The sequence below is a fragment of the Sinorhizobium medicae genome (assembly GCF_007827695.1).
GTDB classification, from domain to species: domain Bacteria; phylum Pseudomonadota; class Alphaproteobacteria; order Rhizobiales; family Rhizobiaceae; genus Sinorhizobium; species Sinorhizobium medicae.
On the sequence record NZ_VITA01000004.1, the window covers coordinates 225,274 to 282,944 of the forward strand.

The 57,671-nt window shown below is 62.3% G+C and carries 44 protein-coding genes and 1 pseudogene (2 of these 45 only partly in view); 25 read left to right on the forward strand and 20 right to left on the reverse strand.

Annotated elements, in window-relative coordinates:
* The 3 genes from FB009_RS08815 to FB009_RS08825 form a co-directional block, all read right to left on the reverse strand.
* Nucleotides 1–2,625: the 5' portion of a DEAD/DEAH box helicase gene (locus tag FB009_RS08815; RefSeq protein WP_028054314.1), read on the reverse strand. It extends 441 nt beyond the left edge of the window; 2,625 of the gene's 3,066 nt are visible here — the first part of the coding sequence; it begins with the start codon at nt 2,623–2,625; its stop codon lies off the left edge, out of view.
* A 770-nt stretch (nt 2,626–3,395) separates the two neighbouring features.
* A complete protein-coding gene (gene phbB, locus FB009_RS08820) occupies nt 3,396–4,121 on the reverse strand; it encodes an acetoacetyl-CoA reductase (RefSeq protein ID WP_145161553.1) in 726 nt (241 codons plus the stop codon).
* Nucleotides 4,122–4,235: 114 nt separating this feature from the next.
* On the reverse strand, nt 4,236–5,417 hold the full coding sequence (locus FB009_RS08825) for an acetyl-CoA C-acetyltransferase (RefSeq protein ID WP_012067324.1): 1,182 nt from the start codon (nt 5,415–5,417) through the stop codon (nt 4,236–4,238).
* A 222-nt stretch (nt 5,418–5,639) separates the two neighbouring features.
* On the opposite strand from FB009_RS08825, the gene phaR reads away from it, so the two are divergent.
* The gene (gene phaR / locus FB009_RS08830) at nt 5,640–6,218 is read left to right on the forward strand and encodes a polyhydroxyalkanoate synthesis repressor PhaR (protein WP_012067325.1); all 579 of its coding nucleotides are present in this window, start codon (nt 5,640–5,642) and stop codon (nt 6,216–6,218) included.
* A gap of 81 nt (nt 6,219–6,299) precedes the next feature.
* Here phaR and rpmF read toward each other — a convergent pair whose 3' ends face one another.
* The 3 genes from rpmF to mtgA form a co-directional block, all read right to left on the reverse strand.
* Nucleotides 6,300–6,485, reverse strand: a complete 186-nt coding sequence (rpmF, locus tag FB009_RS08835) for a 50S ribosomal protein L32 (protein ID WP_012067326.1) — start codon at nt 6,483–6,485, stop codon at nt 6,300–6,302.
* 137 nt (nt 6,486–6,622) lie between these two features.
* Nucleotides 6,623–7,270, reverse strand: a complete 648-nt coding sequence (locus FB009_RS08840; RefSeq protein ID WP_012067327.1) for a glutathione S-transferase family protein — start codon at nt 7,268–7,270, stop codon at nt 6,623–6,625.
* 78 nt (nt 7,271–7,348) lie between these two features.
* Complete coding sequence (gene mtgA, locus FB009_RS08845) at nt 7,349–8,137, reverse strand: monofunctional biosynthetic peptidoglycan transglycosylase (protein ID WP_012067328.1); 789 nt, start codon at nt 8,135–8,137, stop codon at nt 7,349–7,351.
* A 151-nt stretch (nt 8,138–8,288) separates the two neighbouring features.
* Here mtgA and FB009_RS08850 point away from each other — a divergent pair, with 151 nt between their 5' ends.
* Nucleotides 8,289–9,203 (forward strand): polyprenyl synthetase family protein, encoded by a 915-nt coding sequence (locus tag FB009_RS08850; protein ID WP_012067329.1) that lies wholly within the window; start codon nt 8,289–8,291, stop codon nt 9,201–9,203.
* Between the two features lie 3 nt (nt 9,204–9,206).
* A complete protein-coding gene (hisC, locus tag FB009_RS08855; RefSeq protein ID WP_018209246.1) occupies nt 9,207–10,262 on the forward strand; it encodes a histidinol-phosphate transaminase in 1,056 nt (351 codons plus the stop codon).
* A gap of 62 nt (nt 10,263–10,324) precedes the next feature.
* Here hisC and FB009_RS08860 read toward each other — a convergent pair whose 3' ends face one another.
* The 4 genes and pseudogenes from FB009_RS08860 to FB009_RS08875 form a co-directional block, all read right to left on the reverse strand.
* Nucleotides 10,325–11,113: an SDR family oxidoreductase gene (locus tag FB009_RS08860; protein WP_102045029.1), complete on the reverse strand. Its 789-nt coding sequence runs from the start codon at nt 11,111–11,113 to the stop codon at nt 10,325–10,327.
* A 16-nt stretch (nt 11,114–11,129) separates the two neighbouring features.
* The gene (locus FB009_RS08865; RefSeq protein ID WP_012067332.1) at nt 11,130–12,617 is read right to left on the reverse strand and encodes a sugar ABC transporter ATP-binding protein; all 1,488 of its coding nucleotides are present in this window, start codon (nt 12,615–12,617) and stop codon (nt 11,130–11,132) included.
* 26 nt (nt 12,618–12,643) lie between these two features.
* A pseudogene (locus FB009_RS08870) lies at nt 12,644–13,575 on the reverse strand (substrate-binding domain-containing protein).
* A gap of 125 nt (nt 13,576–13,700) precedes the next feature.
* A complete protein-coding gene (locus FB009_RS08875; protein WP_012067334.1) occupies nt 13,701–14,675 on the reverse strand; it encodes an ABC transporter permease in 975 nt (324 codons plus the stop codon).
* A gap of 202 nt (nt 14,676–14,877) precedes the next feature.
* Here FB009_RS08875 and FB009_RS08880 point away from each other — a divergent pair, with 202 nt between their 5' ends.
* The 5 genes from FB009_RS08880 (at nt 14,878) to FB009_RS08900 (ending at nt 20,004) form a co-directional block, all read left to right on the forward strand.
* Nucleotides 14,878–15,687, forward strand: a complete 810-nt coding sequence (locus FB009_RS08880) for a transketolase (protein ID WP_024310901.1) — start codon at nt 14,878–14,880, stop codon at nt 15,685–15,687.
* Nucleotides 15,687–16,655 (forward strand): transketolase family protein, encoded by a 969-nt coding sequence (locus tag FB009_RS08885; protein WP_145161556.1) that lies wholly within the window; start codon nt 15,687–15,689, stop codon nt 16,653–16,655. Before FB009_RS08880 ends, FB009_RS08885 begins: the two co-directional genes overlap by 1 nt.
* Before the next feature lie 74 nt (nt 16,656–16,729).
* Entirely contained in the window at nt 16,730–18,199 is a 1,470-nt protein-coding gene (locus FB009_RS08890; protein WP_012067337.1) for an FGGY family carbohydrate kinase, read from the forward strand.
* 23 nt (nt 18,200–18,222) lie between these two features.
* A complete protein-coding gene (locus FB009_RS08895) occupies nt 18,223–19,173 on the forward strand; it encodes a sugar-binding transcriptional regulator (RefSeq protein ID WP_012067338.1) in 951 nt (316 codons plus the stop codon).
* Nucleotides 19,174–19,218: 45 nt separating this feature from the next.
* Nucleotides 19,219–20,004, forward strand: a complete 786-nt coding sequence (locus FB009_RS08900) for an SDR family oxidoreductase (RefSeq protein ID WP_012067339.1) — start codon at nt 19,219–19,221, stop codon at nt 20,002–20,004.
* 83 nt (nt 20,005–20,087) lie between these two features.
* Here FB009_RS08900 and ispG read toward each other — a convergent pair whose 3' ends face one another.
* From ispG to FB009_RS08915, 3 genes are all read right to left on the reverse strand, one after another.
* Nucleotides 20,088–21,341 (reverse strand): flavodoxin-dependent (E)-4-hydroxy-3-methylbut-2-enyl-diphosphate synthase, encoded by a 1,254-nt coding sequence (ispG, locus tag FB009_RS08905; protein WP_012067340.1) that lies wholly within the window; start codon nt 21,339–21,341, stop codon nt 20,088–20,090.
* Between the two features lie 177 nt (nt 21,342–21,518).
* The gene (locus FB009_RS08910) at nt 21,519–22,709 is read right to left on the reverse strand and encodes an MFS transporter (protein WP_012067341.1); all 1,191 of its coding nucleotides are present in this window, start codon (nt 22,707–22,709) and stop codon (nt 21,519–21,521) included.
* 107 nt (nt 22,710–22,816) lie between these two features.
* Complete coding sequence (locus FB009_RS08915) at nt 22,817–23,599, reverse strand: DeoR/GlpR family DNA-binding transcription regulator (protein WP_029721668.1); 783 nt, start codon at nt 23,597–23,599, stop codon at nt 22,817–22,819.
* 266 nt (nt 23,600–23,865) lie between these two features.
* Here FB009_RS08915 and FB009_RS08920 point away from each other — a divergent pair, with 266 nt between their 5' ends.
* The 3 genes from FB009_RS08920 (at nt 23,866) to FB009_RS08930 (ending at nt 26,220) form a co-directional block, all read left to right on the forward strand.
* Nucleotides 23,866–24,639 (forward strand): amino acid ABC transporter substrate-binding protein, encoded by a 774-nt coding sequence (locus FB009_RS08920; RefSeq protein WP_012067343.1) that lies wholly within the window; start codon nt 23,866–23,868, stop codon nt 24,637–24,639.
* A gap of 142 nt (nt 24,640–24,781) precedes the next feature.
* Nucleotides 24,782–25,462, forward strand: a complete 681-nt coding sequence (locus FB009_RS08925; protein WP_012067344.1) for an amino acid ABC transporter permease — start codon at nt 24,782–24,784, stop codon at nt 25,460–25,462.
* Entirely contained in the window at nt 25,459–26,220 is a 762-nt protein-coding gene (locus FB009_RS08930; RefSeq protein WP_012067345.1) for an amino acid ABC transporter ATP-binding protein, read from the forward strand. Before FB009_RS08925 ends, FB009_RS08930 begins: the two co-directional genes overlap by 4 nt.
* Before the next feature lie 76 nt (nt 26,221–26,296).
* Here the strand turns inward: FB009_RS08930 and pyc are convergent, their stop codons facing one another.
* From pyc to FB009_RS08945, 3 genes are all read right to left on the reverse strand, one after another.
* On the reverse strand, nt 26,297–29,755 hold the full coding sequence (gene pyc, locus FB009_RS08935; protein ID WP_102045028.1) for a pyruvate carboxylase: 3,459 nt from the start codon (nt 29,753–29,755) through the stop codon (nt 26,297–26,299).
* 149 nt (nt 29,756–29,904) lie between these two features.
* Complete coding sequence (locus FB009_RS08940) at nt 29,905–30,645, reverse strand: autoinducer binding domain-containing protein (protein ID WP_012067347.1); 741 nt, start codon at nt 30,643–30,645, stop codon at nt 29,905–29,907.
* Nucleotides 30,646–30,812: 167 nt separating this feature from the next.
* The gene (locus FB009_RS08945; RefSeq protein WP_012067348.1) at nt 30,813–30,974 is read right to left on the reverse strand and encodes a hypothetical protein; all 162 of its coding nucleotides are present in this window, start codon (nt 30,972–30,974) and stop codon (nt 30,813–30,815) included.
* Nucleotides 30,975–31,027: 53 nt separating this feature from the next.
* Between FB009_RS08945 and FB009_RS08950 the strand changes: the two genes are divergently transcribed.
* Entirely contained in the window at nt 31,028–32,785 is a 1,758-nt protein-coding gene (locus tag FB009_RS08950; RefSeq protein WP_012067349.1) for a glucan ABC transporter ATP-binding protein/ permease, read from the forward strand.
* A gap of 431 nt (nt 32,786–33,216) precedes the next feature.
* On the opposite strand, the gene FB009_RS08955 is transcribed toward FB009_RS08950, so the two are convergent.
* Nucleotides 33,217–33,396, reverse strand: a complete 180-nt coding sequence (locus FB009_RS08955; protein ID WP_127580580.1) for a hypothetical protein — start codon at nt 33,394–33,396, stop codon at nt 33,217–33,219.
* Nucleotides 33,397–33,676: 280 nt separating this feature from the next.
* Between FB009_RS08955 and FB009_RS08960 the strand changes: the two genes are divergently transcribed.
* From FB009_RS08960 to FB009_RS09000, 9 genes are read left to right on the forward strand one after another with little or no spacing between them, the layout of a single operon-like run.
* Nucleotides 33,677–34,339, forward strand: coding sequence for a GntR family transcriptional regulator (locus tag FB009_RS08960; RefSeq protein WP_012067350.1), 663 nt, complete (start codon nt 33,677–33,679; stop codon nt 34,337–34,339).
* Complete coding sequence (locus FB009_RS08965) at nt 34,336–35,805, forward strand: sulfatase-like hydrolase/transferase (protein ID WP_012067351.1); 1,470 nt, start codon at nt 34,336–34,338, stop codon at nt 35,803–35,805. The genes FB009_RS08960 and FB009_RS08965 overlap by 4 nt, the downstream gene beginning before the upstream one ends.
* Nucleotides 35,806–35,841: 36 nt before the next feature.
* A complete protein-coding gene (locus FB009_RS08970; protein ID WP_145161559.1) occupies nt 35,842–36,876 on the forward strand; it encodes an ABC transporter substrate-binding protein in 1,035 nt (344 codons plus the stop codon).
* A 10-nt stretch (nt 36,877–36,886) separates the two neighbouring features.
* Complete coding sequence (locus FB009_RS08975; protein WP_018209232.1) at nt 36,887–37,687, forward strand: ABC transporter ATP-binding protein; 801 nt, start codon at nt 36,887–36,889, stop codon at nt 37,685–37,687.
* On the forward strand, nt 37,684–38,010 hold the full coding sequence (locus FB009_RS08980) for a hypothetical protein (RefSeq protein WP_012067354.1): 327 nt from the start codon (nt 37,684–37,686) through the stop codon (nt 38,008–38,010). Before FB009_RS08975 ends, FB009_RS08980 begins: the two co-directional genes overlap by 4 nt.
* Nucleotides 38,007–38,828 carry an ABC transporter permease gene (locus FB009_RS08985; protein ID WP_012067355.1) on the forward strand — a complete coding sequence of 274 codons (822 nt, stop codon included), beginning with the start codon at nt 38,007–38,009 and terminating at the stop codon, nt 38,826–38,828. The genes FB009_RS08980 and FB009_RS08985 overlap by 4 nt, the downstream gene beginning before the upstream one ends.
* Nucleotides 38,829–38,872: 44 nt before the next feature.
* Nucleotides 38,873–39,616, forward strand: a complete 744-nt coding sequence (locus FB009_RS08990; protein WP_234705061.1) for an ABC transporter permease — start codon at nt 38,873–38,875, stop codon at nt 39,614–39,616.
* Nucleotides 39,613–40,512 (forward strand): aldo/keto reductase, encoded by a 900-nt coding sequence (locus FB009_RS08995; RefSeq protein ID WP_018209231.1) that lies wholly within the window; start codon nt 39,613–39,615, stop codon nt 40,510–40,512. Before FB009_RS08990 ends, FB009_RS08995 begins: the two co-directional genes overlap by 4 nt.
* On the forward strand, nt 40,509–41,354 hold the full coding sequence (locus tag FB009_RS09000) for an amidohydrolase family protein (protein ID WP_012067358.1): 846 nt from the start codon (nt 40,509–40,511) through the stop codon (nt 41,352–41,354). Before FB009_RS08995 ends, FB009_RS09000 begins: the two co-directional genes overlap by 4 nt.
* A 490-nt stretch (nt 41,355–41,844) precedes the next feature.
* Here the strand turns inward: FB009_RS09000 and FB009_RS09010 are convergent, their stop codons facing one another.
* The 3 genes from FB009_RS09010 to FB009_RS09025 all read right to left on the reverse strand — a co-directional run bounded on the left by FB009_RS09010 (nt 41,845) and on the right by FB009_RS09025 (nt 53,030).
* Complete coding sequence (locus tag FB009_RS09010; RefSeq protein ID WP_012067359.1) at nt 41,845–43,002, reverse strand: OpgC family protein; 1,158 nt, start codon at nt 43,000–43,002, stop codon at nt 41,845–41,847.
* 178 nt (nt 43,003–43,180) lie between these two features.
* On the reverse strand, nt 43,181–51,679 hold the full coding sequence (ndvB, locus tag FB009_RS09015; protein WP_375714197.1) for a cyclic beta-(1,2)-glucan synthase: 8,499 nt from the start codon (nt 51,677–51,679) through the stop codon (nt 43,181–43,183).
* 457 nt (nt 51,680–52,136) lie between these two features.
* Nucleotides 52,137–53,030: a LysR family transcriptional regulator gene (locus tag FB009_RS09025; RefSeq protein WP_012067361.1), complete on the reverse strand. Its 894-nt coding sequence runs from the start codon at nt 53,028–53,030 to the stop codon at nt 52,137–52,139.
* A 113-nt stretch (nt 53,031–53,143) separates the two neighbouring features.
* On the opposite strand from FB009_RS09025, the gene hglS reads away from it, so the two are divergent.
* The 4 genes in view from hglS to FB009_RS09045 are tightly spaced (at most 29 nt apart) and all read left to right on the forward strand, a layout consistent with a single transcriptional unit that may run on beyond the window.
* Entirely contained in the window at nt 53,144–54,562 is a 1,419-nt protein-coding gene (gene hglS, locus FB009_RS09030; RefSeq protein ID WP_012067362.1) for a 2-oxoadipate dioxygenase/decarboxylase HglS, read from the forward strand.
* A gap of 10 nt (nt 54,563–54,572) precedes the next feature.
* Nucleotides 54,573–55,994: an FAD-binding oxidoreductase gene (locus FB009_RS09035; protein ID WP_012067363.1), complete on the forward strand. Its 1,422-nt coding sequence runs from the start codon at nt 54,573–54,575 to the stop codon at nt 55,992–55,994.
* Between the two features lie 29 nt (nt 55,995–56,023).
* On the forward strand, nt 56,024–57,556 hold the full coding sequence (gene amaB, locus FB009_RS09040) for an L-piperidine-6-carboxylate dehydrogenase (protein WP_012067364.1): 1,533 nt from the start codon (nt 56,024–56,026) through the stop codon (nt 57,554–57,556).
* 16 nt (nt 57,557–57,572) lie between these two features.
* Nucleotides 57,573–57,671, forward strand: partial view of a pyridoxal phosphate-dependent aminotransferase gene (locus FB009_RS09045; protein ID WP_012067365.1) — the 5' portion only. The gene runs 1,134 nt beyond the window's last position; the window shows 99 of its 1,233 coding nt (coding positions 1–99); the start codon lies at nt 57,573–57,575; the stop codon falls past the right edge of the window.

Here is a 57,671-nt window from a genome sequence, read left to right on the forward strand (position 1 = left end):
GGCCGCTTCCGCTTCCGCGGCCGGTGCATCGCGCGTCTCAGCCTCTGCTGGCGGTATGCGGGCCGCTTCGGCCTCTGCAGCCGGTTCACCGGTCTGTTGAGCCCCGGCATCCGTTTCGCTCACGGCGGCTTCTCCGGCAGGTGTGTCCGCCGGGGTAGCGCCGTTCTGACTTGCCAGGAATGCGGCCGCCTCTTCGGCGGTCACGGCATCGGCACGATAGCCGAGCCCCTTGAGGATCTCCTCCATGTCGTCAGGCGTTGCCCCGAGTATGGACAGCATCGATGTCGTCGCCACGAAACGGCGGCCGTCATAGGCGCCCTCGGGACGCGGCGACGTCCCCGGCTTCCACTGGAGAAGCGGACGGATGAGATCGGCAAGCCGCTCGAGTATATCGATGCGCACCGCGCGCTTGCCGAGGAATCGGAAGCCCGCGAGCCTGTAGAAGGTCCGCTCGAAGGAAGGGTCGGTGACGACGGAGGTCCGCCCAGCAGCGAGCATCGGGATGAGGTCGCCGTAGCCCGGCTTGTCGAGCCCATCGTTTTTCAGCGCCCAGAGCAGCGTGATCAGCTCCGCCGGAGCGGGTTTCAAAAGCGCGGGGAGGAAGATGTGATAGGCTCCGAAGCGAACACCGTATCTGCGGATAGATGCACGGCTCTCCTGATCGAGCGACTTCACCTCTTCTGCAACGTCGCGACGGAAGAGCACGCCGAGGTTTTCGACGAGCTGGAAGGCAAGCCCTTTGGCAAGCCCCTCCAGGTCCTCGGCGCGCGAGATATCGTCCAGCGGCTTCAGCACCGTGCTGATGTGATGATTTACGAAGCGCTCGATCCGAGCGAGTACATGCTCGCGCGCATTGGCCTGGAGCTGCTCGTCGGCAAGCAGGATCACCCGGGGACGCATGACATGGTCGCTCGCCGTGAGCCGCGCGACCGGATCCCCGAGCCAACGGACGAGACCGTCCGACGACAGGGCCAGATCGCCATTACCGGCCGCGTGGAGACGGGCGGCGCGCGCTTCGAATTCCAGCGCGAGCGCCTTCTGGGCGGCGCCCTGCACGGCCTTCGCGTCCGTTCCCTCGCTGCCCGCAACGAGCGTGAACCGGAAACCGGCTAGCTGACCCACATGGTGTCCCTCGACGAAGACATCACCATTCACACTGATTTCTGCTTCCAGCATCGCATTCTCTCTCAGGCGCTTCATGAGCACAGATGTCCTGCGATCAACAAAGCGTTTCGTCAACCGTTCATGTAGCGCGTCGGACAATCGATCTTCGATTTCCCGCGTCTTTTCTTGCCAGTGTGTCGGATCGGCAAGCCACCCGGGCCGATTGGACACATAGGTCCAGGTCCTGATCTGCGCAATTCGCGCCGAAAGTGTGTCGATTTCCCCGTCCGTGTGATCGGCACGCCGGACCTGTTCGGCCATGAAATCCTCATTGACCGTCCCATGGCGAACGAGGTCGGCATAGATACTCGAGATCAGATCCGCATGCTGGGCGGGCGTAATGCGGCGGTAGTCCGGGAGTGCGCAGGCTTCCCACAGCTTCTCCACGCGCTCGGACGTCGTCGCTACGTCGACGATCTCCGGGTAGCGCGTCAGATGCTCGAGAGCCTGCTGATCGACGGCCGGGAGCGCCCGCGCCAACCCGGAGACCGCCGGTGCCGCCTCCAGGCTTTTCTTCAGCGCCTTCACTGAAGAATAATCCAGCGCCTTGGAGCGCCATTGCAGCACCCGGACGGGGTCGAACTCATGCGATTCGATCCGGTGAACAAGCTCCTCCTCGAAAGGGTCGACGCGGCCCGTGACGCCAAACGTCCCGTCCCGAACGTGCCTGCCCGCGCGCCCCGCCACCTGCGCGAGCTCCGCCGGATTGAGGTTGCGATATTGATAACCGTCGAACTTCCGGTCCTGGGCGAAGGCCACGTGGTCGACGTCGAGGTTCAGCCCCATGCCGATCGCATCGGTTGCCACGAGATAATCGACGTCTCCCTCCTGGTAGAGGGCCACCTGGGCATTGCGGGTCCGCGGCGAAAGAGCGCCCAGAACGACGGCCGCCCCGCCGCGCTGCCGCCGGATGAGCTCTGCTATCGCATAGACCTCGTCGGCCGAAAAGGCGACGATTGCGGAGCGGTTCGGCAGGCGCGTGATCTTTTTGGATCCGGCATAGAGGAGCTGCGACATACGCGGCCGTTCGACCACGGTGATGCCGGGCAGAAGATATTCGAGAATGGGCCGCATCGTCGCAGCCCCGAGGAACAGCGTCTCGCCGCGACCGCGAAGGTGCAGGACCCTGTCCGTGAAGATGTGACCGCGTTCGAGATCGCCTGCGAGCTGGACCTCGTCGATCGCCACGAAAGAGGCCGTCGTCTCGCGCGGCATCGCCTCCACCGTGCAGACCGAGTACCGGGCCCGGTGGGGCGCGATCTTTTCCTCGCCCGTTATCAGCGCGACATTATGATGGCCGACCTTCTCCACCAGGCGCGTATAGACCTCACGCGCGAGCAATCTCAGCGGCAGCCCGATGACGCCGCTGTCATGCGCGACCATGCGCTCGATAGCATAATGGGTCTTGCCGGTATTGGTAGGTCCGAGCACCGCGGTTACACCGCGGCCGCTCAGGATCATGGATTGAAAGGACAAGATCTCGATCCCAGGCAGTCTTTGCAGCGCCGCACGTTTTTCAGACGCACGAAGATCGCTGCAGTGCTTGAATTGCCGCATGCCTCTATTCTCAAACCGGTCCCGCTCCAGGAATAGATGCATTGGAGCCGGCGGGGCTTTCACCTTCCGGCGGGAAACAGATGCCCATGCGACGCGCCGAACGCAAGGGTTCATGGACAATAAAAACTCAAAAGCGCCCAACCATATCTTGCGCCTCACGTAGAACTTGCGGCTCAAGATTCCGGAACAGCGCCGGAACGAATCAGCGACGAATCGCTGACTCTCTCTGATTCACTCTATGTTCACGGCTATATATGGGCTTCAACATCTAGTTACGCACCATATGCTGAATCCGGGCAAGAAACATACGTCGAAAGGTCCCAAGCGGCCTCTTCATTTCGCAGCATTGCTCTGAACCGCGCAAAGGATTCCGAATCCAAGAGTTTGGAATGATTGAAAAAAATTAACGGGATTCACGAGGCCGGCGCGCGAATCCGGGAATAGGAATCGCTTCGCGGGTATTCGGCTTTTGCCGGGCAGTTCGCTCGCGACTCGTCGGCACGGCCATTTTCCCCTTTCGTTCACCACAACATGTAGAGCCGGATGAGGAACACTGCGTGCGGTCTCCTGAGGCCGATCCAACCCAAAAAACCGTGGTCCAGCCGCCGAATGCCCGTCGAAAAAAATCCGGCGCCGCAAAGGGCGGCGGGAACACAGTCGGTCAGAAAAAAGTCTCAGGCGAAGTACTGGCCACCATTGGCCGAGATCGTGGAACCGGTAATGAAGCCGGCATCATCCGACACGAGGAACACGACGCATCGCGCGACTTCTTCCGGTTCGCCCAGGCGGCCGACGGGTATCTGCGGGATGATCCGCTCGTTAAGCACCTTCTCCGGTACGGCGAGCACCATTTCCGTGCCGATATAACCCGGGCAAATGGCATTTACCGTGATTCCCTTCGCTGCCCCTTCCTGAGCAAGCGCCTTGGTGAAGCCGAGATCGCCGGCCTTGGCGGCAGAATAGTTCGCCTGTCCCATCTGCCCCTTCTGACCGTTGATCGACGAGATGTTGACGATGCGGCCGAACCCGCGGTCGCGCATCCCCGACCAGATCGGATGCGTCATGTTGAAAACGCCGGTGAGATTCGTGCCTATGACTTCGACCCATTGTTGCGGCGTCATCTTGTGGAACATCGCGTCACGTGTGATGCCGGCATTGTTGACGAGGATATCTACCGGCCCCAGGTCCGCCTCGACCCTGGCAATGCCGTCGACGCAGGCCTCGTAACTCGAGACATCCCACTTATAAACGGGGATGCCGGTCTCCTGTTTGAAAGCCTGGGCTTTTTCGTCATTGCCCGCGTAATTCGCAGCCACCTTGTAGCCCGCTGCCTTCAGCGCGATGGCGATTGCCGCGCCGATGCCGCGCGATCCGCCCGTGACCAATGCTACCCTGCTCATTAGTGCCTCCCGCTCTGTTAAGCCAAATTGGCGAAAATCGTCCTTCCGCGGCCCGGAGCCCGGGCCGCCTGTGCATATCCGGATCTGGAAGTCGCCCGGCTCACCGGGCGTCGGCTAAAGGCGTTCCACGCACATGGCGACCCCCATGCCGCCGCCGATGCAGAGTGTCGCAAGGCCCTTCGAGACGTTGCGCCGCTTCATTTCAAAAAGAAGCGTGTTCAGCACGCGGGCTCCGGACGCGCCGATCGGATGTCCGATGGCGATCGCGCCGCCATTGACGTTGACGATCGACGGGTCCCAACCGAGATCCTTGTTGACGGCGCATGCCTGGGCCGCGAAGGCCTCGTTGGCCTCTACGAGTTCAATTTCGGCGACCGACCAGCCGGCTTTTTCAAGTGCCTTGCGCGATGCGGGGATCGGGCCCGTGCCCATGATCTGCGGGTCGACGCCCGCCGTGGCCCAGGAGACGATGCGGGCAAGCGGCTGGATGCCGCGCCGGCCGGCCTCGGCCTCGGTCATCAGCAGAGCGGCGGCGGCGCCGTCATTGAGGCCCGACGCGTTGGCGGCAGTGACGGTGCCTTCCTTGTCGAAAGCCGGGCGAAGCTTCGCAATCGATTCCAGCGTGGCGCCGTGACGTATGTATTCGTCCTGGTCGACAGTGACGTCGCCTTTCCGCGTCTTGACGACGAAAGGAACGATCTCGTCGGCGAAGCGGCCGGCTTTCTGGGCGGCTTCGGCCTTGTTCTGGGAGGCCAGCGCGAATTCGTCCTGCTCCTCGCGCGTAAGCTGCCATTTCCGCGCGACGTTCTCCGCGGTAGTGCCCATGTGATATCCATAGAAGGCGTCCGTCAGGCCGTCCTTGATCATCGTGTCGATCATCTTGTAATCGCCCATTTTCACGCCGCCCCGCAAGTGCGCGCAATGCGGCGCCATGGACATCGACTCCATGCCGCCGGCGACGATGACCTTCGCATCACCGGTTGCGATCTGCTGCATGCCGAGCGCCACGGCGCGCAGGCCGGAGCCGCAGAGCTGATTCATGCCCCAGGCGGTCTTTTCCTGCGGGACTCCGGCTTTCATCGCCGCCTGGCGCGCCGGATTCTGCCCCTCGCCCGCCGGCAGCACCTGCCCGAGGATCACCTCGTCCACTTCGCCGGCTTCGACACCGGCCCGCTCCAGAACCGCCTTGACCGCGGCCGCGCCCAATTCGTGCGCAGGCGTATTGCCGAAGGCGCCATTGAAGGAGCCGACGGCCGTGCGGGCGGCGCTGGCGATGACGATCGAGGGATTGCTCATGGGACGTTCCTCATATTTGCTTTGCCTGATGGAGGCAGACTGGCAAAGGGAGGGGCGCAAGTCAAACGGCGAGTTGCACTGCCGCAAAAGCTTCAGGAGGGCTTGCCGACGCTTGTTCGCACCTGCGTCGCCGCATTGCACAAAGAGATTGTCAGTGGCGCTCTTTTGCGGATACTCTGAAAAGTACAATAAAGACGGGACGATGGGTAAGAGGAGACCCTGATGGGGAAAAACGAAGGCCAGATCGTTATCAAGAAATATGCGAACCGGCGGCTCTACAACACCGGTACGAGCACGTACGTAACCCTCGATGACCTGGCTGTCATGGTGAAGAGGGGCGAGGACTTCATCGTACAGGACGCAAAGTCCGGCGAAGATATAACCCATTCCGTGCTGACGCAGATTATCTTCGAGCAGGAGTCGAAAACCGGTAACACGCTCCTGCCGATTTCCTTTCTCCGCCAGTTGATCTCCTTTTATGGCGACCAGATGCAGATGGTCGTGCCGAGCTATCTCGAACACTCGATGCAGGCTTTCACCGAACAGCAGGCTCAGATGCGCGAGCAGATCACCAAGGCCTTCGGTGAGACGCCGATCGGCAAGAACCTCAAAGTGCCGCTGCAACTGGTCGAGGAACAGGTCCGGCGCAACACCGAAATGTTCCATCAGGCCATGCAGATGTTCTCGCCCTTCATGGCGGCCCCAGCCGCAAAAGAAAGCAAGAAGGCCGAAGCGAAAGACATCGACGAATTGAAAGAACAGCTTCGAGCCCTCCAGACGAAGCTGGATAATCTCGGCTGACTTTCAGGCATTCGGAGCCGTACCAAAGAAAAAGGGCCGGCAATGCCGACCCTTCGAATTTCATCCGCGAGTGATATGCGCTTATGCGCTTTCCTTCGGCGTCAGAACCTGGCGGCCGCGATACATGCCGGTCTTCAGGTCGATGTGATGCGGGCGGCGCAGTTCGCCGGAATTCTTGTCTTCGATGTAGGTCGGAGCCTTGAGGGCGTCAGCGGAACGGCGCATGCCACGCTTGGACGGGCTCGTTTTTCTTTTCGGTACAGCCATTTCATTCTCCACTTATCGGGCAAAACACTGTTCAGCAGCCGAAAATGGCCGGGTCAAACAGATGTCGATCTCGGAATTTCGCGCGCTTATACATGCCGGACCGCAGTTTGACCAGTCCCCGCGCACAAATTTTCGATTCAGGCTTCATCCTCCGGAACGATCCAGGGCTCGGCTTTCGCGGCCTCTTCCCACTTGCGGAAGGCCGGATGCCCTCGGACGGCCGCCATATAGGCAAGCGTCGCCGGATCTTTCACGAGGTCATAGACTTCGAAGCGGATGACGACAGGTGCGAACATGGCATCCGCGGCGGTGAACCGGCCAAAGAGGAACGGACCGCCAGACCGCGCGGTTTGCTCGTGCCAGATCGTCTCGATCCGCGCCACATCCTCGGTAACGCCGTCGGGCAGATCGATCGCCTTCTTCGACCGGCGGATGTTCATGGGGCAGGCGCCGCGCAGTGCCTGGAAGCCGGAGAGCATCTCCATCGAATAGCTCCGCGCGCGTGCGCGATCCTCGCGGCTATCGGGCCAGAGGCCAGCCTCCGGAAAGAGCTCCGCCGCATATTCGATAATGGCGAGCGATTCCCACACGCGGGTTTCGCCATGATGGAGTACCGGAACACGTCCTGTCGGCGACATCTCGCGAATGCGGGGGTTGCCGGCGGGAAAGTCGAAGGGAATGACGACCTCTTCGAACGGAATGCCGCTGGCCGTGAGTGCCAGCCATGGCCGGAGCGACCAGGACGAATAGTTCTTGTTGCCGACATAGAGGACGAGCTTGGCCATGATTTTTGTCTCCGCCTGAAGTTCCGGACGGCAGCCTTGCCACATCAAAGGCCGACAGACCAATGAATTGGATTCATCTCAATCATAAAGACACGTGATATAGCCGCCGGAGCGGCTTGCCCGGCGCTCGATCACCGAGGCGAGACGCCGCAGACCGCGCCCCGGTTTGCCGGCGTTGCGGTCGACCGGATTTGGCAGCGATACGGCGAGAAGAGCAGCCTGACGGCGCGAGAGCTCCGCCGCCGAAACGCCGAAATGATGCCGGGCTGCAGCTTCGATCCCGTAAATGCCCTCGCCCCATTCGGCGACGTTCAGATAAATCTCCATCAGGCGCCGTTTGCTCCAGACGAAATCGGCGGCGACCGCGAGCGGCAGCTCCATCGCTTTGCGCACGAAGGAACGGCCATTCCAGAGGAACAGGTTCTTGGCGGTCTGCATCGGGATCGTACTGGCGCCGCGCGTCTGTCCGCCGTCGAGCGCATCCTCTACGACGGCGCGCATCTGAGCCCAATCGACGCCGGCATGCGAGCAGAACTGCCCGTCCTCCGACATCATTACCGACTGGACGAGCACCGGCGCGATGTCGTCGAACTCGACCCATTGCCGGTCATAGCCGCGCGCCAGCACGAGGTCGCGCAGCATCAGGGTAGAGACCGGGTGAATGAACTCGGCGAGATAGAAGAAGATCAGCGCGTAGGGCAGGAACAGGATGGAGAGCACGAGTAGAACGAGGCGGCGACGACGCGCACGCCACGTCCGTCGCACGGCCGTCTGCCGGCCGGCGGGCAATTCCGCTTCCTCGCGCTCTTCCGAAATGATGTCCACGCCCCGCCCGTCCACCTCTTTCCCGTCCGCCCGGTTTTCCATCCACCTCCCTCATATGCCATGGCGAGCCAAAGTTGAACGGCCTTTCTGGCAAAAGGCAAGGCTCAGAAGGTGCATCATCACCGAGAGGCTGTGCGCGCTGCGACGTGAAAGCCCGTTGAAAGCCGCTCCGCCGCATGCCAAAGAGCCTCGTATGACAGACGAAAGATCATCCTTTCCAGAGCGCCTCAAGTCCAATGCGGTCGCGGTCGAAGCGCTGCTCGAGACATTGCTCGACCCGGCCGTGCGTGGCGGCGAAATTTCCCGCCCTGCGAACCTGCTCGAAGCCATGCGTCATGCGGTGCTCAATGGCGGCAAGCGGCTGCGGCCCTTTCTTGTCAGCGAAACTGCGGCGCTCCTCGGCGGCGATGTGCAAGCGGCACTGAGAATTGGCGCTGCGCTCGAATGCATTCATTGCTACTCGCTTGTCCATGACGATCTGCCGGCGATGGACAACGACGACATGCGGCGCGGAAAACCGACGGTGCACGTCGCCTTCGACGAGGCAACCGCGATCCTCGCGGGCGATAGCCTGCTGACCTTCTCCTTCGACATCATCGCGGCGCCGGAGACAGCCCTTTCCGATCGCCAGAAGACCGCGCTCGTGCTGGCGCTCGCACGGGCGGCAGGGCACGGGGGCATGGCTGGGGGGCAGGCACTCGACCTTGCCGCCGAAAAGAGCGCCCCCGATGAGACGGGCATCGTACTCCTGCAATCGATGAAGACCGGCGCGCTTCTCCGCTTCGCCTGCGAGGCGGGCGCGATCATCGCGGATGCGGCGGCCGAGGACCGCCAGCGTCTGCGGGCCTTCGGAGAGAAGATCGGCCTCGCCTTCCAGCTTGCGGACGATCTGCTCGACCTCACCGCCGACGCCGCGCACATAGGCAAGGCAACCGGAAAGGATGCCGCGCGAGGAAAGGGTACACTCGTCGCGCTGCACGGACAGCCCTGGGCCGAGCAGCGGCTCGAAAGCCTGGTGGCCGAGGCGGAAGCGCTCCTTGAGCCTTATGGCGCCCGTTCGGAGGTCCTTGCCGAGACCGCTCGTTTCATTGCCAACCGCAGGAACTGATAGATGAGCAGATTCTGGTCGCCGATCGTTGCCGCCTTGAAGCCTTACGTTCCCGGTGAACAGCCGCGGATGGCGAACCTCGTCAAGCTCAACACCAATGAGAGCCCCTATGGCCCCTCGGAAAAAGCGCTGGAGGCGATTCGGGCGGCGGCTGACATGGATCTCAGGCTTTATCCGGATCCCGTCGCTCTCGGGTTGCGGGAGGCGATCGCCAGGCGCTACGGCATGTCCGTCGGCGAGGTCTTCGTCGGCAATGGTTCCGACGAGGTTCTGGCCCACACCTTCGCGGCGCTTTTGAAACACGATCGGCCGCTGCTTTATCCTGACATCTCCTACAGCTTCTATCCGACCTATGCGGGCCTTTTCGGCATCGAAGCGGTCGAGATTCCGCTGAACGCCGACTTCCGCATCGAAATTGCAGGCTATCGCCGCCCTGCCGGCGCCATCATCCTGCCGAATCCGAATGCGCCGACGGGAATCGGCCTGCCGCTTTCCGACATTGAAAGGCTGGTGAGCGAGCATTCCGACCAGCCCGTGGTCGTCGACGAGGCCTATATCGACTTCGGCGGCGAATCCGCGATCGCACTCGTTCCGAAATACGAGAACCTGCTCGTCGTTCAGACCTTCTCGAAGTCACGTGCGCTTGCCGGTCTTCGCGTCGGCTTCGCGATAGGCCAAAGGCCGCTGATCGAGGCGTTGGAGCGCGTCAAGGATAGTTTCAATTCCTATCCGCTCGGGCGCGCCGCCCTTGCGGGTGCAACGGCTGCGATCGAGGACGAGGCCTGGTTCGAGAAGACGCGCGCCAAGATCCTCGCCACGCGGGCGGCATTGACGAAGGGGCTCGAAGCGCGCGGTTTCGAGGTCCTGCCGTCTCAGGCGAATTTCGTCTTCGCCCGGCATCAGAACCACGCGGGCCAGACGCTGGCGGCGAAACTCCGCGAACGCGCGGTCATCGTCCGCCATTTTGCCAAGCCCCGGATTGAGGATTTCCTGCGCATCACCATCGGCACCGATGATGAATGCGCCAAACTGGTCGCGGCGCTCGACGAAATTCTGTGAGATCGCAGGTCAGATTGAAGCGGCACCGGCGAGATTGCGGCGCCGCCTCCTGACCGGCGATATCACCAGCAGCAGAAGCCGCCATCAACGAGAAGGTCTACTCCGGTTACGAAGCTCGCCGCATCCGACAGAAGGAAAACGGCCGGGCCGACCATTTCGTCCACGCCAGCCATGCGCTGCATCGGCGTCTGTTCCTCGAAGAGCCTGGTCTGGTGCACCATTTCCGGTCTAGTATTCATAGGTGTTGCCGTATAGCCCGGACTGATGGTGTTGACCCGGATGCCGCGGCCTACCCACTCCATCGCCATGGACTTCGACATGTGAATTACACCCGCCTTAGAGGCGTTGTAGTGGCACTGGTTAAGTCCTCGATTCACGATGACGCCGGACATCGAGGCGATGTTGACGATCGACCCGCGTCCGTTCCTCAACATGGCGCGCGCTTCCGCCTGGCAGGAGAGGAAAACGCCTTTCAGATTGACGTCCATCATCGTCTGGAACTGAGTTTCCTCCATCTCCTCCGCCGGATGAGCATTGGCGATGCCCGCGGCGTTGAGCGCGAGGGTCAGCGGGCCCAGCTCCGCTTCTGTGCGCGCAACCGCCTCGTCGAGCGCCGCGCCGCTGGTGACATCAGCGGCGATCTGAATGCTGCGACGCCCAGCCTTTTCGATGAGATCGGCCGTCTTCGCGAGACCATCATCGGTCCGTCGGTCTAGTAACCCGACATCTGCGCCGCACTGTGCGAGACCGATGGCGATGAGTTGGCCGATGCCGCTGCCCGCGCCGGTCACGAGGGCGACGTTTCCGGCAAGATCGAACAATTTCGGTGCGTCAAGACTGATTTCAGACATATGGGTTCTTTCCTGCTTAGATCGTTGCCAGTTCCATGACAGAGACGTCGTTCGCATCCTCGCGGTTCAGGATGCCGGCCTGCTTGCCCTGCGCCATGACCAGGATGCGGCTGGAGACGCCGAGCACCTCTTCGAGATCCGAGCTGACCACGATGACTGCGACGCCCTCGCGGGCGAGATCGATGATGAGATCGTAGATCGACGAGCGGGCGCCTACGTCGATGCCGCGCGTCGGCTCGTCCAGCACGACCACCTGCGGTTTTCGCGCCAGCCATTTGGCGAGCACCACTTTCTGCTGGTTGCCGCCGGAAAGCTCCCCGGCATTCTGCCCCCCGCGGCCTTTTACTCCGAACGTCTTGATGCACTCCTCGGCGAACTGCCGGATGCGGCGCGAGGAGACCCAGCCGCTGCGGGAGATTTCGCCGAGGTTGGCATAGCCGATATTTTCCGCGATCGAATGATCGAGCACGACGCCCTGGAGCTTTCGATCCTCCGGCACGAGAACGATGCCGTTGCGGATCGCATCGATCGGAGAGCGGGGCGTGACGGGCCTGCCGTGCAGCAGGACTTCGCCGCTGGAAATGGGGTCGGCGCCGCTGATGGCGCGTACGAGTTCGGTCCGGCCGGCTCCCATGAGGCCCGCAATGCCGAAAACCTCGCCCCTGCGAACCGAAAAGCTGATGTCCCGGAATGCGTTGGACGGCGACGAGAGATTTCGTACCTCCAGCGTCACCTGGTCCGTCGGGGCCGGAAGGGTCGGGAACATGCGCTCGAGTGAGCGCCCGACCATGGCCTCGACGATCGTGCGTATCGGCACGTCGCCACTCTCGAACTCCTGCACCTTGGCGCCGTCGCGCATCACGACAATGCGGTCGGCGATCTTGCGGATCTCCTCCAGGCGGTGCGAAATGTAGATGATGCCGACGCCTTCCGACTTCAGCCGTTCGATCTGCCGGAAGAGGAGCTGGGTCTCCTCGGCGCCGAGCGCGGCCGTCGGTTCGTCGAGAATCAGGAGGCGCGCATTGAGCGTCAACGCCTTGGCGATCTCGATGAGCTGCTGCTTGCCGGTCGAAAGCCCGTCGACGAGGCGATCCGGCGAGATGTCGAGACCGAGCCGGTGCAGGCCGCTGCGTGCCCGATCTTCCATAGTTTTGCGATCGATCCGCCCCGCCTTCATCGGGTAGCGGCCGACGAACACGTTCTCCGCGATGGAGAGCTTCGGGAGCAGTTTCAGTTCCTGATGGATCATGCCTATCCCCTCCTCCATCGCGGCACGGGGATCTGCGGGGGCGTAGGCCCTGCCCAGCCAGGTCATTTCGCCCGCTGAGGGTTGCACGGTGCCGGAAATAATGTTCGACAGCGTCGATTTTCCGGCACCGTTTTCGCCGAGCAGCGCCACCACCTCTCCCGGATGGATATCGAGGTCGATACCGTGGAGAACCTTGATCGGACCGTAGGATTTGCGGATGCGACGGAGCGACAGGATGGGAGAGTGGGGCGTCATGGCGCTGCTGCCTTTCGGCTATCGGGTTACGGATGGTTCTTTACGAATTCCGGAGCGTTGTCGCAGGTCGTCAGCACGGCATTCGGCGTCTGACGCTCTTCGACCTTCTCGCCCGCCGCAACGGCAAGTGCGGATTCGACGGCAAGAACGCCCATTTTTTGCGTGCTCTGCGTTGCGGTGGCGATGAACGGGCCCTTGCACCTGGCGAGGTATTCGAGCGCCGAGACGTCGCCGTCATAGCCGCCGATGATCACCTTGTCGGAGAGATTGGCGACGTCGACCGCCTTGGCCGCCCCCATGGCGAGACCGTCGGCCTGGCCGAAAATGATCGTGATGTCCGGATTTGCCTGCAGCATGTTCTGCGCGATCGAGAAGCCTTCATCGGCCGACCACATGTTGCTCCACTGCTGGTCGATAAGCTCGACGCCCTTGTTCTCGTCAATGGCGCGCTTGCAGCCGGTGAAGCGGTCGACCTCCGGCGTTGTGCCCTTCTGCCCGTGGATGATTGCCATCTTGCCCGAGCCGCCGGCCTTCTCGATGATGAACTTGCAGACGGCGTAGGCGGATTCGACGCTCTCTCCGGCGATGAAGGTGTCGCCCGGCGCACCCTCCGGGACGCGGTCGACGTTGATGACCGGAATGCCGGCTTCGCGGGCAAGGCGGGTCGGGACCGCAGCCGCCGCGGCGCCGGCCGGGATATAGATGAAGGCGTCGATGTCCTGGATCATCAGGTCCTGTACCTGGCTGACCTGCGTGTTGGTGTCGTTCTTCGCGTCGACGACCACCACTTCGAGGCCCTTTTCCCTGGCGTGCTTTTCGACACCGAGCTTGATCTGGTTGAAGAAGTCGGCCTGAAGATTCGGAACAGCAGGCCGATCTTCTTGACCTCGGCTGCGGATGCGGGAAGCGCAAGGACCGAAGCGGTGGTTGCGGCCACCAGCAGTGTGGACAGTTTCATAGTTTCTCCTCCGATTTGCCCGGTGGCGCCCTGCCCTCGCAGGAAGTCACCTTCTCTTTGCCGGCCGGCACCATTGCTGGCCGTTTTCAGCGCCCCACCGAAGTTCGGCAACGGGGCGAATGTCGCTATTTCCGCTTGCGGTACGTTTCCGCCGTGACGGCGAGTACGATGACGGCACCGATGATCACCTGCTGCATGAAGGGAGACACGCTGAGCAGGTTCAGACCGTTTCGCAGGACACCGATGATGAGCACGCCGATGATGGTGCCGCCGATCCCCCCCGTTCCGCCGGAAAGCGAAGTACCGCCGATGACGACCGCCGCGATGGCGTCGAGCTCATAGGACACGCCCGACGACGGCTGGACCGAGTCCAGACGAGCCGCAAGCACCATGCCGGAAAGACCCGCGAGGAAGCTGCAGACGACATAGACGAGCACGGTCGCGCGCTGAACGTCGATACCGGCAAGGCGCGCCACTTCGGCATTGCCACCGACGGCGTAAAGCACGCGCCCGCCATGCCGGTAGCGCTGGTAGAGAAGTCCGACGATGAAGACCACGATCATCACGGCAACGGTCAGCGTCAGGAAGCCACCGAAGCGAACGATGGCCATCATGTTGAACCAGGCCGGAAAGCCTATGATCTGCTGGCCGTCGGTGACCATGTTCGCAAGGCCGCGCGTGATCGACATCATGGCGAGCGTGGCGATGAAGGCCGGTACGTTGAAGCGGGTTATGAGGAGGCCCGCGATGAGGCCGTTTAGCGAGGCGGCGGCGAGCGCCAGGGGAATGGCGAGCCACATCGGCACGCCGGCCACGACGTGCAGGTAGCCGAGTACCATCATCGCCAGCGCCATGACCGACCCGACCGCAAGGTCGATACCTCCGATCAGGATGACGAAAGTCATGCCGACAGCCATGACGCCCAGCACCGTGATCTGGTCGAGCACATTGAGGAAATTCCGCACCGACAGGAACTTGTCCGTCGCGAAGGTCAGGAAAAGGCACAGCACGATCAGCCCGATCAGCGGACCGGTCGCGCCCTTCAGTGACGGAAGCAGCCTTACGGCAGCCCCTTGCTTGTCTTGCACCGCAGCCCGCATGCGCCGTCCTCCCGCATAGCCCGCTTCCCGTTGCCGGTAAGCATAATTATTCATTACTGTGTGTTCATACACGACCAATCCTGAGGCTGTCAATACGAGGGAGGCTGCAATCTCGCGGTTGCTATTGCGGAATTCCGCTTGACTTGCGAGAGGGGCGTGCAAATATATGATCAGTAGCATATTTATTCACAATGAGGATTTCATGCAGCCGAACGATCTCGACCGCATCGCTCAACAGATCCGACTTCGCGATCTGCAAGCGGTTTTCGAAGCCGGCGCCGGCCACATCGGCGGAGAGATGTCCGCCATCGACATTCTGACGGCGCTCTATTTTCGCGTGCTGCGCATCTGGCCCGAACAGCCGAAGCACCCGGACCGCGACCGTTTCGTGCTGTCGAAAGGCCATGTGGCGCTGGCGCTCTATGTGACGCTGGCCAAGCGAGGCTTCATTCCAGAGGAAGAAATCGGCACATTCCTGAAGCCGCATTCGCGCCTCAACGGGCATCCGAACTGCACCAAGGTGCCGGGCATCGAGACGAATACCGGCCCGCTCGGCCACGGGCTGCCGGTGGCGGTGGGCATGGCGAAGGCGGCAAAGCTGACCCGCGCGAAATATCACACCTATGCTTTGACCGGTGACGGCGAAATGCAGGAAGGATCCAACTGGGAGGCCATCTCATCGGCCGCGCAATTCGGTCTCGACAACCTGACCCTGATCATCGACCACAACCGCTTCCAGCAGGGCGCCGCTCTGAAGGATACCAACAATCTCGCTCCATTCCCCGCCAAACTCGAAGCCTTCGGCTGGGATGTGACCGAGATCAACGGCAATGCCATGGATGAAGTCGTTCCGGCGCTGGAAAAGCGCGGCAGTCGCCCGCACTGTATCGTCGCCCATACGAACAAGGGCCACGGCATATCCTTCATGCAGGACAAGGTCGACTGGCACCACAAGGTGCCGAACGACGAACAATACAAGATTGCCGTGGCTGAGCTTTCGGAGGCCCTGTGATGAACGCCGTGACATCGTGTGCCAAGTTGCACGATTGCCGTGACGCCTTCGTTACGGTGCTGGAGCGCCTCAGTGCGGATAACCCCAGGATCGTGGCCGTCTGCAACGACTCCGTCGGCTCCTCCAAGCTCGGCGGCTTCAGAGCCAGGTGGCCGGACCGACTGGTCAATGTCGGCATCGCCGAACAGAACATGGTCGGTGTCGGCGCTGGCCTTGCCAATGGCGGACTGCTGCCCTTCGTCTGCGGCGCCGCCTGTTTCCTCACGGGCCGGTCGCTGGAGCAGATCAAGGCCGACATCGCTTATTCCAACGCAAACGTGAAGCTCATCGGCATTTCCTCCGGGATGGCCTATGGCGAGCTCGGGCCGACGCACCACTCCATCGAGGATTTCGCCTGGACCCGCGTGTTGCCGAACCTTCCGGTCATCGCACCCTGCGACTCGGTCGAAACCGCCGCGGCCGTCGAATGGGCCGCCCATTATGATGGCCCGGTTTTTCTGCGCCTGTCGCGCGTCGGCGTTCCGGACCTGCTGCCGTCCGGCCACACATTCGAACTGGGCAAGGCCAACCTGTTGCGGGACGGCGACGCGATCACCCTCGTCGCCAACGGCACGGTGACCCACCGCATCCTGAAGGCTGCCGATCTGCTGGCGGCAGAGGGCATAGAGGCACGCGTGCTGAATATGGCGACAGTCCGGCCGCTCGATCTCGATGCCGTCGTGGCCGCCGCGCGCGAGACCGGAGCCATCCTGACGGCGGAAGAGCATTCCACCTTCGGCGGGCTCGGTTCGGCCGTGGCCGAACTTGTCGTGGCCGAAGCGCCCGTGCCGATGAAGATCCTCGGCGTTCCGGGAATTTTCGCCCCGACCGGGTCGGCCGAATTCCTGCTCGACGAATTCGGCATGTCCCCTGCCGCCATCGCCGAAGCGGCCGTCGCACTGATCGCACGAAAGCCCTCCCGCGCATGATCATGCGCAGGTAGATTTCGTGCCGGGCGCGGCAATCCTCCTGCCGCGCCCCATTCCTGTCAGCCGGAGCCGCCATGACGACTGCCATTCTCGCCATCGACCAGGGCACCACGAATTCAAAAGCCGTTCTCGTTTCGACGACCGGTGAGATCCTCTCGCGTGGCGCATCGCCGGTCGGCATCGAACATCCGCAGCCCGGCTGGGTGGAGCAGAACCCGCTTCGCATCTGGGAATCGGTTCAGGAGGCGATTGCCGCCTGCCTGCAGAAGGGACCCCGATCCGACATCCTCGGGATCGCGATCTCCAACCAGCGCGAGTCGGTCACCGCCTGGGACGCCGCAACGGGCAAGCCGCTCGGCCCGGTGGTCAGCTGGCAATGCCGCCGCAGCGCGCCGGCCTGCGCCGAACTCAGCGCCGCAGGCCATGCCGAGCGCGTCCGGGCGCTCACGGGTCTCCCCATAGACCCTATGTTCCCCGGTCCCAAAATGAAGTGGCTGCTCGATCGCATTCCCCCGGGACATGAGGTCCGGCTGGGCACGATCGACGCGTGGCTGATCCATTGCTTCACGGCTGGCGCGATCCATGCCTGCGATGCCGGCAATGCCGCCCGCAGCCAGCTTTACGACCTCAACCGCCGGGCCTGGAGCGACGAGCTTTGCGACCTGTTCGGCGTACCCAAATCCGCCCTGCCGGAGGTGTGCGACAGCGCCGCCCGCTTCGGCGTCACGAAGAATGTGCCGGGGCTGAAGGACGGAATCCCGATCGCCTCGGCGATCGGCGACAGCCACGCCGCGCTTTTCGGCCACGGGGCCTTCAAACCCGGCGACGGCAAAGTGACCTTCGGCACCGGCTCTTCTATCATGACGACCCTACCCCGCTTCATCGCTCCCGAGCAGGGAATTACGACGACGATCGCCTGGTCGATCGCCGGCCGGCCGACCTATGCCTTCGAGGGCAACATTCTCGTTTCGGCCGCGGCCCTTCCATGGATGGCCGAAATGCTCGGCCTTTCCCATGTGGAGGACCTGATCGATCTCGCCGCCACCGCCGAGCCCCGCGGCCCGGGTTTCGTGCCGGCCTTCGTGGGTCTCGGCGCCCCTTACTGGCACGCCGATGCACGAGCGCTGTTTTCCGGCATAACCTTCAACACGACGCGCGCCCAGATGGCGCGTGCGGTCACGGACTCAATGGCCTTCCAGGTCCATGACGTCTTCAAGGCGATGTCGGCACAATCGCCGACACCGCTCGGCCGACTCTATGCGGATGGCGGGCCGAGCAAGAACACTTTCCTGATGCAATGCGTGGCCGATACCCTGAACCATGTCATCACTCAGTGCGACGCGCCAGAGGCCTCGGCGCTCGGCGCAGCCTATCTGGCGGGTCTCTCGCTCGGCGTTTGGCCCGATCTCGCCGCTGTCGCTTCACTGCCGCGCGCCGGCAAACCCGTGCTGCCGCGCCCTTGCGATGCCGCAGATCGCCTCATGGTTTGGCAGGACGCAATCTACCGCTCGACCGTTCCAGGTCCTTCAATTATGAGTGAATAAAAATTCACCACTGGAGGATCCCGATGGGACGGCTCAACGAGCTTCGACTGATCGCCCGCGTAGCCCAGATGTACCATATCGAAAGCAAGAGGCAGGCCGAGATCGCCGAAATCATGCACATGTCGCAGGCAACCGTTTCCCGCATGCTGAAGCGCGCCGAGCAGGAAGACATCGTGCGCACCACGGTCATTCCCCCCGCCGGTACCTTTGCGGATCTCGAAACTGCATTGCGCGAGCGCTATGGCCTGACCGAAGCGATCGTCATCGACTGTTCGGAAGATCGCGATGGAGCGATCATGGCGCGCATCGGCGAGGCGGCTGCCCATTTCCTCGAAGTCACGCTGCAGCAGGACGAGATCGTCGGGGTATCGAGCTGGAGTCAGACCATTCTGCGCATGGTGGACAACATCCACCCGCTGAAGAACGCCAAGGCGAAGTACATCGTGCAGATCCTCGGCGGCATGGGCGACGCCTCGGTGCAGACCCATGCCACGCAGCTGACCGCGCGCCTTGCAAGACTCACCGGCGGCGAGCCGCGATTGCTTCTCGTTCAGGGGATCACCTCCTCACGCGAGGCGAAACTCGTCATGCTCGCCGACCCGGTGGTGCGCGAGACGATGGACCTCTTCGGCCGCCTCAGCCTTGCGATCATCGGCATTGGCGCGGTGGAACCATCGGAACTGCTCGCCCGCTCCGGCAACACCTTCTCCCGCCAGGAAATGGCGATGTTGCACGAGGCCGGGGCGGTCGGCGAGATTTCCTACCGATTCTACGACAAGGGCGGAAAGCCGGTCGAAACCCCGCTTAACGACCGCGTAATCGGCATCTCGCTGGAAGACCTGCGCAAGACCGGCCGCGTCATGGCGCTCGCGGGCGGCGAATCCAAAACCCAAGCCATTGCCGGCGCCCTTAGACTTGGCGTTATCGATGTGCTCGTCACCGACAAGTTCACAGCAGCTCGGCTCACGGCCTGATCTGAAGATCGGTCCTGGCCCGTTGCGCATTATGGAGGAAAGACCATGAGACGTTTCGCAGGCCAGACGGTTTTCGTCACCGGCGGCAACAAGGGAATCGGGCGCGGCATCGCCAAGCGCTTTGCCGAAGAGGGAGCGAAGGTCGCCATCGCGGCGATCGAGAAGGACATGTCCGCGGCCGCCGCGACGCTGACTGAAGAGACCGGCACCGATGTCATCGGACTGACGCTGGATGTAACCGACATTCAAGCGGTACAGGAAGCCTTTACGGAGGCCGAGGCGAAGCTGGGCGCGATCTCCGTATCCGTCCAGAACGCGGGTGTCATCACCATCGCCAAGGTCGAAGACCTCACCGAGCGCGAGTGGGACCTCAACCTGGATGTGAACACCAAGGGCGTCTTCCTCTGCTGCCAAGAAGCCGTTCGCCGCTTTCGCGCCAGCGGTATCAAGGGCCGCCTCATCAATACCGCCTCCGGCCAGGCGCGCCAAGGCTTCATCTATACCCCGCATTATGCCGCCTCGAAGTTTGGCGTGGTCGGCCTCACCCAGAGCCTTGCCAAGGAACTCGCGCGGGAAGGAATCACCGCCAACGCAATTTGCCCCGGTATCATCCACACCGAGATGTGGGATTACAATGACCGCGTCTGGGGCCAGATGCTCGGTGAATACGCCCCCGGCGAACTGATGGCCGAATGGGTTCGCGGTATCCCGATGGGCCGCGCCGGAACGCCGGCCGAAGTCGCGGCGCTGGTCGCCTTCCTGGCTTCAGAGGATGCGGCTTACATTACCGGGCAGACGATCAATGTCGATGGCGGCTTGATCATGTCGTGACGTTCGGCTCCCGTTCCGGCGAAATGTGAGCGCGCGTAATCCGGCGCGCGCGACTGCTCTTCGGAAAGGGCGAACCGCTCCTGTTACTCCGCCGCCGCCTGGCCGTGGCCGAAGCGTTTCTCGATGTAATCGGCAACGAGAAGCTGGAAGTCCTCCGCGATCTTCGGCCCGCGGAGCGTCATCGCCTTGTGACCGTCGATGAAGACGGGAGCGGCCGGCATTTCGCCGGTTCCCGGAAGCGAAATTCCGATATCGGCATGCTTGCTCTCGCCGGGCCCGTTGACGATGCAGCCCATGACCGCGACCTTCAGCGCCTCGACGCCCGGATATTTCTCGCGCCAGACCGGCATGCTCGAGCGGATATCCTCCTGAATCTTCTGGGCAAGTTCCTGAAAGACCGTGGAAGTGGTGCGGCCGCACCCCGGACAGGCCGCCACGACCGGGATGAACTGGCGGAAACCCATCACCTGCAGAAGCTCCTGCGCCACCTGTACCTCGCGGGTGCGGTCGCCGCCCGGCTCCGGAGTAAGCGAAATGCGGATCGTGTCGCCGATCCCCTGCTGCATCAGAATACCGAGCGAGGCGGAGGAAGCGACGATACCCTTTGTTCCCATGCCGGCCTCGGTGAGCCCGAGGTGAAGTGCATGGTCGGAACGCGCGGAGAGCATCGCATAGACGGCGATCAGATCCTGGACGCCGGAAACCTTGGCGGAAAGAATGATCCTGTTTCGAGGCAGGCCGAGCTCCTCGGCAAGTTCGGCCGAAAGGAGCGCCGACTGCACGATCGTCTCGCGCGTCACCTGCTGTGCCGTCAATGGAAAGCCATTCGCCTTGTTGGCGTCCATCAGCCGCGTCAGGAGCTCCTGGTCGAGCGAGCCCCAGTTCACCCCGATGCGCACCGGCTTGTCGTAGCGGATCGCCATCTCGACGATTTCGGCGAACTGCTTGTCCTTCTTGTCCTTGAAGCCGACATTGCCGGGATTGATGCGGTATTTTGCAAGCGCCTCTGCGCAGGCCGGATGATCGGCAAGCAGTTTGTGGCCGATATAATGAAAATCGCCGACAAGCGGCACGTCCAAGCCGAGACGCAGGAGCCGCTCGCGGATCTTCGGCACGGCCGCGGCGCTCTCGTCGCGGTCGACGGTGATGCGCACCAGCTCCGATCCCGCTTTGTGGAGCGCCGCCACCTGCGCCACGGTCGCATCGATATCGGCCGTGTCGGTGTTGGTCATCGACTGGACGACGACCGGGGCACCGCCGCCGACGATCACGCCGCCGACATCGACGGCGACCGATGCGCGACGCGGCTGTGGTTCGAAATCGAAGGCAGAAGACATGAAGGCCTCTTCTTGGGTCCGTTGCAGCAGAGCGGAACGTGCACGGACCGCCCGAAATTCTCACCTTTCAGGTGGCGAAGGAACGCCCGCTTGTCAACGGCAACATCACGCGCTGACGGCGAATTGATGGCAAGGCGGGCGCGAGAGCCCGCCGCCGCTGGTACCGCCCGCAGGACGCTACCCCTTGGCGTGATCCGCGTGTACGGCGTGGTGCGAGAGCAGGAGCACGACGATGAAGAGCACGGGAACGCATGCGAAAACGATGGCAAAACCGCTGTGTTCCGCGATGAAGCCGATCAAGGAGGGCGCAAACAGCATGCCGGAATAACCCATCGTGGTGGCGACCGACAGCCCTATTCCTGGCTGCAGGCCCGGCATGTTGCCGGCCGCGGAGAAAGCGATCGGAACCATGTTGGATATCCCCACGCCTGCAAGCGCAAAACCGAGGATAGCAAGAACGGCATTGGGGGCGAGGCCGGCGAGCACCATGCCGGCGAGCGCCGTCACGGTGGAGATGCGCAGGGTCCGCTTCGCTCCGAACCGGTCGCGCACGTGATCGCCGGCAAAGCGCATGGCCGCCATGGTGGCCGAGAAGGCGGCAAAGCCAAAGCCTGAAAGTTCGACGGATGCGCCGAGTTCATTCTTGAGATAGAGCGCCCCCCAATCGAGGACGGCTCCCTCGGGCACCATCGAGAAAAGCGCCATGATGCCGATCAGCCAGGGCAGCGGCGTCATCGGCAAGCGGAGCTTTTCCCGGCTTTCCGCCAGATGCGGCCGGTCGGCGAGGATCATCGGCCAGGCAACGGCGAGAATAACGAGACAGAGAACGGTAACGACCATCGCATGCGGCAGCACGCCGAAACGTGCCATCAGGAAGCCGCCGATCCCCGCGCCGATCAACCCGCCAAGGCTCCAATAGGCATGACACGATGACATGATGGCGCGCCGCATCGACTTTTCGACCTCGACGGCATTGGCGTTCATGGCCACGTCCATTGCGCCCACGAAGCCACCGAGCAGGAACAAACCAAGCGCGGCCGTCCACAGATTGGGCAGGAGCGTCAGAAGGAGAAGCAGCGGTGAAAGGATTATGGCCGTGACCTTGACGACCTTTTGCGAACCGAGGCGGGCGATAAAGCCGCCTGCGATCGGCATCAGCACCAGCGAACCGACGCCGAATCCCAGGATGAGAAGTCCGAGGACGCTTTCGCCTATGCCGAGGCGCTCCTTGAACTCCGGTATCTTGGGCGCCCAACTACCCGTGACGAAGCCGTTCATAAGAAACAGGAGAGACACGGCGAGCCGGTTCCTGGACATATATCCTTGCCGGCCAATGGCCTGCGGGGCGGAATCTGTGCGCTGATCCATGGGAGTAACCTTCCGCTGCCGGATCGATCCGGCTCAAATGGTGATTTTCGATGAAGTTGACGTCGGGATCACGGCTTCTTCGGTCCCAAGGTCGAAATGGGCAATGTTCATCCGGCGATCTCCTTCGCAAGAACGACGTTCGCACCTCGCGCCCTGAGCGCCGCGACCTCTGAATCCGGCGCATCCGCTTCGAGAACAAGCGTAAAGGAACCGTCTATGGGGACTATCGTGTGCGGCGCTGCGGTAGCGAGCTTCTCGGTCGTCACGGCGGCAAGCAGGGAGCGGCTCCTGGAAGCGATCAGCCGCTTGAATTCCGCATCCTCGACATGAAACGCGGTCAGGCCTGCCTCGGCATCCGCACCGCATGTCCCGAGGATCGCAAGATCCGGCCTCAAAAGCTCGGCGTCACGCTGCGCCCGTGCACTGACCGCCGCGCCGACGGCGCGGTTCAACGGACCGCCGATGAGGATGACGTCGATGCCCGGCTTTTCCATCAAGGCCGCGGCAATCAGGGGCGTGTTGGTGATGACCGTCGCCGAGAGTTCGGGACCGATTGCCTGCGCGATCGCGAGATTCGCCGAACCGGCATCGAGGAACACGGTCATGCGCGGCCTCAGAAACCCGACCGCAACCCGTGCCAGCGCCGCCTTCCGTTCGGGCGCGCGAGACACCCGCACCGTAAGCAGACCTGCATCGGGCGGAATCGGCAGCGCTCCGCCATAAACACGCTCGCAAAGACCAGCGGCGGCCATCTCGCGCAGGTCCCGCCGGATCGTGTCTTCCGACACGCCCAGTTCGCGCGCGAGATCAACCGCGAGCACCCGGCCCTCGGTTCTCAGCCTTTCCTGGATCAGGCTTTTTCTTTCTCGCAGCAGCAAATCTGTTGTCATAAGCAAACCGTGCACAAACGTGCATGAATCGATGAAAACGTGATTATCACCCTTGATCGGGTATTTCAATCCAGTCCGGTCGCAAAACTGCGGAAGCCGACGGAACATTCCGCGCCGCAGTGTTTTGGATGGAAATCAGTCCTTTCGAAGAAAAATCTTCATCGAAACGGTTCGGAATTGGTCTTTTATGCGCTTGGAAACCGAACGGATTGTGCGAATCTCGCCGCAATCCGGATGACGCCGGAGAACCAGAACTGGAATCCACGATGAAAATCCTTCCAACGCTTTTTGCCGCTGCCCTCCTGCAACTCGCCGCCTTCGCGCCGGCCCATGCCGGCTCCAACCTGGAAGACGTCAAATCCGCAGGCGTTCTGAAGATCGGCACCGAGGGCAGCTATGCTCCCTTTACCTATCATGATGCGAGCGGCGCTCTCGTCGGCTTCGACGTCGAGATCGGCCAGGAAGTTGCCAAGCGGCTCGGCGTCAAGCCGGAATTCCTCGAAGGCAAGTGGGATGGCCTGATCGCCGGCCTCGACGCCAACCGTTACGACGCGGTCATCAACCAGGTCGGCATCACCGAGGAACGCAAGAAGAAATACGACTTCTCCGAGCCCTATATCGCCTCCAAGGCCGTGCTGATCGTCCGCGGTGACGACGAGGAGGTCAAGGACTTCGCCGATCTGAAGGGCAAGAAATCGGCACAGTCGCTGACCAGCAACTTCGGCAAGCTCGCACAGGCCTCGGGCGCCGAGCTCGTGGGAACCGACGGTTTCGACCAGTCGATCCAGCTTGTGCTGACGGGCCGCGCCGACGCGACCATCAATGACAGCCTCTCCTTCCTCGACTTCAAGAAGCAGAAGCCGGATGCGAACGTGAAGATCGCCGCCGAAAAGCCCGACGCCGATTATTCCGGCATCATCATCCGCAAGGGCGAGCCGGAACTGCTCGAGGCAATCAACAAGGCGCTGGCGGAGATCAAGGCCGACGGCACCTATCAGAGGGTCTCGCAAAAATATTTCGGCGCCGACGTTTCGAAGTAGCGCCGCGAATTGCCTGGGGGAACGCGGCGTTCTTCCGGGACAGTTGCAGGGAACGTGGGCTTCACACCCATGCCCATCCTGCTTATGAATCGCGATCCGTCCCGGCACCCGGGACGGATCGCGCGTTTTGAAAGGTGCTCCCTTGCCCCATTGGCTTCAATTGATGGCGGATTCGTTGCCGGCCCTGCTCTGGGCGGGGCTGATCTTCACGATCCCGCTGACGCTCCTCTCCTTCACCCTCGGTCTGGCTCTCGGCCTCGTGACCGCCGTCGTCCGGCTTTTCGCCCCGGCTCCTTTCGCGGTCGTGGCGCGATTCTATGTCTGGGTGATCCGCGGCACGCCGCTGCTGGTGCAGCTCTTCGTCATCTTCTACGGCCTGCCGAGCATGGGCATCCTGCTCGACGCCTTTCCTGCAGCGCTGATCGGCTTCACGCTCAATATCGGCGCCTACAGTTCCGAAATCATCCGCGCGGTAATTTCGTCTGTTCCGCGGGGACAGTGGGAAGCGGCCTATTCGATCGGCCTGAGCTGGAGCCAGGCGATGCGCCGGACGATCCTTCCGCAGGCGGGCCGCGTCGCCGTTCCGCCGCTGTCGAACACCTTCATCTCGCTCGTCAAGGATACGTCGCTCGCAGCGGCGATAACGGTGCCGGAGCTGTTCCAGACGGCGCAGCGCATCGTCGCGACCAGCTATGAACCCTTGATCCTCTACATCGAGGCCGCCCTGATCTATCTTGTCATGAGTTCCGTTCTTTCGGCGCTGCAGGGGAAACTGGAGCAGCGCTTCGCCCGCTATGGCGGCTTCCTGGAGGCGCGCGCATGATCGAGCTCTCCCACATCGTCAAGCGCTTCGGCACCAACACCGTGCTGAATGACATCAGCGTCTCGCTCGCGGAGGGCAGCGTGACCGCACTCGTCGGACCTTCCGGCGGCGGCAAGAGCACGCTGTTGCGCTGCGTCAACCTGTTGGAAATCCCGACCGCCGGGGCGATCCGGCTCGGAGACGACCGGCTTGAATTCGCCGAGGGCCGCAAGGTCGGCTGGCAGGCGATCCAGAGGCTGCGCCGCCAGACCGGAATGGTGTTCCAGAATTTCCAGCTCTTTCCGCACCAGACGGCGATCGGCAATGTGATGGAGGGCCTGGTGACCGTGCTCAAATGGCCCCCCGACCGGGCCCGGACACGGGCGCTCGAACTTCTGGAGAAGGTCGGCATGGCACACAAGGCGGATGCCTGGCCGGCGACCCTTTCCGGCGGCCAGCAACAGCGCGTGGCGATCGCCCGGGCGCTCGCGCCATCGCCGCGCGTGCTTCTCTGCGACGAACCGACCTCGGCGCTGGACCCCGAACTGGCGGAGGAAGTGGTGGAGGTCCTGAGCCGCCTCGCCCGCGATGGTACGACGATGATCATGGCAACCCACGACCTTCGCCTCGCCTCCCGCGTCGCCGATCACGTGGTTTTCCTGGATGGCGGCGTCGTCGTCGAAAGCGGTCCGCCGCGCAAGATCTTTTCCACGCCGGAGCGGGAGCGCACGAAGCGATTCATCGCCTCGCTCAGCGCGCCGATGAGCTACGATATCTGAAATTCGGCCGAGGGGCCGGCTTCCCGCGGCCCTTCTCTACACCGTCAGGAGGTCTTTCGTCGACGCGGCGGGTGCTCTACTCCCCGAACACGATCAGCAGATCCTTGGCATCGATCTGATCGCCGGCGTTGACCAGCACCTCCGCGACGACGCCGTCCTTCTCCGCATGCAGCGCTGTCTCCATTTTCATCGCCTCGATGGAGAGCAGCACGTCGCCGGCCTTGACCGACTGGCCGCTGGCGACCGCGACGGTGGAGATGACGCCCGGCATCGGCGCGCCGAGATGTGCGGCATTGCCGGATTCCGCCTTCCGGCGGATGGCCGTCGAAGCGCCGCGGTTGCGGTCGGGCACCTTGATCGAACGCGGCTGGCCGTTCAGTTCGAAGAACATCTTGACCATGCCCTTCTCGTCCATCTCGCCCTGCGCCTGATTGAGGATGACCAGCGTCTTGCCCTTCTCGATCTCGGCGAAGAGTTCCTCACCCGGCGCCATGCCGTAGAAGTAGGCGGGCGTCGGCAGTACGCTGACGGGGCCGTAGGTTTCGCAGGCCACCGCATAATCGGTGAAGACCTTGGGATACATGAGATAGGAGGCGAACTCGAAATCGGTCACCTCGCGACCGAGCTTCTCCTCTATGTCCTTGCGTTCGGCGTCGAGATCGGCGTCTTCGAGCAGCGAGCCCGGACGCGCGTCATAGGCCACCTCGCCTTTCAGCGCCTTCTTCTGCAGCGCCTCCGGCCAGCCGCCCGGCGGTTGACCGAGATCGCCCTTGAGCATGGATACGACCGATTCGGGGAAGGCTATGTCCTTGCCCGGATTCTCGACATCGGCAACTGTCAGGTCCTGGCTCACCATCATCAGCGCCATATCGCCGACCACCTTGGAGGAGGGCGTCACCTTGACGATGTCGCCGAACATCCGGTTCGCGTCGGCATAGGCCTGTGCAACCTCGTGCCAGCGGGTTTCGAGACCGAGCGAGCGAGCCTGTTCCTTCAGATTGGTAAACTGGCCCCCGGGCATTTCATGCAGATAGACTTCCGAGGCCGGCCCCTTGAGGTCGCTCTCGAAGGCCGCATACTGGTGGCGAACGGCCTCCCAGTAGAAGGAGATGCGGCGGATCCATTCCGGATCGAGGCCCGGGTCGCGCTCCGAACCGGACAGCGCCTCGACGATCGACCCGAGGCAGGGCTGCGAGGTATTGCCCGAGAGCGCATCCATCGCCGCATCGACGACATCGACGCCGGATTCGACGGCTGCGAGCACCGTCGCCGCGGCAATGCCCGACGTGTCGTGCGTGTGGAAGTGGATCGGCAGGTCGGTCGCCGCTTTCAGCGCCTTGAAGAGCACGCGCGCCGCGGCGGGCTTCAGGAGCCCGGCCATGTCCTTGACGGCGATCATGTGGGCGCCGGCCTTTTCAAGCTCGGCCGCAAGCGCCGTATAATATTTCAGGTCGTATTTCGGCCGGGCTGAATTCAGAATATCGCCGGTATAGCAGATCGCCGCCTCGCAGATCCTGTTCTCTTCCGCCACCGCATCCATCGAGACGCGCATGTTCTCGACCCAGTTCAGGCAGTCGAAGACGCGGAAGACATCGATGCCGCCCTTGGCGGCCTGGCGGACGAAATATTTGACGACGTTGTCGGGATAGTTCTTGTAGCCGACACCGTTCGCACCGCGCAGAAGCATCTGCAGCAGCAGGTTCGGCGCGCCCTCCCGCACCATCGCCAGCCGCTCCCACGGATCCTCGGTCAGAAAGCGCATCGAGACGTCGAAGGTCGCCCCGCCCCAGCATTCGAGCGAGAAGAGACCCGGCAGCGCCCGCGCATAGGTGTCGGCGATGCGGGCGATGTCATAGGTGCGCATGCGGGTGGCGAGCAGCGACTGGTGGCCGTCGCGCATCGTCGTGTCGGTGATCAGCACTTCCTTGCGTGCCTTTACCCATTCGGCGAATTTCTTCGGACCGAGCTGATCGAGGCGCTGCTTGGTTCCCGGCTTCACCTCGTCGCCGATGAACGGCACGAGCGGGGAGGCGATGTCCTCTGAGGGCATCGGCCGGCCCTTGGCTTCCGGATGACCGTTGACGGTCACGTCGGCAAGATAGGTGAGCAGCTTGGTGGCGCGGTCCTGACGCTTCACCTGCTGGAACAGCTCCGGCGTCGTGTCGATGAATCGCGTGGTATAGCTGTTGTCGTGGAATTTCGGGTGGCTGATGATCGCCTCGAGGAAGGTGAGATTGGTGGCCACGCCACGGATGCGGAACTCCCGTAACGCACGGACCATCCGCTTTATCGCCTCGTCCGGGTTCGGCGCCCAGGCGGTCACCTTCTCGAGAAGCGGGTCGTAAAAGCGGGTGATCACGGCACCGGAATAGGCGGTGCCGCCATCGAGGCGGATGCCGAAGCCGGTGGCGCCGCGATAGGCGGTGATGCGACCGTAATCCGGGATGAAATTCTGCTCCGGATCTTCCGTCGTGATGCGGCATTGCAGTGCATGCCCGTTAAGACGGATATCCTCCTGACGCGGCACGCCCGATTCCGGTGACCCGATGGCAAAGCCGTCGAGAATGTGGATCTGCGCCTTCACGATGTCGATGCCGGTGACGACCTCGGTCACCGTATGCTCGACCTGGATGCGCGGATTGACCTCGATGAAGTAGAATCTGCCGGTGTCGGCATCCATCAGATACTCGACCGTGCCGGCGCCGATATAGCTGGTCGCCCTGGCGATCTTCAGCGAGTAGTCGGCGAGTTCCTGGCGCTGCGCCTCGGTGAGATAGGGTGCCGGCGCGCGCTCCACGACCTTCTGGTTGCGCCGCTGAATCGAGCAGTCGCGCTCGAACAGGTGGACGACATTGCCATGCGTGTCGCCGAGGATCTGGCTTTCGACGTGGCGGGCACGCTCGACGAGCTTCTCGAGATAGACCTCGTCCTTGCCGAAGGCAGCCTTCGCCTCACGCTTGGCCTCGGTCACCTCGCGGATCAGGTCCTTGGGGTCTCGAATCGCCCGCATGCCGCGGCCGCCGCCGCCCCAGGAAGCTTTCAGCATCACCGGATAGCCGATCTCCTCGGCCAGCCGCTTGATCTCGTCCGTATCGTCCGGCAACGGCTCGGTCGCCGGCACGACCGGCACGCCAACGGAGATCGCGAGATTGCGGGCCGCAACCTTGTTGCCGAGCTGACGCATCGTCTCCGGCTTCGGGCCGATGAAGGTGATGCCGTTTACGGCGCAAGCCTCGGCGAACTCGGGGCTTTCGGAAAGCAGGCCGTAGCCCGGATGTATGGCGTCCGCGCCGGACAGCTTGGCGACGCGGATCACTTCGTCGATCGAAAGATAGCTTTCGATCGGCCCGAGGTCACGGGGAAGGTGCGGCCCTCGTCCGACCTGATAACTCTCGTCCGCCTTGAAGCGGTGCAGCGCCAGCTTGTCCTCCTCAGCCCATATCGCGACCGTTTTAAGCCCCAGCTCATTGGCCGCGCGGAAGACGCGGATGGCAATTTCGGAACGGTTGGCGACAAGGATCTTCGATATGGACAAGTCGGACTCCTCATGGTCTTGGACACGCGGGAATGCTGCACCCGCGAAAAGACTATTAGCGAGTCGAGGAATGAAGTGCAATTTCAGACGCGACATGAATCCTGACCCATTCGGTCAGGAGGGGCGGGAGACGGTGTTTGACCATCAAGTCACGAGATCAGTCCCAGGCGGAAGGCGAGCGCCACCACATGGTGCCGGTTTTTCGCCTTCAGTTTTTCCTGAATGCCGTTCATGTACCAGTCGACGGTATGGCTCGAAATATCCAGGACCTTGCCGATGTCGTTCGACGTCATGCCGTCGGCGAGGTAATGGAGCGCTTCCATTTCACGCCGCGTCATCTGGACTTCGACGCGCGAGACGAGCTCCGCCATGATCTCCGGATCGGTGAGTTCGAGCAGCTTCCAGAACAGCCGCTTTGCGATGGCGTCGAAAAGGCTCAATTCCACCGGGCTCAGATCGACCACCCGCCCCCCTACCGTCAGATTGCCCATGAGTCCGCGGCGGCCGTGCACCGGAAAAATGTAGCCGTCGAAGAGGCCGTGATTGCGTGCCTCGATCATCATGCTTTCCATGCGCTTGCGGTGCGGGTCCGAACGGAAGGCCACGAGCGTGTCGCGCCAGCGGAAACCGCGCTGGGCATGTCCGAGGAAGCGGATCGTAGGATCTATGACGACGTATTTCTTGCGAATGTAAATTTGCGGCCAACCCTCCGGCCAGCGTCCGGCCAGAAGGAGCCTGAGTGGATTCTCATGCGGTTTCGGCTGACGCACGACACCGTAAAAATCGAAGCCGCAGCGGTCGAGCAGGCGCTCGAACTCGGGCAGAATCTCCTCGCGCGTCTTCATCTCTTCCAGAAGCGCCAGAAACTGTACGAGCAACGTGATATTCATAGAGCACCCTCAAATCAAAAACGCGCAACGCAACCCCTCCAGGCCAGGTGAACACGCCGTTCAGAAGCCATTCATGTTGCAACCGCGATAATTCTTCATATCACGCTCGGTCTTGCAGGAAACCTGCAAAAACTCGGAGTCGAGGCGTCAAGATAGCTAACGATGGATCAGACCGCCAACCCTCCCATGGAATTGGTCGATCCCTCTGTCTTCTCCCGCCCCGTCTCCCTGAGTTTTTCGGGAAGAACGTAAAGGCCGTCACCCGCGGCTTCGTCGGACGGCAAATGGATGAAGAGCATCCTTTCCGGCCGGTACAAGACGCTACGCATTGCCGCATCGTGCCGTTGCGGCGTCAAATCCGATACCCGAAAGGGGTGAGACAGTGTCCTTGTTTCAGGTGTATGCAAGAGCGCTTCAGTATCTTGCTGTCCACAAGTTTCGTGTCGGGGCGATCGTTGTCGCCAATATCGTCCTGGCCGCCATCACCATCGCCGAGCCGATTCTCTTCGGCCGGATCATCGACGCGATCTCGACACAGAAGGACGTGGCGCCGATGCTGCTCCTGTGGGCGGGCTTCGGCGTCTTCAATACGATCGCCTTCGTTCTCGTCTCGCGCGAGGCTGACCGGCTTGCCCACGGCCGCCGTGCTTCGCTGTTGACCGAAGCCTTCGGCCGCATCATCTCGATGCCGCTTTCCTGGCACAGCCAGCGCGGCACCTCCAACGCACTGCATACGCTGCTGCGCGCTTGCGAGACGCTTTTCGGCCTTTGGCTCGAATTCATGCGGCAGCATCTCGCGACCGCAGTGGCGCTCGTGCTTCTGGTTCCGACGGCCTTTGCGATGGACGTCCGGCTGTCGCTCATCCTCGTCGTGCTCGGCGCAGCCTATGTGATGATCAGCAAGGCCGTGATGAGCCGCACGAAAGAGGGCCAGGCTTCCGTCGAGAGCCATTATCACACGGTCTTCTCGCATGTGTCGGATTCGATCAGCAATGTTTCCGTGGTGCACAGTTACAACCGCATCGAAGCCGAAACGCGCGAGCTGAAGAACTTCACCCAGCGTCTGCTGTCGGCCCAGTACCCGGTCCTCGACTGGTGGGCTCTGGCGAGCGGCCTCAACCGCATCGCTTCAACCATATCGATGATGGCGATCCTCGTCATCGGCACCGTTCTCGTGCAGCGCGGCGAGCTCGGCGTCGGCGAGGTGATTGCTTTCATCGGCTTCGCCAATCTGCTGATCGGCCGTCTCGACCAGATGAAGGCTTTCGCCACCCAGATTTTCGAAGCCCGCGCCAAGCTCGAAGACTTCTTCCAGCTGGAGGATTCGGTTCAGGACCGCGAGGAACCCGCCGATGCCGGGGAACTCAAGGGCGTCGTCGGCGAGGTCGAATTCAGGGACATTTCCTTCGACTTCGCGAACTCGGCCCAAGGCGTGCGCGACGTGTCCTTCAAGGCCAAAGCCGGCCAGACGGTTGCCATTGTCGGCCCGACCGGCGCCGGAAAAACCACGCTCGTCAACCTTCTGCAGCGGGTCCATGAGCCGAAGAGCGGAAAGATCCTCATCGACGGCGTGGACATCGGAACCGTCACCCGCAAGTCGCTCCGCCGGTCGATCGCCACGGTCTTTCAGGATGCGGGCCTCATGAACCGGTCGATCGGCGACAATATCCGCCTCGGCCGCGAGGACGCCTCTCTGGACGAGGTGATGGCCGCCGCCGAAGCCGCCGCTGCGAGCGACTTCATCGAGGACCGCCTCAACGGCTACGACACGGTCGTCGGCGAACGCGGCAACCGATTGTCGGGCGGCGAACGGCAAAGGATCGCCATCGCCCGCGCGATCCTGAAGAACGCGCCTATCCTGGTGCTGGACGAGGCGACCAGCGCGCTCGACGTGGAGACAGAGGCCCGAGTCAAGGATGCGATCGACGCGCTCCGGAAGGACCGGACGACCTTCATCATCGCCCACCGCCTGTCGACGGTGCGGGAGGCCGATCTGGTCATCTTCATGGATCAGGGCCGAATCGTGGAAATGGGCGGCTTCAACGAGCTCAGCCAGAGCAATGGCCGCTTTGCCGCACTGCTTCGCGCCAGCGGGATCCTTACGGACGAGGATGTTCGCAAGAGCCTTACGGCAGCGTGATCCCATCGCTGGTCTGCATCGGGCAGGAGGGGAGCCTTGCGGCGTCCCTCCTCCCGTGCGTACGGTTTCGCACACGGCGGCTCACCAAGTGTAAGTCAGTTAGCCGTCGGAGTTCCTGCTGAAGCGAGGTCATCCGGAGCCGATGGTAGAAGGCCTTGCTGAATGCATCGTTCATGTGGCTGGCCCCGGCGTTCCACCAGGGTTCATGACCGTTGCCGGCCGAGTCACGTGCCGCTGTTCCGTCAGGTCGCTCAGGCGCGTGGCACGCGTGGCAGGCCGTTTCCATTGTCGCCAGACAATATAGTCCAGTTTGCGCCGCAGCCAGCCATCCAATTCCTTCAGACACCTTTCACTCCGGCCGACCGGAAGCGGGCGATCCAGCCGCGCCAGGCTCGGCGCCGCCCTCTTGAGGCGCGATGCCTTGTGGCGGGTCATGGAATAGCCGAGAGAAGTGCCTTTCCGCAATCGGTCGCCCGCGGGTGGGTCATGCCTTCGCTCACCCACTTCCTTGCCGAGCGGCTGGCCTCGCGGTAAACGGCGCCAAGAGCGCGGTGGACCGCGCCGATCGTCTCGCCCGAGGCTGGTACGGGTGATTGGTAGCGGAACGACATATGATGGCCGCACGACGCTGTCGGTCGCCGTAACGAGTCAGGCCGGGCGAACTGCGAGAGCGAAGCTTGCGTCCGCTGTCTTGCAACATTGACGGCGAACGTGGTTGTGACGCTCCGGTGACGAACTTTTCCCGTGAGGCTTCCTTCCATTCCTGAGAGAGGACCGCACCGTCAAACCATGGATCAAAACATCTACAGCGCCGTGCGTCTTATCAGACGCACATTGACTAAAATCTTACTAGGTACTAGGTAAGTACTTAGATGTCGGGAAGGAGCGGGGATGTCGGCGCCATTGCGGCAGATCGCATATGAGAATTTCAAGAACAGGCTTTTTGACCGGACATTGATTCCGGGGCGCTTTCTGTCGCAAAGAGAGCTGTGCGACATACTCGAAAGCCCGATGGGGGCTGTCCGAGAAGCGTTGAAGCGGCTTGAAGCCGAAGGCTTGATCAACATTTTGCCCCAGCGCGGCGTGCAGATCACCGATATCAACCTGAGCCTGATTAATGAAGCCTTCCAGTTCCGGCTTCTCATCGAGCAGGAAGCGGCGCGAAAAATGGCGGGGTCGCCGAATCGTGCTGAGCTGGCGGAATTGCGCGAGCGGACCCAGAACATCAGATCGCGGGCAGAGCGGGCCGATGCCTCTGACCAGACCTATCTGAAGGATGGGCTGGAGGTCGACCTGGCGCTTCACGATATGCTGGTCGCTCATTTCGATAACTCGCTGATCAGCGGCACCCATAGGATAATCCAGGACCGTGTCCGGCTGATCCGCTCCAACAAGAACTACACCACGTCACGATTGGTCGATGCCATGTCGGAGCATCTGGCGATTATCGACGCGCTGCTGGCGACGGATGAAAACGCTGCGGTCGCCGCATTGAAGTCTCATCTCACCACATCATGGCGGCGCGCCCTTGGACATGAGGATCTGTCATCGTGAACAAGCCGAATGTCCTGTTCATATTCTCTGATCAGCACGCGCAGAAAGTAGCGGGCTGTTATGGCGATGATGTCGTCCGAACGCCCAATATCGACCGGCTCGCGCAGGAAGGTGTGCGCTTCGACAATGCCTATTGCCCGTCACCGATCTGCACGCCAAGCCGGATGTCGATGCTGACCGCCCGCTGGCCGCACAGGCAGGAATGCTGGACGAATGACGACATGCTTCGTTCGGATGTCCCGACATGGCTGCACCGGGCGGGAGAGGCCGGCTACCGCCCCGCGCTGATCGGCCGGATGCATTCGATAGGCCCGGACCAGCTTCACGGCTATGCCGAGCGTGGAATCGGGGATCATACGCCGAATTTCGCGGGGATCGCACGATTTCCCATGGGTGTGCTTGAAGGCACCAACGAACCGGATTCCGTATCCCTGACGCAAAGTGGAGCGGGAATGGCGATCTACCAGCGGAAAGATCAGGACGTCGTGGATGCCGCTGCGGCCTGGCTTCGGGATAAGGGAGCGGCCAGAAACGCCGCCGGGCAGCAATTTTGCCTGACGGTCGGGCTGATGACGCCGCATGCCCCCTATGTCGTCGATCGCGAGGCCTTCGACCATTATCACGGGCAAGTACCGCCGCCCCGTCTGGATGTGCCGCAGGACGAGCATGACTGGCATCGGTGGTGGCGTCACGACCGCGGCATCGGCGAAGTGTCTGATGCAGTCAGGGATCGCGCCCGTGCCGCCTATTGGGGGCTTGTGCAGCGCACCGATGAAATGATCGGGCAGGTTCTCGACGCGCTCAAGGAAATCGGCGCGATGGACGATACCCTGATCGTCTATGCGTCCGATCACGGCGACCATGTCGGAGAACGTGGCCTGTGGTGGAAACATACATTCTTTGAAGAATCCGTGAAGTTTCCGCTGGTGATGCGGCTTCCCGGCGCCATTCCGGCGGGCGAAAGCCGGGATCAGGTCGTCAATCTGGTCGATCTCAGCCAGACGATGATCGAGGTCATGGGGGCTCAGCCTTTGCCCTATGCGGATGGCAAAAGTTTCTGGGCCGTTGCCTGTGATCGCGAAGCGCCATGGGAGAACGAGACATTCAGCGAATACTGTACGGATCCGGTACCATCATGGACCGGAGGACGGGCTGTGCAGCAGCGGATGATCCGGTCAGGTTCGTGGAAATTGTCCGTCTATGACGGCGAGCCGCCGCTTTTGTTTGATCTGTCCACAGATCCGGATGAGCGTATCAATCGCGCCGAGGACCCGGATTGTGCGGAAATGTTTCAACGATTGTCGGCGCGCCTGGCCCATGACGGTTGGCGGCCCGAAACGGTTGCCGCCCGCATGCGGGAACGACGAGCCGAGAAAGACATTCTCGCCGCTTGGGCGCGTGAGGTTCAGCCAGCGCAGACCCATGTCTGGGAATACACCGCCGATATGAACAGACTCGATAACTAACCGCCATTTTCATGTAATTCTGGGAGGAATAAACACATGAAACACCTAATTGCCGCCATCCTTGCCGCGACGCTTTCGACAGGCACCGCCTGGGCCGAGGATCCCTTGCCCATCCGCATCGGCGCCGCTTCGGCTGTCGATCATGCTCCGGTCTTCATCGGGGTCGAGAAGGGAATATTCGCCGCACATGGCCTGGATGCGGACGTGGTTATGTATCAGTCCGGCGTTGATATGGTGAACGGGCTCATGAACGGGGCGCAGGAAGTCAATGTCATGGGCTCGGTCCCGTTCCTGTCCGGGATTTCACGCGGGTTTCCCCTTGTCCTGATCGGGCATTTGCACGGTGACCCGAACCGTACCGACTATTCCGACAACCAATCCGTTATCGCCTCGGCTGAATCGGGCGTCAAAAAAGCCGATATTGCGGCGCTTGCCGGGAAACGGATCGGCTTGCCGCGCGGTACGGGTGCGGAGGGTTATCTGTTCGGGTTACTGAAATCGGCAGGGCTCAGCGAGAAGGATGTGCAACTGGTCAATGTGCAGCCGGCAGAGCTGGTGACTGCGCTGACTCAGGGGGACGTTGATGCCATTTCGATCTGGCAGCCCTGGGCCGCGACCGCGCTGACGAAAATCGAAGGAACGGTTGAGGTCGTCGCGGGGGGCTGCGCGGGTTGCTATGATCCCGGCACGATCCTGACAACCCGCATGGTTGCCACGGAAAAGCCTGAGGAGCTGAAGCGCTTCATGGCTGCCTTCGCCGAAGCGCAGCAATGGGTGCGTCAGAACCCCGATAAGGCGGCTGAGATAAACACCCGCTGGATTTCGGGCGTCGATGCCGAAACCATGGCTCTAGCACTGAAGAATATCCCGCTGGATTCGCGCATTTCGGCGCATACCGCCGCAATGTATCAGGAAAAGACATTGCCGTTTCTGGTTGGTCTCGGCCGGGTCGAAAAAGTATTCGATCCATCGGATTCCATCGACACAAGCTTTCTGAAGGCCGCGCAGGAAAGCAATCCCAAGGCATTTTCGGATCTGGAACCTATCCCGAAAGACATTCAGGTCAAGTGAGGCTCAAATCATGAACACGGCCGCACTGACGGGTGGAACGCCCAAGATCTCGATCCGGGATATGACGCTTGTCCATGTGAACGAAGAACGGCGGCAATCCAATGTTGCCGTCGAAAACCTGACGCTGGACATCATGGAGAATGAATTTCTCTGCGTTGTCGGGCCATCGGGCTGCGGCAAGTCGACCTTGCTTTCGGCAATCGCCGGATTCATGCAACCGCAGACCGGAACGGTTACGATGAACGGAGAGCGCATCACCAAACCCGGCGCGGATCGCGGGGTCGTGTTTCAGGAATATGCGCTTCTGCCGTGGAAAACGGTGCTCGACAATGTCGCGCTTGGCCTGAAATTCAGAGGCGTGCCCAGGGCCGATCGGGAGGCGAAAGCGATGGAATATATCGCGATGGCCCGCCTGACCGAAGCGGCGAAAAAATACCCGCATGAGCTTTCCGGCGGGATGCGCCAGCGTGCGGCGGTGGCCAGAACGCTGGCGAACACGCCGGAAATCATGATGATGGACGAACCTTTCGCCGCAGTCGACGCGCAGACGCGCCTGTCGCTTCAGGAGGAATTGCTGCGGGTCTGGAATGACAATCCGATCACGGTCCTTTTCATCACTCATTCAGTTGAAGAGGCCGTGTTTCTTGCAGACCGGGTCGCAGTCCTGACGCCGGGGCCGGGAAAACTGCGTGAGATCGTGGAGATAGATATCCCCCGCAATGCGCGACACTGGGATACGATCACAAGTGACCCGGAATTCATCGCATTGCGTGACCGGGTCATGGCACTCGTCCGGGATCAAAACGGATGACCCAACGATTGCCATCAGCCTGGCGGTTGCCGGTTCTGTCGCTTGCGATCGTCCTGGTGGTGATCTTTGGTTTCGGCATCCATGGCCGTATCAACTCGGCCATGCTTTTGGGTGACATGGATCTGTCATCCGATGTCGATGTCACCATCGGGCTGAGTTTTGAGCCGGAACGCTTTCATCTGGAAAAATTTCAGGACACCGGGCGCTATCAGGGCTGGTCCGACGGGCGGGCGCTGATCCTTTCGGCCGATCCCGAGGCGCTTCGCAAACTGGCGCGAAACTACTGGATCGGGACGATCGAACCCTATGAGGCCCCTGAATGACCGATAGCGTTGCCATCCATCTCAGACCGCGCACCCTTTGGATTTCCCGGGCGCAGCGGCGCGGAACGGCTGGTATTCTGGCGGTGCTGCTGCTGTGGCAGATATCCGTCTGGATCATCGATCTTCCGCCCTATTTCTATCCTGCCCCCCGGGACGTTCTGGCGGCATTCGGCGAACTGATCCGGAACGGCATTCTGATCGAGTATCTCGCCGACAGCTCATGGCGTTATGCCGTGAGCGTCGGGACGGGATTGTCTCTTGGGATCATCTTCGGACTGCTGATCGGGCTATCGGGCTTCTGGTCGCGGCTGCTGGGGTCGATCATCAGGTTTTTCTACGCCATTGTCGAGGTTGCCTGGATTCCGTTGCTGGTAATCTGGATCGGTTATGGTTTCCCCACCATTCTGATCGCCATCTCCTATGTGGTTTTCTTCCCAGTACTTTATAACACGCTGACAGGGGTGCAGACGATCCAGCCGGTCCTTATCAACGCGGTCAGGACGCTTGGCGCCTCGCGCTTTCAGGTGCTGACTTCGGTTATCCTGCCCGCCGCCTTGCCGAATATCATGACAGGGCTGCGGGTCGGGGCGGGTTTCGCTTTCCGGGGACTTATCTTTGCCGAGATGATCGCCGCCGGTTCCGGGCTCGGCTTCCTGATTTTTGATGGGGCGAGCACACGCCAGACCGACCGTGTCGTTGTCGGCATGATCATGATGGGGCTGCTGTGGCTGTTGATGGACCGTCTGCTCCTGCGGCCGATCGAGCGCGCCACAATCGAACGCTGGGGGCTTGTCCGGGCTCAGGGAGGTGAATCATGATCGCACGGCGATCACGGCCGTTCATGCGGAGGGGTTCGGCTGCATTGACGGGCATTCTGCCCTTCATCGCCCTATTTGCCGCTTGGGCATTACTTCCAGCCCTTGCCGGGATTCCGGAGTTCAAACTGCCGTCGCCCGGCAAAGTCCTGAATACATTTACCAATATGATGGCCGATGGCAGTTTGATGGCCCATGTCTGGGCGTCCTTGCAACGACTGGCGGCCGGTTATCTGCTGGGCAATCTGATCGCCATACCGCTGGGGCTTGCAATTGCCCTGAACCGCGCGGTTTCCGAGACCCTGACGCCGGTGCTCAGCTTTTTCCAGTCCATCGCCGGAATCGCGTGGGTTCCCCTGGCGATCATCTGGTTTGGAGTCGGTAAAGGCTCGGTCCTGTTCGTCATCGCCAACACGATCTTTTTCGCCTCGATCTATTCGACGGTCATCGGCGTGCGCACCATCCCGCGGGTTCTTTTCCGTGCCTCTCTGTCGCATGGTGCAAGCCGATGGGATATTATCAGCAATGTCGTGATCCCGGGCGCCATGGTGCAGATCCTGGTCGGGCTGCGCACATCAATGGCCTATGGCTGGCGGGCATTGGTGGCCGGTGAAATGATCGCCGGGACCGATGGGGTCGGCTACATGACGCTTGAGGCCGTGCAATGGTATCAGGCTGAAATCGTCATTCTGGGCATGATTGTCATCGGTGTGTTGTGGTTGCTGATGGACGCGTTGCTCTTCACGCCCATCGAACGGGTGACGGTGCGCAGGTGGGGCATGGTCAGATGAGGCCACAGCTTCCCGCAATCGGTCTCGGCACGGCCGCGATTGCGCTCGTGCCTGAAATGGACGCACGCGCAACGCTTGACCACGCGCTTGATCGCGGCATCCGATATTTCGATACGGCGCCCTTATACGGTGGTGGTCAGGCCGAGATTCGGTTGGGTCAGATGCTGCGCTCGGCACCGCGGGATGTCGTTGTATCGACCAAATGCGGCTGTAGACGCGAATTCGGGGCCGCGCCCGCGTACAGAACCGGGCAACCGGACAAGTGGGATTTTTCCGAAGCCGCGATCCGCGAATCCGTCGAACGCTCATGCGAGCGTTTGCACCGCGACTGCCTTGATATTGTTTTTCTGCACGATATCCATCAGGCGCAGGATCAGGCTTTAGGCGAGGCGCTGCCGGTTTTGCGCGAGCTTCAGAGCAGGGGCCGGATCGCCATGGTCGGCGTCGGGTGCAACTCCGTGGCCGAGCATCTTGCAGCGGTCAACGCCGATGCCGCCGACGCTTTGCTTGTGGCCGGACGGTGGACGCTGGCAGATCGCACGGCGGGTCATCAGCTCATTTCGCTGGCGGCGGAGAAAGGCTGCAAGCTTATCGTGGGCGGAGTGTTGAACTCGGGTTGCCTCGTCGATCCCCGGGCCGCGCATGCATGTTTCGACTACCGTCCCATCACGGCGGACGAGCGTCAGGTGCTGTGTGAACTTGATGAGATCGCGCAGCGGCACGGCACCACGCTGATCGCGGCGGCCCTGCAATTTCCGGGGCGGGACGCACGGATCAGCACAACGCTTCTGGGCGCCACCAGCCCGGCGCAGCTTGCGGCGAATCTGGACGGGCTTGCAGCCGATATTTCGGATCATTTCTGGCAGGCCGTCCAGTTGAAAGCCCTTTACGCATGATATTTCAAGGCGCCACAGACGCCCATGTTCATCTTTGGGACCCTGCCCGGAATGACGACATTCTGGTCCTGAAACATCAGCCAGAGCTTGTGGAAACCGCCCGGCGCGATCGTCTTGCCGCCCATCTGCGACGAATAGAAGCGAAAGGAGCCATCGTTGTCCAATCCGCTCCGACAAAGGCGCATTCTGACTGGCTGCGATCCGAGGCGGGCAACATCGATGGCGTGATCGGAATCGTCGGTTGGCTGGATATTTTTGCCGCGGATTGTCGCGTAGAGATGGAGGACCTGATTTCCGATCCGCTTGTTTGCGGCATCCGTATCATGCTGAACCGAATGGCAAGCCCCGAGACCTTAATCAATCCGGCAAGTCTGACACGGATTGGAGAACTTGCGGATTCCGGTCTGGCCATCGAATGCCTGACCCCTCCGGAACACCTTGATGTCGTTGCTCGTTTGGCGACCGAAGTGGAGCGTGCCCGGATCGTTGTAGACCATTGTGGATTGCCTCCTGTGTCGAATGGTTTTGCGGAATGGAAGGTGGATATCGCATCGCTTGCCGGATTGCCGAATGTGACGACCAAATTTTCCGGCCTGACCGAACCTTTCGGGCCGGATGTCAGGCTTGCTGATATTGCGGAACGGGCCGATTGGATTCTTGGGCTTTTCGGGCCTGCCCGCCTGATGGCTGCAAGCAATTTCCCCGTTTGCGAACTTGGCGGCGGGGTGGCGAGATGGAGCGAATTACTGGAAGAAATCCTAAGCACTGCCGGGCTTTCGCCGGAGGAGTACCAGGCGATTCGTTGCGGAAGCGCCTCACGTGTCTATACGCGGGGACGATAGTTCACAGAGACTACATTGCGCGCTTGAAGGCATTCGTGCGCGAACTTGCCGACCACCGCCCGACCACGAAGCGAGAATGGGATGAGGCGGTCAGAGACACGCCTGAAGCGCTTGGATTCTATCATTGGTTGTCGTTATCTCCTCCGCCATCATAGCGATCATGTTCAATGAAGGGGAAGCATCTGCCTGCGGCCGCGCCGGACGCTTGGCGAATCGCGCGCGCCCAAGCACAGGAAATCCGCGCCCGGCGCGGGCGTGCCGAAGACGAACGGCGTCGGGCCGAGGAACGCCGAAGGCCGAGGAGGCGGCAAGGGTGCGCCGCGCGCGCTTCGATCAGTTGAAGCAAAAGGGCGAGGAGGTTTGGCGGGAGATCGAAAGCGAGATCGAAAGCCGCAACGCCCAGGGCTACGACAGCGCCGCTGCAATGCTGGCGGACCTCGCGCTGCTTTCCGCCGAGCAGGCACCGCCGCCGTCGCGGGTAAGATTTCCCTCACGCCGCCTTCAGCGGCTTCGCCACCGACATCCCCTTCAGCCATTCGAGGTAATAGGCATAGGCAAAGTGCAGGCCGATGCCGCCGATGACGAAGAGCGTGCCGACAATCCTGTCACGGTCGGTGACGAGAAGCAGTACCTGTCCCGCCATTGCGAGAATCGTTCCGAATATGAAGATCGCGAGCGAATGGCGCCCGATCATCACCAGAGGGTGATTGTTTTCCAGCCTCGTCAGGCGGCTGAAGAACGGAACCGTTGCGAGAATATAGGCGAGCGACAGCACATGCAGGAGCCGCGTCAGTGACAGGAAGGTCTTGTCGAAGCCGGTCAGTACCGCGGGCAGCCCGAAGGAAAGGTCGATACTCCACCAGGAGAACAGCACCCAAAAGGCAGAAATCACCAGATAGGTGGTGGAGAGTCCAGTGAGCCAGGCGCTTCGCGGAAGACTGCCGCCTCGCCGCACATGGCTCATGCACAGAATACCGATGACGAACAGGAACTGCCATGACCAGGGATTGAGGAACCAGTATCCGTCGTCGAGGAAATTATAAGGCACCATCTTGAGGCAGCCGGCGGCGAGCCAGAGAGTGGCCGAAAACGCGAACAGCAATCGCGGGCTGGCGGCATTCAGCCAGAGGAAGCCGGGCAGCAGCAGGAACAGCACCGCATACATCGACAGGATGTTGTTGTAGCCGAGCTGATGGCCGAGCAGCACCATGGCAACGATGCCCTGCTCCGTCTGCTCGACGATCGGGCGGATGTTGATCTCGCCAATCAGCTCCTGACGGCCGAAATAGAGTGCGCCGCCAGCGAAGATCGCAAGCGTCACCACGCTCGTCATGATGTGCGCGACATAGAGCGCGAGAGCACGGCGCCAGATCTTCAGCGTGAGGGCGAGCCGTCCGCCGGCCAGGAACTTGCCCGAATAGGCAACGCCCACCGAAAGGCCGGAAATCAGCACGAAGGCCTCCGCCGAGTCGGAAAAGCCGAAGTTCTTATGCGTCAGGTATTCGAGATATTGACCTGGGACGTGATTGACGAAAATGGTCAGCAGGCAGAGTGCGCGAAACACGTCGAGACGTGTGTCGCGCCCGGTCGGCACCGGATGGGCGACACTTCCGTGATCCTCGCCGCCCGCAAAAGACTTTTCCAGCATGCGTGTTGATATCCGGGATTTGGCGCCCCGCCCCACCCCTGTTGAAACGGGCGCCGCCAATGCCCCCGCCCGGGCCGCGACGACGCCATGGATGAATGACGAGCCTGAGGCGCCAAAGAAAAACCGGCCTTGCCCTAACGGGAACAAAGCCGGTTCAGCGCTTGCTCAGATCCGGCAGTTACAGCAAAACCCCTTCATGCGCGTTTTTTGTGACACTATTATTTACACTTACGACCGGTTCCCCACTTTTGGAGTCGCGGCTGACGGAAATCCGGTGGGTGGTGCCGTTCACACGCACTTCGGCCGAATAGCCCGCCCAATCGGGGGGCAGGACAGGTCGAATCAAAAGCTTGTCGCCTCTCTTGCGGATGCCGAGAATTCCCTCGACGCCGGCGCGGTAGAGCCAGCCGGCCGACCCTGTGTACCAGGTCCAGCCGCCGCGTCCGGCAAGCGCACCTTCCCCATAGATATCTGCGGCGACAACATAGGGCTCGACGCGGTAATGCTCGGCGTCTGCCTGACTTAGAGCATGCGACACGGGGTTGAGCATGCGGAAGGTGCGCCAGGCCTCTTCCGCCCGCCCCTGAGCGGCGAAAGCCAGCACAACCCAGGTGGCGGCATGGGTGTACTGACCGCCATTCTCCCGCACGCCGGGGGGATAGGCCTTGATGTAGCCTGGGTCCTGCTCCGTCGTCTCGAGCGGCGGCGTGAACAGCCGGACGATGCGCTTTTCGGGGTCGACGAGCTCCGCCATCACCGCGTCCATTGCGCGCAGGGAGCGTTCCTGATCGCCCTCCCCCGAGAGCGTGCTCCAGGATTGCGCAATCGAATCGATGCGGCACTCGCCGTTCTCCGACGATCCGAGCGGCGTTCCGTCGTCATAATAGCCACGGCGGTAATAATCGCCGTCCCAGCCAGCCTCTTCGAGCGCATCCTTGAGCGCTTCGAGATGCCGCTCCCAGAGCGCCATACGCGGCTTGTCCTTCCGCGCATGGGCATAGGGCAGGAATGCGCGCAGGGTCCCGGCGAGGAACCAGCCGAGCCAGACGCTCGTGCCCTCCCCGCCTTCGCCGACGCGGTTCATGCCGTCGTTCCAGTCGCCGCCGAGGATCAGCGGAAGGCCGTTGCCGCCGGTCCGTTGGATGGCGAGATCCAGCGCGCGAGCGCAATGCTCGTAGATATCGCCCACCTCGTCGGCCGGCTCCGGCTTGTAGAAGCTGTCGTGCTGACCCTCTTCGAGAGCCGGACCCGTGATGAAGGGAACCTTCTCCTCCAAAATGTCCTCGCCGCCGGTGACGGCGCAATAATGCGCAACCGCGTGAGCCAGCCAGACGACATCGTCCGAGATCATCGTGCGGACGCCTGCATCCGTGCCGGGCAGCCACCAATGCTGCACGTCGCCTTCGACGAACTGCCGCGCCGCTGCGTTGAGTATCTGGGCGCGGGCAAGCTCCGGCCGGTGGATGAGGAAGGCAAGCGTATCCTGCAGCTGATCGCGGAAACCAAAGGCGCCGCTGGCCTGATAGAAAGCCGAGCGCGCCATGATCCGGCAGCCGAGCGACTGATAGGGCAGCCAGTGGTTGATCATGTGGTTGAAGGCGCGGTCGGGCGTCTCCACCTTCACCACGCCGGTGAAATCGCCCCAGAACGCCTTCGCCGCATCGAGCGCGGTGTCGAAACTGCCCGCCCTGAGCTCGGACACTATCGCCTGCACCTGATCGGACCTGTCGGCGTCGCCGAGGAAGAAGGTGACCTGCCGCTCCATGCCCGCCTCGATGTTGAAGTCCGTGGCGAGCGCCGCGCAGACATCTCCGTCCAGTTCCGTCGATCCGCTGAGCGCGGCACCGGCGATCACGGCCTGCGGCGCGAGAATTCCTCCCGCCCGGCCAAGAAATTCCCGCCGGCTCGCCGTATGGCTTCCGACATCGCCGTCGCTGGCAAAGAACGCGCATCGGCCCGGATAGTCGATGCTGTAGGGATTGGTGGCGACGAGCGCCTTCAGCCCCTCGTCCCACTCGCTCGTCACGAAGGGTGCGGTCCGGCTGCGATTGTTGCCGAGCACCCATTCCGCATAGCCGTAGACGCGGAGTTTGCGGGCGGCCGAACTCCGATTGCGGATCGTCAGCCGCACGAGCTTGGCCGGCTGCGTCCTGTGAACCGTATGCGTGGCCTCGATTTCGAGTTCGTCCTGCGTCGTGAGGAAGCGCGAATAGCCCAAGCCGTGACGCGTTTCGAACAGGACGGACTTGCGCCGCGACAGGGCGGCATAAGGTGTGAGAACGGCCCCGCTCGCCATGTCGCGCACGAAGATCGCCTCGCCCGGACGGTTGACGACCGCGTCGTTGGTCCAGGGCGTCAACTGATAGTCGCGCGAATTGCGGCTCCAGCTAAAGGCCGCGCCTTCGGCGGAAACATGGAAGCCGAAACGTTCGTTGGAGATGACGTTGATCCACGGATGCGGCGTCGCTTCGCCTCCGCGCAGCCGGACCGCATATTCACGGCCATCCTCGGCAAAGCCGCCGAAGCCGTTCCAGAAGTCCAGATCGCCGCCTTCGAGTTGAACCGGCACACGCTCGTCGGCCGCCGCAAGCACCGGCAGCAGCAACTCGGCGCCCTCCTCCTTAATTTCGGAAGGCTTGGCATAGAGCGATGCGGCCCGGGCGATCTGATCCGAGATCGTGCCGTTGCGGGCATGGAAGACGGCCCTCGAGGCGGAGATGAGCGTCGACCAGGTCTCAGGCTCCATCAGATCCCGGCGCACTGCAAAAATATGCTGACGCGGGCCATCCGAAAGGCCGCGAAGCCTCAAATTCTCGCACATGGAGTCGAGCGTATGCTGAAGGTCCTGAGCATAGGAAGAGGCGCGCTCGTTGACGACCACGAGATCGGCGGTGATGCCGCGGGATCGGAGATATTCCTGCGCCCGCAAGGCCTCGCGCGCGATGCCGAGATCACCGTCGTCGTTGATCCGGAGGCAGAAGATCGGGAAATCGCCGGAGATTGCCAGCGGCCACAGCGACGATTGCGACGCAAGACCGGTCCTTACGGTCGAAGTGTCGGCGCGAAGATGCATATCCGGATAGACAAGATAGCGGCCGAGCATCTGGAAGCTCGCGGCTTCCTGCGAAGTGATCCCGACATGGCGCATCTGAACCTGGCTTCGGGTCCAGGCATGAATGAGCTCGTGATTGAAGGTTTCCGGGTGCCGGTAGCGGTCGATCGCCCGGTCGATGCCTTCCCTGTCGGGGGCGGCGATCGTCCAGAAAATGACGGACACCTTTTTGCCCGCCGGAACGCGAACGACGCGACGAAGCGACATGATCGGATCGAGGGTGAAGCCGTCCGTGCCGGAAAGCGTGACGCCCGGGTCGAATGCAGCCGCCTCGGCGAGCGTGCGGCCCCGGCCGAGGAAGTTCCGGCGATCGGTTTCCGCCTGCGTGTGTCGCTCGCTGCCGGCATTGTCGGTGACGAGATGAGCGACCTCCATATCCGGATCGCCCGGGCTGCGCTTGTTTCGCGAGATCCTTATGACGTCTCCCAGCCGGCTGATCTCGGTGTGGAGAAACATCTTGGAAAAGGCAGGGTGTGCACTGTCTGCGTCGTCCATTGCCAGCACCGGCTCGGCATAGGACGTCACCTCGATGAACCGGTCCTCCGTACCCGTATTGAGCAGGATCACCCTTCGGCCCTCGGCATCATGCTCGGTGGCGACGATGCATTCCACCTCACTCGTCAGATCGCCGACGGTCTTGACGAATTCGGCCTTGTCGTCGCCGAAACGGGTGACGGACTTCTCGCCCGGCGCACGCCGGGGCTCGGCCGTGGCCGACCACCATTCGCCCGTCACGGTGTCGCGCAGGAAGATGAAGGTCCCGGTCCTGTCCTCCACGGGGTCCGGGCTCCATCTTGTAACCGACTGGCCGTTCCAGCGGGCATAGCCCGCCCCGGTAGCCGTGAGCATGACGGAATAGTGGCCGTTGGAAAGAAGCACCGTCTCTCGATCCTGGTTGATCGGATCCTCTACGACGCGGACTTCCGGACGCAGGAGATCGGCCTGCCCCTTGCCGAGCGCTTCGGGCTCGCGCTTGGTGGACAGGACCGGAATGTCGCGTGGCGCCTTCTCCTGCAGGAGGAGCTCGGCGGCCTCGATAACCGGATCGGCATGGAACCACTCGCGCAGCTGGCCATTGAACACGACGTTGGCGATAGCGGCCACCGACATGCCGTGATGGTGGGCGTAATAGTTGCGCACGACGGCGCATTTCTGGCCTTCCGGCACGCGTGTGGGCGTGAAGTCGACCGCGTCGTGGTAGCCATAGGCACCAAGTGCGCCGACCGCCCGGAGCCGAGCCAGATTGGCGAGCGCCGATTTCGGATCGTACATGCAGGCAAGGATCGACGCGTATGGCGCAATCACGGCATTTTGCCCGAGGCCGCGCTTCAGGCCCAGCGTCGGCACGCCGAAGTTCGTGTACTGGTAGGTCAGCTCGTGGTCGCGTGCATTGAACGCCGCCTCCGAAATGCCCCAGGGCGTGCCGAGCCTTCGGCCGTGATTGATCTGCTCCTGGACCACCAGATTGTTGGTCTGATTGAGGATACCGCCCTGCCGCTCCTGCATGACGAGGGGTGGCATAAGATATTCGAACATCGAGCCCGACCAGGACACCAGCGCCCCACGCGCGCCGATCGGGACGATCGGACGGCCGAGCTTGTACCAGTGCTCGGTCGGCAGGTCCCCCTTGGCGATCGCGAAGAGGCTCGTGAGCCGAGCTTCCGACGCCAGCAGGTCGTAGCAGGCCTCGTCGAGCTCGTTGGCGTTGACGCGGTAGCCGATCGAAAGCAGCCGCCGCTCCGGCCGGAACAGGAAGCTGAAATCCATCGAGAAGGCGATGTCGCGCGCGCGCTCCTTCAGCACCAGCAACCGCTGGCGAAGCGCTTCGATGGCGCCGAGTTCGAAGACGCCGTCGGCGATATGCGCCTCACAGGCGGCCACCAGCGAACCGGCCCATTTTGCGACTTCGCCGCTTTGGACGGTACGCACCTCGTGGTCGAGATTAACCGTCAGCTTGTGCATGTCGCGCGCAAGCACCGCCAGGTTGATCACCCGGATGGAGGCGAATTCACGCTCGCGCTTGACCGCGGCCAGCGCATTCTGGAAGCCGGCGATACGCTCCTCGATCAGGCGCCTGAGCGGCCGCACGGTCTTGCGATCGTCGGGAAGCTCGCCGAGCGTCTCCTTGAGGATCGCCGCGACGTCGCCGATGCCGTCGAGATTGCCCTGAACGTGGGCGGAGGGCGCCTCGGCCCAGTCCCGGCACATGGACGAGACCGCGATCAGGTGTCCCGCGAGATTGCCGCTGTCGACCGAGGAGACGTAGCGCGGTTCCATCGGCTCCAGGCCGCGTGTGCGATACCAATTGAAAAGGTGGCCGCGATATTTCGGCATGCGGTCGATCGTGGCGATGGTCTGCTCCAGGCGGGTGATCGTCTCCTCGAAACCGATCCAGCCGAAAGAGCGCGCCGACATGACGGAAAGGAGGTAGACCCCGATATTCGTCGGCGAGGTGCGTTCCGCGAGCACTGGCTGCGGCGTTTCCTGAAAGTTGTCCGGCGGCAGGAAATTCTGCTCGGCGGTGACGAACGCCTCGAAGTAGCGCCATGTCCGCCGGGCGATTATCCGCATCTCCTCGATCGCCTCCTCGGAAACGACGAGCTGGTCCTCTGTCTCGGCGGACTGGCTGACAAACCAGGCGACCGCTGGCGAAGCCGCCCAGATGAGCGCGAAGGGCAAGCCGATGAAGGGCAGGCCTGTGTCGGAGAGGGCGGCCAGCGCCAGCGACACGAGTGCAAGTGCCGGCGCCGTCCACATCGCACGGAAATAGTCGCCGATCGAACCATGGCCGGCGCTCTGCACCTGGGCGGCCGTGCGCCATTCGAGCATCAGCTTGCGGCTGACGAAGGTGCGATAGAGCGAGCGTACGATCGCATCGGCCATCATCGCGGCATTATGCGCAATGAAGACGATGCGCAGCGCGACTTGCGCGTTTGCGGCACGAATGTCCGACAGCACCGTGTGGAGATGCGCACGCGCGACAATGTCGTTGCGCCGCGGCATGATCCCGTTGATCAGCGACAGCGTCGGTGCGACGAAGAGGCTGAAGATCAGCACGAGCTGCCAGATCAGGGCCGGGGTCGGCTCCATGTAGTACCAGCCCATGACCGAGGCAGCGAGCCAGGCGACGGGGATGAGCGAGCGGCGCAGATTGTCGTACATCTTCCAGCGCCCCAGCATCGACAGACCGCTCTTGGGATTGAAGATGTAGGGAAGGAGTTGCCAATCGCCCCGCGCCCAGCGATGCTGGCGCGACATCTCGACCTCGTATCGGGTCGGGAAATCCTCGACGAGCTCGATATCGGTCACCAGCGCGCAACGCGCATAGGAGCCTTCGAGAAGGTCGTGGCTGAGCACCGCGTTTTCGTCAATCCTGCCCTTGAGAGCCGCTTCGAAGGCATCGACGTGGTAGAGGCCCTTGCCGGTGAAGCTGCCCTCTCCGCCAATATCCTGGTAAACGTCCGAAACGGTAAAGACATACGGGTCGATGCCGCGGTTAATGGTGAAGATGCGCTGGAAGGCCGAGGCCTCGCTGCCGGTGGTGAGCGACGGCGTCACGCGCGGCTGCAGAAGGCTGTAACCGGTCACGACCTCCTGCGTCCTCGGATTGACGACCGGCCGGTTGATCGGGTGATAGAGCTTGCCGACGAGTTTGGTCACCGCATCGCGCATGAGACGCGTGTCGGAGTCGAGCGTCATCACATATTGAACACCCTCCGGCACCGTATTGGCGCCCTGAAGGAAGGAGGTATCGCGGTCGCCGCGCAAGAGCAGGTTCAGTTCGTGGAGCTTGCCTCGTTTGCGCTCCCATCCCATCCACACGCCCTCTGCCTCGTTGAAGAGGCGCCGGCGATGCAGGAGGTAGAAGCGCGTTTTGCCGTCATAGGCATAGCGGGCGGAGAGCGAGGCGATCTCGCGCCTGGCGTATTCGAGCACATCCGTGTCGGTGGGTGCCTCCTCGACCTTGCTGTCGCCCCAGTCGCTCAAGAGAGCGAAATAGATCTCGCCGCGCGGGTTGGCGAGGTAGTGCACTTCGAGATTGCGCACGAGCTCGTCCACATGGTCGCGCTTGGAAATCAGGCAAGGGACCACCACCAGTGTGCGGGCATCGTCGGGTATTCCGTCGATGAACTCGTAGCCGACGAGCCTGGATGGCTTGAGGAACAGCGTCACGAGCGTGTTGAACAGGCCCATAGCTCCTTCGGAGGCAGGCAGTGCGAAGAGCAGGAGCATGATCAGCTTGGCGCCGCTCGGAATGTCCATCGGAGTGATGAAGGCATAGACGGCGATCATCGCCAGGATCGTCAGCAGGATATTCGGCCCGGCAATGGCGAACCAGTCCAGTTTGCGGACGGACCGGATCAGATGCTGGAAGATCGAAGGCGAATAGCCGATCCTCCTCTCCAGCGTCAGGCGCTGCTTGCCGACGAGAAAGGAACCGACATTCGGCTCCTGCAGAGGCGCTTCGGCCGCAGCCGCCGCCTTCGCCTCCTCGACCATCTCGATCGCGATCTGCGTGACCTCGTGCTCGCTATGGCCGGAGCGGCGCGCGAGCTTCTCAATGGTGTCGCGATAGGTGTTGCGCGAGCCGAAATCGAGAGACGCATAGTCGGAGCCTTCGCGCAGCGTTGCGTCGATCTTGCTGACGCTTTCGAACCATACGGCCCAGTCCGTGTCGTCGATCTCGCGCAGGCTGCGAATGATATTGCTCATCGTCGCGTTACCGGACGAAAGCCGGTTCTGCTCTGCAACCAGCGCTTCCTCGACGTCGGTGCCGCGCCTTTCCAGTTGCTCCTCTATCCAGGCGATGACGGCACCCGAAGTCTGAGAACCATCACGCATCCGGTAAAGAAGCTGCGCGATAAAGGTGTTGTCGGCGGCGAGCGCCTCGGATTCGATCAGAAGTGCGCGGCAGCCCTCCGGGTCGTTCACACGGATGAGCTGATCCGCAACTTCGTTGGCCTTGCGCCGCATGCCGCGGGAGCGCTCGACCCGGATGGAGATCCGCCTGAGGTTTTCGATGAGGACAAAGCGCAGGATCGACGGCAGCGCCCATAATTCACCGATCTTGAGCGTCTCGTGTTCCTGAAAGCCTTCCACCATCGCGGTGACGCTTTCCCGCGTGACCGTACTGTGCGTATGGGCGACGTAAAGCCAGGCAAGCGCCATCGACCGCGGGATGACATTTCCGGAGACCGAGAGCGTCGGCAATTGCCGGTAGAACCGGCGGGGAAAATCCCGCCGAACTTCCTGGATCGCCTCTTCGACGACGTGGTGGTTGTCGAGGAGCCATTCGGCTGCGGGCGTTATGGAGGCGCCGGCTTCGACATCGGCCGCGGTTGCGCGGTATACGCGCAGGATCTCCCTTTCGTTCTCGCGGTGGCGCGCGCGGAACTCGAAGGAGAAGAAGCCCGGCAGGGAGGAAGCCCCGTCCTTGGCGAGGCCTGCGCCGCACGCCCGCAGCTCGTCGATCGAAAAATAGGTCGAGCGGATCGAATCATTATAGTCGATCTGCTTCGCTTCCGGTTCGCGCGGTGAATTGGACTGCGTTGTGTGCTGGAGCATGGGTACGGATTCTGGTTCCACCCGGGACGGATCGGCCCGGTTCTCGTTGTTCTGCCGGTGTGGCTGCGACCCTGAGGATGCAGACGGCGCCGGTGCGTTTCTAGACACGGTCATGTGCCCTCCTTCGCCGTTATCGTCCCGGGAAGCAAGCAACGGCGAAAGCGGGTGCTAGCCGGAACTTGAGGCTCAGAGGTCGCAAGGCTGGCGGCGCGCTGGGTCTCAGGGCCGCGTGATGCATGAACATGGCATTTTTTAGCCGGGATGTCAGCAGCTTACAACGAATGCGAGCACCGATTGAGGCCGCGTCCGATGCGCCGGAACAAGAGGAGCCCGGCCAGCCGCCGCGTTTCCTCGGCTCGATGGGTATCACTGTCAAAATCCGCCCCTTCCTGGTGCATGCAGCATCTATCCGAGGGTCGAGATGCGCAATCTCAACCGGACCTACCACTGCTACGGATCAACCGACCTGTTCGGTGATCCACTCCCGGAAAGCGCGACTGATCGGATTCTCGAGCTTGCCTTCCGGAATGGCGAGATAATAGCTGTTCTCCGTCTGCATCGGTCGATCGAGAACGATCCGCAGGGTGCCCGCGGTAAGTTCCTGCTCGATCAGATAGCGAGGCAAAAGGGCGAAACCGAGACCTGCAGTCGCCGCCTCGATCACCATCGAGAATTGATCGAAGCGGTTGCCTCGATAGGCGCCGTCCTGCTCGACGTCGTTTGTCTCGAACCATTGCGCCCAAAGCTTGGGCCGCGTCGCCAGATGCAGCAGCGGACTGCCGCCGATATCCGCAGGCGATGCGACCGGATGCACGGCAAGCAGCGCCGGGCTGGCCGCCGGTACGATGACCTCGCTGCAGAGATAGCTGCAGATGGCGCGCGCCCAGACGGGCTGGCCATAATGGATGGCGAGGTCGAAGTTCTGCTCCTCGAAGTCGAATGGCTCCGAGCGGGAGGCGATGTTGACCACGGTACCGGGGTGCCGCTTCAGGAAGTCGGGCAGGCGCTGTACCAGCCAGCGGCTCCCGAAAGTCGGAAGCGATGCGATGGAAAGGCTCGAATCGGCCCGCGCCGATGCCATGGCGCGTACCATCAGCTCCTCGGTCTGGTTCAGGAGCCGGCGCACCTCGGGCAGGAATTTCTGTCCCGCATCCGATAGAATGACCCGCTGGCGCACCCGCTCGAAGAGCAGCACCCCGAGCTGGCTCTCGAGATCCTTGATCTGCCGGCTGACGGCACTCTGCGTGAGATTGAGCTCGGCGGCGGCCTGGGTGAAGCTGCCATGGCGAGCCGCGCATTCGAAGGCCTGCAGCGTGGTCACGTCGGGAACCAGTCGTCGGCTCAACTTCATTCCAGCCTCGCATCAACATAGTCAGAAGCAGCGCGATCCAAGCCAATACCCTTCCGATATGATCAGAATTAAGAATGACCTTGTCCTTCATCCATAGCGCGAGGCGAGCCCCAGTGAAAGAGAATAGTTTCGTATCCGCCGACGATATCCGCTCGGCCTTTTCGGCTGCGATGTCGCGCATGTATCGCGAGGAAGTGCCGGCTTACGGCACGCTGATGGAGCTCGTCGCGAGGGTCAACGGCGAAACGCTGTCGGCCGACTCCGCATGGAAGGAGCGCCTGGAAGCGACCGATTCGCTCGACCGTATTTCCGAGGAGCGTCACGGCGCGATCCGCCTCGGCACGCCGGCGGAGCTTTCGATGATGCGCCGTGTCTTCGCGGTGATGGGGATGTATCCGGTCGGCTATTACGATCTGTCGACCGCGGGCGTGCCGGTGCATTCCACCGCCTTCCGCCCGGTCGGAGACGCGGCGCTGAAACGCAATCCGTTTCGCGTCTTCACATCTCTTCTGAGGCTCGACCTTATTGCCGACGAAGCCCTGCGCGCCGAGGCCGAAGCAATTCTTAAGGCGCGCCGGATCTTCACTCCGGGCGCAATGGAGCTGACCGGACAGGCCGAGCGCGAGGGTGGCCTCGACAAGGCCGGGGCCGAGCGTTTCGTCGCCGAAGTCATCGAGACATTCCGCTGGCACGACAGGGCCAATGTCAGCGCCGACATGTACCAGCGTCTCCACGATGCGCACCGCCTGATCGCCGACGTGGTCTCCTTCAAGGGTCCGCACATCAACCATTTGACGCCGCGCACGCTCGACATCGATCAGGTCCAGGCGCTGATGCCCGAATACGGCATTGCGCCGAAAGCCGTCGTCGAAGGACCGCCGACGCGTAAATGCCCGATCCTGCTTCGCCAGACCTCCTTCAAGGCGCTCGAAGAGCCGGTTTCTTTCCGCGGCGCCGATGGTGGCTGGAAGGCCGGTTCCCATACCGCGCGCTTCGGCGAAATCGAACAGCGCGGCATCGCATTGACGCCGAAGGGCCGCGGTCTCTACGACCGGCTGCTCGACGAATCGCGCAAGATCGTGCGCCCGGCCGCCGATGGTTCGAACGCCGGAGAATACGGTGCTGCCCTGGCCCAGGTATTCGAAGCCTTTCCGGACCATTGGGCGGAGATCCGTGCTGCCGGCCTCGGCTATTTCAGCTACTCCCTGACGGAAAAGGGCAGGCAGGCGAAGATGTCGGTTTGCCTGGCGGAAAGGGGCCGTCGCGACCTGGACTCGCTGATCGCTGATGGCCTCGTTCAATTCGATCCTATCGTCTATGAGGACTTCCTTCCGGTCAGCGCCGCCGGTATCTTCCAGTCGAATCTCGGCGACGGCGCGCAGCAGGACTTCGTTGCGAGCCCGAACCAGAAGCGCTTCGAGACGGATCTCGGAGTCGCGGTCCTCAACGAATTCGATCACTATGCCGGCATCGAACAGGCATCGATCGAAGACTGCCTCCAGGCGCTCACCGCCGCCGTGGCAGCGGAGTGATACGTCGCCAATGATTGACGAGCACCATATCGACGCACTGGAGAAGCTCCTTGGCGACAAGGGCATCGTCACGGGCCGGGAGGACATGGAAGCTTATGAGACCGGCGCGCGCTATGACCGCGGCCGCGCGGCCGCCGTACTGCGTCCCGCCACCACCGAAGAAGCTTCCGCCGCCGTCGGCTACTGCGTCCGCAACGGCATTGCGCTCGTTCCGCAGGCGGGCAATACCGGCCTCGTATCGGGATCGACGCCGGACGGGTCGGGCGAGGAGGTCGTCCTCAGCCTGGACCGGCTGACCCGCCGGTTCGCGCTCGACCCCGACAATCGCTCGGTACGCGTCGACGCCGGTTTCCGCCTGTCCGAACTCAACCGGCGGCTGGAGGAATATGAGCTGTTCTTCCCGATCGACCTCGGCGCCGACCCGCGGATCGGCGGCATGGTCGCGACCAATACGGGCGGCTCGCGCTTTCTCAAATATGGCGACGTCCGCCGCAATATACTGGGCCTGAAGGTGGTACTCGCCGATGAGGCGGGCACCGTACTGGACCTCCACTCGGACCTGCGCAAGAACAATACCGGGGTCGACTGGAAGCAGATCTTCATCGGCACGTCCGGCGCCTTCGGGATCGTCACCGAATGCGTGCTCAATCTCGAGCGCCTGCCGAAGCAGACGGCGACTGCCTTCCTGGTACCGGCAAGCGGCGCACATGTGCTGCCTCTCCTGAAAGCCATGGAAGAGCGGCTCGGCGCCTATCTCTCGGCCTTCGAGGGCATGTCGAAGAACGCGATCGCCGGGGCTCTCGCCCATGTGCCGTCGCTCAAGAACCCGTTCCCGGGCGGCAACGTCCCCGAATACGTCATCCTCGCGGAAATCTCCCGGAGCTGGGCGCCGCGCGACGGCGAACAGCCACTCGATGCGGTGCTCGAAAGCGTACTTGCAGAGATATGGGAAACGGAGGAAGCGCCGCTCGCAGACGCGCTCGTCGGCCCGCCGCATGAAGTCTGGGCGCTGCGCCACGCCCTTTCGGAAGGCGTGAAGCACCTCGGCAAGCTGATCGCCTTCGACCTCTCCTTCCGCAGGGGTGACATCATGACCTTCTGTGATCATATGAAGGCCGAAATGCCGCAGAAATTTCCTGCTGTCACAATCTGCGACTTCGGCCATATCGGCGACGGCGGTGTCCACTTCAACGTCGTGGTTGCGAAGGACAGTCCGCTTCTGGCCGATGCGGCCTTCGAGCAGCACCTGCGCGAATGGGTCGTCGCGATCGCCGTCGAGCAATATCATGGCAGCTTCAGCGCCGAACATGCGCTCGGCCGCCGCAATCAGGCCTTTTACGATTTCTACACGCCGGAAAAACTGAAGAACATCGCCGCCGGCCTCAAGACGCTCACCTCGCCGGGAAAGCTCGGCAGCGTGCGTTTCGGGTAGGCGGCCGAAAGAAACGGGAGTCAAGTGACATGAACATTGCAGCCAAGAAGGTCGACGTTGCAAAGGAGGCTGCGGCTCTCCTTGAGAAGATGGGCGTCGCCAAAGAACTCTACGCAGGCGGGGACATGCCGTCTTTCAGCCCTGTCACCGGCGAGAAGATCGCCAGCCTCAAGACCGTGACGGCCAGCGAGGCCGCCGGGAAGATCGAGCGGGCCGACGAGGCCTTCCGCTCCTGGAGGCTCGTACCGGCGCCCAAGCGCGGCGAACTCGTCCGCCTGCTTGGCGAGGAGCTGCGCGCCTTCAAGGCAGATCTCGGACGCCTCGTCTCGATCGAAGCCGGAAAGATCCCCTCCGAAGGCCTCGGCGAAGTGCAGGAAATGATCGACATCTGCGATTTCGCCGTCGGCCTTTCCCGTCAGCTCTACGGTCTGACGATCGCGACCGAGCGTCCCGGCCACCGGATGATGGAAACCTGGCATCCGCTCGGCGTCGTCGGCATCATCTCGGCGTTCAACTTTCCCGTCGCGGTATGGTCTTGGAATGCGGCGCTCGCGCTCGTTTGCGGCGATGCCGTCGTCTGGAAGCCGTCGGAAAAGACACCGCTTACCGCGCTTGCATGCCAGGCGATCCTGGAACGCGCCATTGCCCGTTTCGGCGACGCCCCGGAAGGCCTGTCGCAGGTCCTGATCGGTGACCGTGCGATTGGCGAGGTACTCGTCGACCATCCGAAGGTGCCTCTCGTCTCGGCGACCGGCTCGACCCGCATGGGCCGCGAGGTCGGTCCGCGGCTTGCCAAGCGCTTCGCCCGTGCGATCCTGGAACTCGGCGGCAACAATGCGGGCATCGTCTGCCCCTCCGCCGATCTCGACATGGCGCTTCGCGCCATCGCCTTCGGCGCAATGGGCACCGCCGGTCAACGCTGCACGACGCTGCGCCGCCTCTTCGTCCATGAGAGCGTCTATGATCAGCTCGTGCCGCGGCTGAAGAAAGCCTATCAGTCGGTTTCCGTCGGCAATCCGCTGGAACCGGCCGCACTGGTCGGGCCGCTCGTCGACAAGGCAGCCTTTGACGGCATGCAGAAGGCGATCTCGGAGGCGCAGAGCCATGGCGGATCCGTCACCGGCGGCGAACGCGTCGAACTCGGCTACGACAATGGCTTCTACGTCAAGCCCGCTCTGGTCGAAATGCCGCAGCAGGAGGGACCGGTTCTCGAAGAGACCTTCGCGCCGATCCTCTACGTCATGAAGTACAGCGACTTCGACGCGGTGCTCGCCGAACACAATGCAGTTGCCGCCGGACTTTCGTCCTCGATCTTCACCCGGGACATGCAGGAAGCGGAGCGCTTCCTCGCAGCCGATGGCTCCGACTGCGGCATCGCCAACGTCAATATCGGCACCTCCGGGGCCGAGATCGGTGGGGCGTTCGGTGGCGAGAAGGAGACCGGCGGCGGCCGCGAATCCGGTTCGGACGCCTGGAAGGCCTATATGCGACGCGCCACAAATACGGTGAACTATTCCAAGGCTCTGCCGCTGGCGCAGGGCGTCTCTTTCGACATCGAATAATCGAACAGGATCGGCCATGACCATCAATGCAACGGTCAAGGAGGCGGGCTTCCGGCCCGCCTCGCGGATTTCTTCGATCGGCGTTTCGGAAATCCTGAAGATCGGCGCCCGCGCC

What these genes read in the sequence shown, in the direction of transcription:
- FB009_RS08900 (WP_012067339.1), top strand. Translation starts at nt 19,219, where the DNA reads ATGAGACGTTTCGCAGGCCAGACGGTTTTCGTCACCGGCGGCAACAAG.
- FB009_RS08865 (WP_012067332.1), bottom strand. Translation starts at nt 12,617, where the DNA reads ATGACGCCCCACTCTCCCATCCTGTCGCTCCGTCGCATCCGCAAATCC.
- FB009_RS08980 (WP_012067354.1), top strand. Translation starts at nt 37,684, where the DNA reads ATGACCCAACGATTGCCATCAGCCTGGCGGTTGCCGGTTCTGTCGCTT.
- FB009_RS08975 (WP_018209232.1), top strand. Translation starts at nt 36,887, where the DNA reads ATGAACACGGCCGCACTGACGGGTGGAACGCCCAAGATCTCGATCCGG.
- FB009_RS09000 (WP_012067358.1), top strand. Translation starts at nt 40,509, where the DNA reads ATGATATTTCAAGGCGCCACAGACGCCCATGTTCATCTTTGGGACCCT.
- FB009_RS08915 (WP_029721668.1), bottom strand. Translation starts at nt 23,599, where the DNA reads ATGACAACAGATTTGCTGCTGCGAGAAAGAAAAAGCCTGATCCAGGAA.
- FB009_RS08920 (WP_012067343.1), top strand. Translation starts at nt 23,866, where the DNA reads ATGAAAATCCTTCCAACGCTTTTTGCCGCTGCCCTCCTGCAACTCGCC.
- FB009_RS08955 (WP_127580580.1), bottom strand. Translation starts at nt 33,396, where the DNA reads ATGTCGTTCCGCTACCAATCACCCGTACCAGCCTCGGGCGAGACGATC.
- FB009_RS08895 (WP_012067338.1), top strand. Translation starts at nt 18,223, where the DNA reads ATGGGACGGCTCAACGAGCTTCGACTGATCGCCCGCGTAGCCCAGATG.
- FB009_RS08910 (WP_012067341.1), bottom strand. Translation starts at nt 22,709, where the DNA reads ATGGATCAGCGCACAGATTCCGCCCCGCAGGCCATTGGCCGGCAAGGA.
- FB009_RS08885 (WP_145161556.1), top strand. Translation starts at nt 15,687, where the DNA reads ATGAACGCCGTGACATCGTGTGCCAAGTTGCACGATTGCCGTGACGCC.
- phaR (WP_012067325.1), top strand. Translation starts at nt 5,640, where the DNA reads ATGGGGAAAAACGAAGGCCAGATCGTTATCAAGAAATATGCGAACCGG.
- hisC (WP_018209246.1), top strand. Translation starts at nt 9,207, where the DNA reads ATGAGCAGATTCTGGTCGCCGATCGTTGCCGCCTTGAAGCCTTACGTT.
- FB009_RS09035 (WP_012067363.1), top strand. Translation starts at nt 54,573, where the DNA reads ATGATTGACGAGCACCATATCGACGCACTGGAGAAGCTCCTTGGCGAC.
- FB009_RS08945 (WP_012067348.1), bottom strand. Translation starts at nt 30,974, where the DNA reads ATGCGTAGCGTCTTGTACCGGCCGGAAAGGATGCTCTTCATCCATTTG.
- FB009_RS08825 (WP_012067324.1), bottom strand. Translation starts at nt 5,417, where the DNA reads ATGAGCAATCCCTCGATCGTCATCGCCAGCGCCGCCCGCACGGCCGTC.
- amaB (WP_012067364.1), top strand. Translation starts at nt 56,024, where the DNA reads ATGAACATTGCAGCCAAGAAGGTCGACGTTGCAAAGGAGGCTGCGGCT.
- FB009_RS09025 (WP_012067361.1), bottom strand. Translation starts at nt 53,030, where the DNA reads ATGAAGTTGAGCCGACGACTGGTTCCCGACGTGACCACGCTGCAGGCC.
- FB009_RS08940 (WP_012067347.1), bottom strand. Translation starts at nt 30,645, where the DNA reads ATGAATATCACGTTGCTCGTACAGTTTCTGGCGCTTCTGGAAGAGATG.
- FB009_RS08850 (WP_012067329.1), top strand. Translation starts at nt 8,289, where the DNA reads ATGACAGACGAAAGATCATCCTTTCCAGAGCGCCTCAAGTCCAATGCG.
- FB009_RS08890 (WP_012067337.1), top strand. Translation starts at nt 16,730, where the DNA reads ATGACGACTGCCATTCTCGCCATCGACCAGGGCACCACGAATTCAAAA.
- FB009_RS08985 (WP_012067355.1), top strand. Translation starts at nt 38,007, where the DNA reads ATGACCGATAGCGTTGCCATCCATCTCAGACCGCGCACCCTTTGGATT.
- FB009_RS08995 (WP_018209231.1), top strand. Translation starts at nt 39,613, where the DNA reads ATGAGGCCACAGCTTCCCGCAATCGGTCTCGGCACGGCCGCGATTGCG.
- ndvB (WP_375714197.1), bottom strand. Translation starts at nt 51,679, where the DNA reads ATGCTCCAGCACACAACGCAGTCCAATTCACCGCGCGAACCGGAAGCG.
- FB009_RS09010 (WP_012067359.1), bottom strand. Translation starts at nt 43,002, where the DNA reads ATGCTGGAAAAGTCTTTTGCGGGCGGCGAGGATCACGGAAGTGTCGCC.
- ispG (WP_012067340.1), bottom strand. Translation starts at nt 21,341, where the DNA reads ATGTCTTCTGCCTTCGATTTCGAACCACAGCCGCGTCGCGCATCGGTC.
- mtgA (WP_012067328.1), bottom strand. Translation starts at nt 8,137, where the DNA reads ATGGAAAACCGGGCGGACGGGAAAGAGGTGGACGGGCGGGGCGTGGAC.
- FB009_RS08880 (WP_024310901.1), top strand. Translation starts at nt 14,878, where the DNA reads ATGCAGCCGAACGATCTCGACCGCATCGCTCAACAGATCCGACTTCGC.
- rpmF (WP_012067326.1), bottom strand. Translation starts at nt 6,485, where the DNA reads ATGGCTGTACCGAAAAGAAAAACGAGCCCGTCCAAGCGTGGCATGCGC.
- phbB (WP_145161553.1), bottom strand. Translation starts at nt 4,121, where the DNA reads ATGAGCAGGGTAGCATTGGTCACGGGCGGATCGCGCGGCATCGGCGCG.
- FB009_RS08860 (WP_102045029.1), bottom strand. Translation starts at nt 11,113, where the DNA reads ATGTCTGAAATCAGTCTTGACGCACCGAAATTGTTCGATCTTGCCGGA.
- FB009_RS08875 (WP_012067334.1), bottom strand. Translation starts at nt 14,675, where the DNA reads ATGCGGGCTGCGGTGCAAGACAAGCAAGGGGCTGCCGTAAGGCTGCTT.
- FB009_RS08970 (WP_145161559.1), top strand. Translation starts at nt 35,842, where the DNA reads ATGAAACACCTAATTGCCGCCATCCTTGCCGCGACGCTTTCGACAGGC.
- FB009_RS08930 (WP_012067345.1), top strand. Translation starts at nt 25,459, where the DNA reads ATGATCGAGCTCTCCCACATCGTCAAGCGCTTCGGCACCAACACCGTG.
- FB009_RS08840 (WP_012067327.1), bottom strand. Translation starts at nt 7,270, where the DNA reads ATGGCCAAGCTCGTCCTCTATGTCGGCAACAAGAACTATTCGTCCTGG.
- FB009_RS08960 (WP_012067350.1), top strand. Translation starts at nt 33,677, where the DNA reads ATGTCGGCGCCATTGCGGCAGATCGCATATGAGAATTTCAAGAACAGG.